This is a genomic window from Raineyella sp. (assembly GCF_034933565.1).
Classification (GTDB): Bacteria; Actinomycetota; Actinomycetes; order Propionibacteriales; family Propionibacteriaceae; genus Raineyella.
Window position 1 is genome coordinate 1 of sequence record NZ_JAYFNG010000007.1, and the last position, 48228, is coordinate 48228.

Below are 48228 nucleotides of genomic sequence, written 5' to 3' on the forward strand. Positions count from 1 at the left end.
TGTGTGGCGAGCTGTCGCCGGACCAGCGGGTGGCCGTGGTGCTGCGGTTCTACCAGGAGTTGAGCTTTGCTGAGATCGCCGCGGTGCTCGGCTGCGCCGTGCTGACCGGAGGCGGCGCCGTGATCAACGCCGGTCGGCCCGCCCCGGGCGACGACATCATCGTGGTCGGATTCGGCGGCGTCGGCATGGCTGCGTTGATCACCGCCGTCTCGCTGGGCAAGGGCGAGGTCATCGGGGTGGACGCGGTGCCTGCCAAGCTGGCCCGCGCCAGGGACCTCGGCGCCGCCGCGTACGCCCCGGCCGAGGCCCTCGCGGCGGGGGTCAGAGCGCCGATCGTGATTGAGGCGGCCGGCAACGCACGGGCCTTCGAGACCGCGGTCGCCCTCACCGGTGTCGGCGGCACCACGGTGACGGTCGGTCTGCCCTCCCCCACCGCGGAGGCGACGATCATGCCGCTCGGTCTCACCGCGGAGGCGCGGACGATCGTCGGCTGCTATCTCGGGTCGGCCGTCCCGTCCCGAGACATCCCGACCTATGCCGCGCTGTGGCGGGACGGCAAGCTACCGATCGAGGCGCTGATCTCGTCGACCATCACGCTGGATCGGATCAACGAGGCGATGGACGAGCTGGCCGAGGGGGCGGCGATCCGGCAGGTGATCGTGTTCGAGGAATAGCGAGGGGCTGCCGTACGACACTGCTGCCGGAGGGATCCCCGGCCGGACGTGACCTCCGCCTCAGGCGCCCCGCTCCGGCTACGTCATGTCGCCGGTGCGGAGCAGGCCCGCCGGCCTGTAGCGCAGCAGCACCGCCCCGTTCTCGGAGACGATCGGCGGAGCCAGCAGCGCCAGCGTCGCGGGCGCGGCGCCGTCGGGGAAGACCTTCTTGCCCCGGCCGATCACGACCGGGTAGACCCACAGCGACAGCACGTCGTACGCGTCGGCTGCCAGCAGCGAGTGGACGAGGTCGACACTGCCGATCACGTGGATGTCCGCGTGCCGGTCGCGCAGCGCCGCGACCTCGGCGACGGCGTCCGGCCCCAGCCGGGTGGTGCCGGACCAGTCCAGCGCGGGCGTGCCGCGCGAGGCGACGTACTTCGGCACCTGGGCGAACTTCCGGCCGATCCGGCCCTCGTCGTCGCCCTCGGTGTGCTGCGGCCAGTAGGCCGCGAAGATGTCGTACGTCCGGCGGCCGAGCACCAGGGCGTCCATGGCGTCGATGCCCTCGACGACCATGCGGCCGACGGTCTCGTCCGTGAACGGCGCCTGCCAGCCGCCGTACGGGAAGCCTCCCGAGGTGTCCTCCTCGGGACCGCCCGGCGCCTGCGCGACGCCGTCGAGGGTGGTGAACAGGTCGATCGTGATGCGTCCGGCCATGGCCGGCTCCTTTCCGGAAAGGTCACGCGTCGCGCGGGGCCGGCCCGGCTGTCCGGTCACGTGCACCCGGCTACTCGGGTCAGCGGTTACTCAGTAACCGGTCACCCGGGCGGAACCGGCCACTGACGGCCCGCGTCGCGGCCGACTCCACCGGGGCGGATGCCGCGACAGCACCAGACTCGCAAAACCGCGGTGGCTTGTCGATAGCGAGTGGTCGACAGTCGGGCGACGGCAGCGAACGACGACTCAGCGCCCATCATCTGCCGGTCGGGCCGGCACCGGCCGGGACGGGGCCGCGAGCCGGGTGTCGAATCGCGTGCTGGCGAGGCGGCGCTCGGTGGTGGTGATGAGATCGAGCACTTCGTCGGCGATGTAGGCCGCGGCATTGCGCTCGATCTTGCGGGTCGTGAGCACCTCTGCTTGCCGGAGTTCCTCGAGGGCATCGCCGGCCGTCGGAGCGCTCACCTCCAGGATCCGCCGCACAGTGGAAGCCGTCAGCACCGGCGCCTCCGGAAGCGATGCCAGGATGCGTGATGTTGCCGAGCCTGCCCGTGGTTGAGGACGCATCCCCTGCGAAGCGCGACAGGCCGCCACCCGTTCGGTCCACTCGGCACGCAGGTCGTCGATCCTGTGCACCAGCTGCTTTGACTGTTCGACCGCGACCGACGCTGCGGTGATGAATGTCTCCAGCCATCTGCCGATGCCATGCCGGGCCATCTCATCAGTGGGCCCCTGTCCGTGGCGGTAACCGGTCAGGCCGGCGACGTACGACTCGCTGAGGGTCGCCAGCACCAGACTGATGGGCAACACCGCCGTCGTCGTCACTCCTCGCCTGGTCAGAACGGTGTGGACCAGGGCTCGCCCGACCCGGCCGTTGCCGTCGGCGAAGGGATGGATCGTCTCGAACTGTGCGTGCACCATGGCCGCCTGCACGAGTGGACCATGAGCCGACCCGTTGAGATAGGAGACCAGGTCGGTCATCAGATCGGGAACACGCTCCGGTGCAGGAGGCACGAACGCGGCTTCCATTGGGTGTCTGCTCGAGCCCCCGATCCAGTTTTGTCGCCCGCGAAGGCCATGGAGCCCCGGCTCGTCCGGCAGCAATGCGCGGTGCAGCTGGACAATGTCCTCCACGCTGACGCGTCCGACCTCCACGAGTTGCGTCGTGGCTTCCCGCACCACCGTCATGTTGTTGGCCACCAGAGCCGCCTGTGTGCTGATCCCACGGACCGGCTCGTGGTGCCCCAGTTCAGCCAATGCCACCTGCTTCGGCGACGGCGACAGCCCCTCGATCTGTGAGCTCGCGATCGCCTCCGAGCGCAGCAGGAACCTCGACACGGCGGCGAGCGCGTCGCCACCGACACCATTGAGTTGCACCACCCTCGAAGCAACTTTAGGTGGTCAAAGTTTAATCGTCGGGGCTGCTGTTGAAGGTTTTGTCAGTTGCGGGGCCGGGCCGCACGTGCTTCAGCGCTACGGGTTCAGCGCTCGGCCTCCACGACGGTGATGTCCAGCGGCATCCGGTTGCGGCGGCGCACGCGTCCGGCGAGCAGGTTGCGTACGCCACGGGTCAGGAGCGTGCGCCGCTTCAGGTCGCGGAACTCGGCCCGGTCGGAGGTGACCAGGCCGAGCAACGGACGGGCGGCGACGTCGGGGGTCTGTCCCCACAGGCCGACGACGACCTGCAGCCCGGGCAGCCGCGCCTCGTAGCCCCGCTGCGAGGTGACCTTGCCGAGCAGGTCGGTCATCACCAGCCCCGGGTTCAGGCCGTGCACCCGGACCCCGGTGCCCTTCGTCTCGGCCCGCAGGGTCTCGGTGAACTGGCGGACCCACCGCTTGCTGGAGCCGTACGCGTTCTGCCATGCCACCGACCCCTGATCACCGCGCCCGTACACGTTGACCAGGTCGCCGTGCCCCTGCCCGAGGAACACCGGCAACGCGACCCTCGACCCGTGGAAGGTGCCGAGGATGTTCGTCCGCACCACCCGGGTGAAATCGTCGACCGGTGTCGACGCGGTGGGCCCGTAGATGCCCGGGACACCGGCGTTGTTCACCCAGATGTCCAGCGTCCCGTACGTGAGGGCCTCGTCACGCAATGCCTCGACGTCGCTCCACTCCCCGATGTCACACCGACGCCCGTACGCCTCGATCCCCTCGACCCGCAACCGATCCACCGCGCCGGCGACGTCCGCCTCCGACCGCGCGGCCAGCACCACCGTCGCGCCGTGCCGGCCCAGCAGGCGCGCCATGGCGAGGCCCAGGCCCCGTGTCGCCCCGGTGACGACCGCGACCCGGCCAACAAGAACGTTCTGCGGCAGATCCATAGGACTCCCCCTGTGACATTCGGTTCCGGCAGCCACGTGAGGTTAGAATCCCACCGCTGTCACTGGCGACCGTACCCACCCCCTGCCCAGAGAAAGGCACAACCGTGCTGAGGCTTGCCCGTGACCGGAAGACCGACGCCCTTCGCCTCACGTTCGCGCTCCCTGCCGATGCGGTGACCGGCAAGGTCAGCGTCGTCGGCGATTTCAACAATTGGACGCCCTGCACGCACGTGCTGCGCCGCCGCAGCAACGGCACCGTCAGTGCCGCGGTCACCGTTCGCCCGGGCTCGACGCTGCGTTTCCGCTACCTCGGCGAGCACGGCCACTGGTTCGACGACCCCGACGCCGACCACATCGACGAGCACGGCAGCGTGGTGACCGTCCGGGCCTGAGACACGCCCGGCCGGGACGCCGCGGGCCAGCGAGTCGATCAGCCGGCCTCAGCTTCTTCCCCCGACGCGTGCCGGATGTCCTGACGCCGCACACGGCCACAGGTCAGGCGGCGGCGAGCGTACGTACCTCGTTGTCGGTCAGCTCCAGATCGGCCGCCGCACAGTTGGCCTCGAGGTGGGCCACCTTGCCGGTGCCGGGGATCGGCAGCATCACCGGCGAACGACGCAGCAGCCAGGCCAGCGCGATCTGCGACGGGGTGGCCCCGTCGTGGGTCCGGACGATGTCGTCCATCACGCTGCCCGGCCGGGCGAGCGTGCCCGCGTCCATCGGCGCCCACGGGATGAACCCGATGCCCTCGGCCGTGCAGAAGTCCAGCACGTCCTCGCTGGAGTGGTCGGCAAGGTTGTAGCGGTTCTGCACCGACGCGATCGTGAGGCCGGCGGCCTGGGCTGCCCGGATCTCCTCGACGCTCACCTGGGAGAGCCCGACGAGGCGTACGAGGCCCTCGTCGACGAACTCCTTCATCACCCCGAACTGCTCCTCGCGCGGCACTTTCGGGTCGATCCGATGCAGCTGCCACAGCGGGATCTGCTCCAGGCCCAGGCGGCGCAGCGACATCAGCACGCATTGGCGCAGGTACTCCGGGCGGCCGACCTGGGCCCACTGGCCGGGCCCTTGGCGGGTGTGCGCACCCTTGGTGGCGACGGTCACCTCGCCGTACCCGCTGCCGTCGTGCAGCGCTTCGAAAATGAGGTCTTCCGACACATACGGGCCGTACGCGTCGGCGGTGTCGATGAAGTCCACGCCCAGCTCGACCGCGCGTCGCAGCACCGCGATGGCCTCGTCATGATCGGCCGGCGGCCCCCACACCCCCGGGCCGGTGATGCGCATCGCGCCGAAGCCGAGCCGCGTCACCGCCAGCTCGCCGGCCAGTTGGAACTTTCCTGCGTCAGCAACCGTCATGATCCGACCCTAGTCGGGTGGTGGATCCTCAGTGGCGTCGACATCGAGAGCCAGCACCTTCCGGTCGACGGATCTTGGGACCGCGCAAGAGTGGAGGTGCGGCAGACCAGAGGCCAGCCGACCGCGCTGATCCTGCCAGGTGATACTGAGGTCATGACGTTGAACATCGACACCGTGCTGCAAGGTCTGGGACTGTCACCGGAGGATTGATGGCGACGGGTCGTCACCGCTTCTTCTCCGACAGCCTTCCGTCTCCCCTTCCCCTCGAAGGTTGCCATGTCCGATCTCGCTGACGCCGTGCTGCCGCTGGTCCGTACGCGCGCGGACCTGCACCGCTGGAGCGCATCCAACGCGTACGGAAGCCAGCTGCACGAGGCCGTGGTACGGCCCTGCGAGGCCGTCGCATTCGCCCTGCATACGCTCGAAGACCCTCGGCTGGCCTGGGCACTGGCGCACCCCCTCGACCTGGATGACCCCTATCTGTGGGACGAGCTCGCCACCGCGTACGAGAAGGTCGATCCGCTCGCGGCCCTCACGGTGCACACCTCGAGGGTCCGGGCCGACCTCGAGATCGCCGACGCCAAGCACGTCCGCGCCGCCGCCCGCCGGCTCGCCAGGATGCGCGCCCTCGCACGAAGGGCCGACCAGGTGGCCGAGGTGGACCAGCTCATCGCCGAACTCCGCACCACCCACCGGCGACGACCACGCCTGCAGCAGGAGTTCGACCGAGCTGGGCTGCCCTGACCGCGGCAGTTTCTCCGGTTTGCCCCGGCCCCTCAGCGGCCGTGGAGCGTACGCCGTCCGGCTCGGGCGGCGAACCGGTCCAGCGCCTCGGTGAGCCCCGGCACGGTCCACACCGTCGATCCACGGATCGGCTTCTCCGGACGGATGATTCCGGCCTCGACCAGTCGGTCCAGGATCCGATAGGCGCTCGAGGCCGAGATCCCCCGATCGGTGACCATCTGTGCGGTGAACGCCGGTTCGCTGGCGCACAGCTCGGCGACCGTGAGCAGGTTGGCCGTACGGCGTTTCGCGGTGAGGATCACCGCATTGCGGACGGCCTGCACGTCCTCGCGCAGGACGACCGCGTTGTCGACGGCCCGTCGGGCCGCATAGGCGAAGCGTTCGATGATCGGTGCGAGATCGCCCTGTCGGTAGGCGGTCAGTGCGGCGAAGTACTCCTCGGTGTCGACCAGCAGACCGGAGGAGATCGGCACCGACATGTGCTTCGTCACCGCCTTTCGCCGCAGAATCGCGCTCACCAGGGCACGACCGGTCCGGCCGTTGCCGTCGGTGAACGGGTGAATCGTCTCGAACTGGGCATGCGCGACCGCCGCCTGGACCAAGGGCTGGATATCGTCGCGCCGGATGAAGCCGACCAGATCGGCGATATCGCTCTCCACGGCGGCCGGGTGGACACCGACGTGGGCAGCGGTGACCGGCGACTGGCCGCCGATCCACACCCATTCCCGACGGAAGCGTCCGGCGTTGTCGGGATCGTCGCCACCGTCCAACCGCTCGTGCATGGCAAGAATGGTGGTGGCGCTGATGCGATCGGCCAAGTCGAGGGCCGCGCGCAGTGCCGCAGTGTTGCGGGCGATCATCGTCGCGTTCGGGCGGCTGGAGTCACCCAGTGCGGCCAGGGCGATCCGGCGTGCGTTCGCGGTCAGGTGCTCGATCTGGGAGCTGGCAGCTGATTCGCTGCGCAGCAGCACCGAGGAGAAGGGCACTCCCCAGCCCAGGGAATCCTTGTCGAAGGCCTGCAGCCTCGCCACCGCATCATCGGCATCGGACAGTGCCTCAGGGCCGACCGCTGGCGCCAGGGTGGCGACGTGCGGGACGACGGCATAGTGGAAGGTGCCTCGGTTGGCCGCCCGCTGGCGGCGGCTTGCCGCGGGGTCCGGTCGGTCCCAGTCGGCCTGACCGTACTGGAGGGATGGCCAGGAAGTGGGCGCGACGGCCGACGTCGGGGCCTGATGTTCGGCTGACTCCTGCATCTCACCTCCTGCTGGGATCAGCGTAGGCATATTTTCCCATTAAGACAACTAATGAGAGCTTCCCGTTTCCGTCAGTGACGGCAACAAGAACCGCCTGACGTCCGGCCTCGTTGTCATAGCGGCCCACCGGCTCAGGCCAGCCGCTCTTGCCCTCGCGGATCAACAGTGACACCGAGCGCGCCCCTTCTCGACAGGGCGGTCGAAGCACTCATGGTGATTCCGGAACCAGCTCGACGACGTACGCGTCGTGGTCGGAGAGCCGACGGTGGTCGCGCTCCGCGCTGACCCGCTCGGCGGAGAGGATCTGCCAGCTGCCGGGCACCGCGACGTGGTCGATGCTGCGGAGCTCGCTCAGGTGGTGCGGGAGCTCCGCTGTTGGCACCTGAAGACCGAGGTCGTCGACCGTGGCCTGGACCGCGCGGCGACCTCCCACACTGCCGGCGAACTCCTGGCCGAGCAGCGCATGGTTCCAGTCCCCGCCCCAGACCCAGTCCGGTCGCAGACTCTCACGCAACCGTTCCACGCATCGTTCGGTCTTCTCGGCGTGGGATCCGATCCCCCACGGCTCGTCAGCCCCGCAGCCCCTCCACGGCAGGATGGAGGAGCAGAAGACCCGACCGTCGATCCTGGCCGCAGCACTGGCCGGATGAGGGTCCGGGAGCGCTTCCGACGGTCGGCGCGAGAACACGCCTGCCCAGTGCTGGCCGCGTGCCATGATGCCCGCCGTCAGGAGCTTCGAGTAGCCGGGAAGGTCGAGCCCGGGCGAGATCTCCGTCAGCAGCAGCACGTCGCAGTCCAGATCGAGCAGAAGATCCATGTGGGCCGGCTGGCGACGGGCGTCGAGATTCCAGGCCCCGATCCGCAAAGACTCACCGCCACGATGCTCCCGGCCCCTTGACATCGCCCACTGGCAGTACGGGCCAGCACAGGGCAGGCGTCTGGAAAGTCCCGGCACAGGATCATCATCGTAGCCAACACGCATTATCGGACATACCCACGCTCAATTGAAGTTTTGACTCAGCCCCGTGATTCGTCACTGGGAACATCAAGGCGGCGTCTTCCCTTTAGCGTTCAACGAACCCCGAGGGAACGAGACGTGTCAGTAGCGCGCACCGCGCGGGCGGGGTGGCCAGTTCTTGTTCACTGGTCGACCAACTACTCCTCTTCGTCAGCGACGAATGCTGAGTCGGTGGCGTCGAAATGGTCCGCGGACTCCTGCATCTGCCCTTCCGAGGCATCGCGTTGCACCGACTTGCCCATGGCCTTCTCCACCAGCTTGACGAGTGCCTCACGTCGGGCGGCGAAGAAGGCGTCGAAGTCGTCCGTCCTCATAGCCTCCGGCGCGCATCGGTGTGAGACCAAGAACCCGTCAAGTCGCTCCGGCGTGACATCGGCAGCCTTCTCGATCGCGGTGAGGTACTTCGAAGGGGCGACACCCCCGATCCTTCGATTCGTGATGGCCGACAGGGTCGTCTTGTTGACGATGCTCTCCCTGCGCTCATCATCGATCGCGTTGTCGACGCACCACTTGTACGGGAAGATGTGGTGTATATCGACGTTCATGTCTGCGTACTGGTACTTGTCGAAGGTCTTGCAGTACATCCAGTCCACGGCGTCGTCCGCGATCACCAGCGCGTGGATGCCCTTGTATGCGGCAGCGCCGCGCGTACGGAGCGAATGCAGGCGCGACTCCACGAAGGTGGCATCCTGAATGGTTCTGGGGACTATTGCCCCATCTTCGCCGAGCGCCCAGCACGGGACCTGCTCCAGGTCCCGGACGAAGCGCGTCTCGTTCGCAGCTCCGTACAGCTCGCCCAGGACTCCGCACCAGTACCACTGAGTGATGCGGTCGCGGATGCTGTGCAGGTCGATATCGTTACCCAGCGCCACACGCAATGCGGCCATCGGGACTAGCTGTTTGGCGTACGGCACAGAGCGCTGGTCGAAGATGTGCTGGTCCGCCAGGAACGTCGATGCCCAGACGAAGCCCTCGCGGAGGGGCTCCACCCACTCGAGATACTCGTCAAGCTGGAGCTTGAGGATGTCCTCACGTTTGGCCGACACCGCAGGCGGCCGATCCGAAGTGTCGAGTCGATTCCGCTTCCGCGTCGCCAACATCGTAACTGCCTGCAAGAAGTCGGTGTTCTCCACTGTGTGGAGCACGGGATGGGCGGCAAAGATCTGCTGCGTCGTCAACCAATCTTCATTGAGTCGAAAGTCCTCGCCGTGAACATCGAAATACCCCCTGTCTCCGGCGAAGGTCGCAGTCAGCAGCTCGAAGACGTTGAGCGTGAGGCCACCCGTGTTGACCTTCTCGAACACCGTGGCCACAGCGGCCTTGCTCGTCTGCTTGTCGAGCTCGATGGCAGGGATGTTGTACGTCGAGGCGGGTTGGACGACATGGGCGTGAAACTGACCCGCCAGGTTCTTGTCGTCCAGCGCGAACAGCCATGTATAGGTGTCGGCTCCGCCCAAGAGAAGCCGCAGCGGGAAGAACCCCGCCGCTCGCTCCTTCTCCGGTGTAGAGAGATCAAGGACGACGTCCTTGCCGAAATTGCTGCGCACCACGCCGTCACCCGGGACCGAGACCACGGCCTCATCCATTCGCTCCTCGCCCTGCAATGCCAGGGAAAGGTCGACGTAGTAGCGGCGATCCATCAGCTTGCCACGACTATCCTTCGTGGCGACCACACCGCGCCCGACCAGGGCCTGGGTGAGAGATGTGAGACGTTGCTGACCGTCCAGCAGAAGAGAATCAGCCTCAGTACCGGCCGGGAGGGTGACTCCTTCGACCGGACGCGGCTTGAAGCGGATCTGGTCGTTGCCAGTCTTGAGCAGCATCACCACGCCCATCGGGTGACCACGAAGCACGGTGACCAACAGCTGACGAATTCTCTCGTCCTCCCACTTGTAACCACGCTGGAAGTCAGGCAACTGGATCACTCCAGATCTCGTCCACTTCAGGTAGTCGTTCAACTCATAGAGAGGCGTCTGAAATCCCATCAGTCACATACCACCTGTGCAGTCGACCCAACGGTCCAGGGCGAACCGTGGCGCTCTTGGCAGAGCTCACCATCAGGACCTTACCGACCGACTCCGTCTGCAACGATGATCGCCACGACGTACGCGCCATGATCCGACAGGCGCCCTTCCCCCTGCACGGGACCGCCGCGCTCCGCCGACAGGACGCACCCACGTCCCACGAACCCCGATGTGGTCGATGCTGCGGTAGCTGGCCAGCTGTGGAAGCCAGCCGTCGGTACCGCCATGCCAAGAGTCTTGAGCAGCTCCCGCACCGCCCTACGGCCGGCGATAGCCACCCGGACGGGTCGGGTAAAGGAAGTCGTGCGGATCCCGTGCTGACAGCGTTCGCGACCAACACCACCCGGGGTCAGTCGGCGGATCTGGAGGTCCGTCACCGGCGCCGGCCCGCTGCGTCTGGCAATACCTCGCCGCAAGAACCCTAGAGCCCAGAAGCCTGACTGCGGCGGAGCCGAGCGTGACGCCGTGGCTCGGCGACTGCGGCGGCGCTGGGGTGTCAGGGGCCGAGGAGGCCGAGGGGAACCACGGCGATCCCGTCGGGTCGTCGGTAGGCGTGGGCTCCTGTGCTGAGGACCATGAGGTCTTTGACTCGGGCTCCGTGGTGTTCCCGGAGCCATTGGAGGTGGCGGACGTCCTTGTCGTCGATGCTGGCGGCGAGTTTGACCTCGATTCCGATGACGTGGCCGTCGTGGCGTTCGACGATCAGGTCGACCTCGTGGTCACCTCTTTCGGTGCGGAGGTGGCTGGTGGCGGCATCGGCGGTTTGCGCGCAGACGCGCACGGTCAGGGTGGCGAGACTCTCGAAGAGTGCCCCCAATGCGGAGGCGGGCCCACCGGCCAGGACTCTTCCTTCGCCGTCGATCAGGGCCGACGCGCCGACCTTCATGAGGCGAGCGGCCAGTGCGGGGTCTGCAAGGTGGTGTTTGGGACCTTTCGTGAGGCCCTTCAGAGCGGTGCCGTAGGGCAGCCAGGCGGGCACCGGGTCCAGCAGCCACAGTGCGGTCAGCCAGTCCCGGTAGCGGATGGTGGTCGCCTTGCTGGGCGGATCCGCGTCGCCCGGGCTCGCGGCGGTCCGGATCTTCTCCCACGCGGCTGTGCTCGAGGTGGCGGAGGCGTACGCGGTGATCCAGGCGCGCAGGCTGTCGGGTCGACGCACCGTCACACCCTGCTCGTCGGTCAGGTCACGCGACAGGGCTCGGGTGAGATAGGAGTCCAGTTGGATCCGCCGCGCACGCGGCGCCAGTGGCCGGATCCCAGGAAAGCCGGAGGCCTCGATCTCGTGCGCGTAGTCAGCCAGGGTCAAGGAACACTCACCCCCGATGTCGGGGTGGTTTCCCTCGAGCAGGGAAGCCAGGCTCACGGTGGGCTCGCCCAGCCCGCGCTCGGGCAATGTCATAGGCCGCATGCGCAGTGACACGATCCGGCCGGCTCCGGAATGGGTGGTGGTCCCCAGGGCCGGGGTGGCACTGCCCGTCAGAAGGAAGGTCGACGCGGGTGCGCCATCGTCCACGGCACGCCGGACGTGATCCCACACCTCGGGGACTCGCTGCCACTCGTCGACGAGGATCGGCCGCGGCCGGCCCAAGGCCCGGACCGGATCGGCGCGCAGCACCGACAGAGTCACGGGATCGTCGAGGCTGAGGACGGTGGTGGCCCGCTGCAGTCCGGTGGCGGTCTTGCCGACTCCCTTCGGCCCGTCGATGGCGATGGCAGGGAGCTCGGGCATGAGCGCGTCAAGCTCGTCATCGATCGAGCGTCGCCGGTAGATCATGCCCAAACGATACCATTACAGATCATCAAACGAGACTTTTCCGCAGATCCAAACATCACCTCTCACGAAGTCAGGTCGCCTGAACCGCCCAGGGCCGACGACCTCCAGCACTGGATGTTGGTCGGGTCACGGACCCAGCAATGCCAGGGGGACGACCCCGACGCCATCGGTCCGGCGATAGGCCAGGCCACCCGTGTACACCACGAGGCGATCCACCAGCCGCTCCCCCAGTTGCTCCGCGAGCCAGTTCAGGTGCACCACGTCGGCGGAGGTGACCGCGTCGGAGAGCTTCACCTCGATCGCCACGACGGATCGATCGGCACCTTCCACCACCAGATCGATCTCGTGCTCGGTGTTCTTGGTCCGCAGGTGCACGACTCTGGCCTCGGCCGTCTGGGCGTACACCCGGACCGACTGGGCGACCAGGGATTCGAACAGCGCCCCCAGCCAGGTGCCGGTCCCCGCGGCGAACGGCCCCCCCTGGCCACGCAGCAGACCGGCCTTGCCCACACCCACCAGCCGTGCGGCCAGAGCCGGATCGACCAGGTGATGTTTGGGCGCCCGCGTCAGCCGCTTGAGCGGGGCGAACGCAGGGATCCATGCCTCGACCGGGTCCAGCACGAAGACCCGCGTGAGGTGTTCCCGGTAGGTGTCCGCCGTCTGTCGCACCGGCTTGTCACCCTCGCCCGGAGTCGCCGCATCGAGGATGGTGCTGTACGCGGCATCGGTGGCCGTCGCCGCCGCATACGCCGATAGCCATGCCCGCAGGGCGGCAGGACGGCGGACGACCACCCCGTTCTCCGGCAGCTCCCGCTCCAGGATCCGGTCGACATAGCTGTCCAACTGAAGGTTCCGCGCTCGTTCGGGGAGGTCCCGGATCCCGGGGAAACCCGAACGGAGGATCTCGTCGGTGTAATCGGCGAGACCGACCAGCGTGGTCCCGCTGATCGGAGGCGCCTCGCCGGCGAGGAGGGAGGTCAGGGACACCGTGGGGTCCCCGAGGCCGCGTTCAGCGATGGTCAGCGGCCGCATCGTCATGCGTACGATCCTCCCGGCTCCGGAGTGGATACGTACGCCCGGCGCGACCCCGGCCGATCCGGCCAGCAGAAAGCGGCCACCTGCCGGGTCGTCATCCACCGCCCGGCGGACCCGGTCCCAGACCGCCGGTTCGAGTTGCCACTCGTCGATGAGGACCGGCCCGGGGACCTCGGTGATCAGGTCGAGGTGGGCGCCGACCGCGGCACGTTCGGCCGGCTTGTTGAGCGAGAGGACGGCGGCAGCGCGCTCGGTGCCGGTCGCGGTCTTGCCCACCCCCTTGGCACCTTCCAGCGCGACGGCAGCCAGATGAGGGAAGACCTCGTCGAGGACGTCATCGAGGATCCTGCGGCGGTATCGCATGCCTCAATTTAACATCTGGACAGGGAGAAATTTAACGTTTGGACGACGATGAGTCGAGCATCTGGACGGCCCGAGTCCCTGCGGTTCGCCGCCGAGTCGTCCGCCATGCCCCCAGGGCGTTCAGTCCGATCCCCTCCAAGGTTCAAATCGATGTCGTGTGGACGTTGCGCGGAGTTCGCCCCACAGCGGGAGTTTGCCAGAGCACATCCCTCCACCGAAGGAGCCCCATGGTCGACCTCAATCGTCGCCGCTTCCTCCAGATCGCGGGAGCGAGCGTCGCCGCCTCCGTACTGCAGGAAAGCATCGCCCGCGCCGCCACCATCGCCCCGTCCCACCGCACCGGCACCATCAAGGATGTCGAGCACATCGTCGTCCTGATGCAGGAGAACCGGTCGTTCGACCACTATCTCGCGTCCCTGCGCGGGGTCCGCGGATTCGGGGATCCCCACCCGGCCGTCCTGCCCGGCGGGTCGACCGTGTGGCACCAATCCGATGGGCACCGGGAGGTGCTCCCCTGGCATCCGGGCGACCCCGCCCTGGGCGGCGCCTACCTGTCCGGCCTGGACCACACCTGGCGCGGCGGCCAGGATGCCTTCCACGACGCCAACTACGACCGCTGGATCCCCGCCAAGGGCGACCTGTCGATGGCGTACTACCAGCGCCGGGACCTCGCCTTCCATTACTCCCTCGCCGACGCGTTCACGGTCTGCGACGCCTACCACTGCGGCTTCATCGGCAACACCGATCCGAACCGCTACTACATGTGGACCGGCTGGACCGGCAACGACGGCAAGGCCGGCGGCCCGGTCCTGTACAACGACGAGCTGGGCTATGACTGGATGACCTATCCGGAGCGGCTCGAGAAGGCCGGCGTCTCGTGGAAGGTCTACCAGGACGAAGGCACCGGCCTGGATGCCGCCGGCTATTGGGGCTGGACCGATGACGCGTTCATCGGCAACTACGGCGACACCTCGCTGCTGTACTTCAACAACTACCGCAACGCCCAGCCCGGCGATCCGCTCTACGAGAAGGCACACGCCGTGGCACCAAGGCCCGCGACGGCCAGGACTACTTCGAGCTCCTCCGCGCGGACGTGACGTCCGGCAAGCTCCCGGCGGTCAGCTGGATCTCGGCGCCGGAAGCCTTCAGCGAGCACTCGAATTGGCCGTCGGACTTCGGCGCGTGGTACATCGCCAAGGTGCTGGACGCGCTCACCAGCGATCCCGATGTCTGGAGCAAGACGGCCCTGTTCATCACGTACGACGAGAACGACGGCTTCTTCGACCACCTCGTTCCGCCGCACGCCACGACGCCCCTCATCCCGGGTGCCTCGACGGTCTCGACGGCGAACGAGTTCTACCCGGGCAAGGCGGGCAACGCCGACTATCCGGCCGGCAGCTTCGGGATGGGTCCCCGGGTGCCGATGTTCGTCGTCTCCCCGTGGAGCACCGGCGGGTTCGTCTGCTCGGAGACGTTCGACCACACCTCCATCATCCGGTTCATGGAGGCGCGGTTCGGCGTGCAGGAACCGCAGATCACGCCGTGGCGCCGTGCCGTGGCCGGCGACCTGACCTCCGCGTTCGACTTCACCACGACGGGGACGATGCCGAGCCTGCCCACCACGTCCGGCATGGCGCCGAAGGACAAGCTGCGTCACCCCAGCTACGCCCCCACCGCGCCCTCCGCCGGCACCATGCCGAAGCAGGAGTCCGGCGTCCGTCCGGCCCGTCCCCTCGGCTACGACCTGACCGTCACCGAGCAGGCTCACGCCGGAACGATCGCCGTCACGCTCCACAACGCCGGACGGCTCGGCGCCCACCTCCAGGCGCGCCTGGTCACGCCGGTCGGCCAGCCGCACAGCTACACGGTTTCTGCCGGTGCATCGCTCGACGCGTCCTGGCCGGTGGCCGGCGACTACGACATCCAGCTGCACGGGCCCAACGGCTTCTTCCGGCGCTACGCCGGACACGGCGACAGCACGCTGCTGGCCGATGTGGCTCCGGCCGGTGCGTCGCACCAGTTGCAGCTGAAGCTGAGCGGCAAGCCCGGCCAGCAGGTCGTGGTGACCGATGCGTACGGCGGCGTCGAGCGCCGGCTGAACGGGAACGGCGCGCTCACGCTCGACCTGCGCGCGTCGTCGGGCTGGTACGACGTCACGCTCCGCACGGTGGACGGCTCGTGGACGCGTACGTTCGCCGGGCACATCGAGAACGGCAAGCCCAGCAGCAGCGATCCGCAGCTGGGTCGCTGAGCCGGAGCCATCGGCGGCGCGGACCCACGGGTCACGCCGCCGATGGCATCCAGCCCGCCACGGCCGATCAGGCCCGCCCGGCGAGCGGCAGCGTCTGCGCCAAGATCGGGACCATACCCGCGTACCGAAGGTGCATTCGCTTCAACGGCGGTTCAACAGTTCGTCCGTCATCGTCATGATCGCCGAACAGAGTGCACACCACTACCTTGTAGGTAGTATTCAACATAATGAAGGAGGTGGTCTGGTGGCCACGACAGGACTCCCGGTCCAGATCACCCGGGCCCCCTTGCGAACGGTGCGGCCCGTGATGCTGCGACGCCTGTACGCGAACCCCGAGAAGGAGCTCGTACGGATGCGGAAGCGCGGTCGACTGGTACGCATCGCTTCAGGGACTTACACCGCCAAGCCCGACACTGTCGCCACCGACACCGCATGGTTCCCGAACTTCGAGGAGGCGGCGATCGCGTACGCCACCGGCCAGTACGGACCTCGGGTTCCCATCCTGTTCGGCATCGGCGCGGCACGCTTCCATCACGCGATCCCCAGAGCGCTGGGCGTCACCGTGATCGCCGTGCCCGAGCAGCACCGGCCGGTGACCCTGACCAACGGCGGCAGGGTGGTCTTCACCTGCACCGACACCAGCATGCTCGACGCCCGGCTCGAGACCGGAGGGCTGGGGAAGTTCATGGTCACCACACCCGAGCAGACCTTCGTCGACCTACTGGCCAGGCCGGAACTGGGTGGACTGCCTGCGGAGGCACACGCCGCGGCGGCCGCGCTCGCAAGCAGGATCGACCCGGATCGGGCCCGGCGGATCGCCGCCCTGCGGCCCGCCGCGGTGCAGCGGCGGGTCCAGGCGGTGCTGCAGTGACCACCGGAGCGCGGGACCGGCGACGGCGCCGGTCGGCATCCCAGCATAGCGAGGGCGAGTCGGACCGGTCTGTGGCCTACGAGCTGAGCGAGGATGACGCCGCGGCCCAGGAGCAGCACTTCGGGGTGTCTCGCGATCAGGTGGAGCATGACTTCGCGATCTCCCACCTGCTCGACGCCATCTCCAGCGAGTCGGAGAAGTTCGTGTTCTATGGCGGCACCGCCCTGAGCAGGACCTTCCTGAACGGCCTGCGGCTCAGCGAGGACGTCGACCTACTCTCAGTCGGCCCACGCCCGCAGGCTGCCGTGGCACTGGACCGCGCCATCCGCAGCTCCCTGGAGCCTAACTTCGGCCTGATCGACGCTCACCCCAGGCTGGATCAGGTGAAGGCAGACACCGATGCCTGCCTGTACCCGATCGGCGACGTCCAGATCAGGGTCCAACTCATCACCGGATCGCACTACACCCCATGGCCTCAGCAGACCACACCCGTCTCCATGCGGTACTCGGGGATGCCCGACAGGGTGATGACCACCCTCACCCCCGCGGGATTCGCCTGCGCGAAGCTGTCGGCCTGGTGCGACACAACCCGCAACGCCCCGCGTGACCTGTACGACCTGTGGGCGATGGCCAAACAGGGAATGATCGACGCCGAGGCCGCCGGCACCTTCAAAAGGCTGGGCGCTACCGGTAGCTACCCGACACGATGGATGTTCCCGCAGAAGGCACCCACGCCGACCCAGTGGCAGGACTCCATCGGACACCAGTGTCGGCCACAGGTCGGGCCAGATGAGGCGTACGAATCCGTCGTGGAGGCCTGGCGGACCGCCGCTGAGGATCTCGGGTCGAGGTGATGGTTTCCGATCCGATCGCCCACGAGAGTGACGATGGCTGACCGGCGCTGCGAGGTGTCCAGATGGCCGGAGAACATCACCCGATCGACCGATACATCGTCGGCCACCGCTCGGTAGGGTGCTGGTACTCAGCCGCGTCAAAGGAGCCAGAGACCCCATGCCTTCCCCCACCACCACCGTCATCACCCCAGGTGTCACGGTGGTGGTCCGCGACGAGGAGTGGCTGGTCACCTCCGTCGACCAGACCAACGACGGGCAGCTCCTCCACGTCCAGGGCCTCGGCGCGCTGGTCAAGGGCACCACCGCGAGCTTCTACGAGTCGCTCGACGACATCCAGATCCTCGATCCGGCGCAGGCCACGCTCACCCCGGACAGTTCCACCGGCTACCGCCGCGCCAAGCTGTGGCTCGAGGCGACGCTCCGCAAGACCCCAGTCCCGCTCAGCGACGACAAGCTCGTCGTCTCCACCCAGATGCTCGCCGACCCCCTCACCTACCAGCGATCCGCCGTCCGCAAGGCACTCAGCCCAGACAACCTCAGAACCCGCATCCTGCTCGCCGACGCGGTCGGTCTGGGCAAGACTCTCGAGATCGGCATGATCCTCGCCGAGCTGGTCCGCCGCGGCCGCGGCGACCGGATCCTCATCGTCTGCCCTCGCCATGTCCTGGAGCAGATGCAGCACGAGATGTGGACGCGCTTCGCGCTGCCGTTCGTACGTCTCGACTCGGTGGGCGTGCAGCGGGTGAAGCAGAAGCTGCCGGCGACCCGCAACCCGTTCACCTTCTACCGGCGGGTGATCATCTCGATCGACACGCTGAAGCAGGACCGGTTCGCCAACGACCTGCGCGGCCACCGCTGGGACGCGGTGGTCATCGACGAGTCGCACAACGTCACCAACTCCGCCACCCAGAACAACCGGCTGGCCCGCATCCTCGCCCCGAGCACCGACGCGCTGATCCTGGCCTCCGCGACCCCGCACAACGGCCGGGAGGAGTCGTTCGCGGAGCTGATCCGCCTGCTCGAACCGACCGCCGTGACCCCCGACGGCCGGCTCCGCCCCGAGGAGGTCGAACGGCTGGTCGTCCGCCGCCACCGGCACAGCCCCGAGGTCGCCAACGTCGTCGGCGCCGACTGGGCCGAGCGCAAGGAGCCCCGGAATCTCCTCGTCCCCGCCTCCCCAGAGGAGGACGCGGTCGCCGACGAGCTCGACCGGGTCTGGCTGCACCCACGAGGCTCCTCGCCATACTCCGGCAAGGTCACCCAGCTGTTCCCGTGGACGCTGGCCAAAGCGTTCCTGTCCTCCCCCGCCGCGCTGCGTGCGAGCATCCACAACCGGATCCGCACGCTGCGGGCCCACCCCACCACCGACCGGCAGCGAGAACTCGACGCCCTGCATCGCCTCGACAAGCTCAACGACGCCTCGTACGCGACCGCAGGTGGCAAGTACGGCCGCCTCGTCTCCTACCTGCGTCGGATCGGTGTCGCCAAGAACTCCACGATGCGGGCGGTCATCTTCGCCGAGCGGGTCGACACCCTGCGCTGGCTGAGGGAGCGGCTGCGCAAGGAGTTCGGGATGACCGAGGACCAGGTCCAGGTGCTGCACGGTGGCCTGAGCGACGTCGAACAGCAGGAGATCGTCGAGTCGTTCAAGCAGTCCGGCTCCCCGATCCGGGTGCTGGTGACCGGCGACGTCGCCTCCGAGGGCGTCAACCTGCACAAGCAGTGTCACGAGCTGATCCACTACGACATCCCGTGGAGCCTGATCCGGCTGGAGCAGCGCAACGGCCGGATCGACCGCTACGGCCAGAAGACACCACCGCAGATCACCACGCTGCTGCTGCAGCCCTCCGCGGAGTCCTTCTCCGGCGACCTGGTCGTGCTGACCAAGCTGCTGGAGCGCGAGGAACAGGCGCACACCGCCCTGGGTGATGCCGCCTCCTTGATGGGCAAGTACTCCGTCGAGGCCGAGGAGGAGGAGATCCGCAAGGTCCTCGCCGGCCAGCAGGACCTCGACGAGGTCGTCGCCGACGTCCAGACCGTGGCCACCGGCGGTGGGCTGGCCGGGCTCCTCGCCCGACTCGGCAGCACCGCCACCACCGCCACCGCACCGACGAACGACCAGCCGCGCCCACTGCTCTACACCAAGCAGGTCGACTTCCTGCGCGATGCCCTGCAGGAGGCGTTCCGTACGCCCGCCGCCCCGAAGTCCGCGAACGGCGTGGCCTGGAAGGAGTACCCGCAGGCCAGGATCGCCGAGTTCACTCCCCCGGACGACCTGCGCCAGCGCCTTGAGGTGCTGCCCGGCACCTACCTCGCCGAGCGCAAGGTGCTCGAGGACCTCAAGCTGGTCACCACGACCACCCGCGGCCAGGAGATCCTCGCCGAGGCGCTGGCCGACACCGCGTCGCGTACGTCGTGGCCGGAGGCGCACTACCTCGGCCCGCTGCACCCGGTGCTCGACTGGGCCGCCGATCAGGCGCTGGCCTCGCTGTCGCGCAACGAGGTGTTCGCGGTCCGCGGCACCGTGGAGTATCCGACCGTCCTGCTGGTGGGCACGCTCACCAACAAGCGCGGACAGGTCGTCTCGGCCGCGTACATGGCTGTCGAGTTCTCCGACCCCGACAGTCCCGGCTACGTCACGCCGTACGCGGGCCCTCAGGACATGCTGCAGGCCGTCGGGCTGACCGACGCGATGAGCAACCCGGGCGGCCCCGCCGGCACCGACGAGCTCCAGCGGCTGATGTCCGCGGCGGTGCGGGACGGACGGTCCTACCTCGAGCTGGTCTATGCCGCCAACACCGAGGACACCCAGCGGCGGGTGGACGAGTGGGTGCACCGCACCGACGCCTGGATGGATGCGTACGAGTCCGACGTGCTGATCAAGCGGGAGGAGGTCAAGCAGCGCCGGATCGGCGTCGCCGAGGAGAAGAAGCTCTTGGTCTCGATGGCTCCCGACCGGCAACTGCTGCGCCCGCTGGCGATGGTGCTGCCGGCCGGCCACCCCGTCGCGCCGCCCAGCTCACCGGCCGCGCAACCCGGCACATCGACCACACCCACGCCCCTCGGAACGGAGGCCTGAGCCATGGCGACCAGCGACGCGATCCTCGACGTCGAGGACTGGATCTCCGAGCACTTCTTCACCACCGACGCCAAGGGCGAGAGCTTCCACAAGGCAGTGATCGACCGGCGCAAGCAGTGGGACAAGTACGACGGGCCCGGCGGTTCACCGCGCTCCCGGTTCACGTCCTCGCGCAGCAAGCTGCTCGACGCGCTCACCGCGCTCTACAGCGACGGGGATCCCGACCGCGAGACCACCGCGCAGCGGATCACCGACCTCTACCACGAGCTGCGGACGGTCCTCGGCTACGCCAGCGGGGAGTTCCACGTCGAGCAGGCCGGCCCGGTCCGCTTCTACAACACCCTTGGCGTGACGGCCGACGCACCGTTCGTGATCATCGACGCCACGCCGGTCGAGGCACTCGATGAGCTGCTGCCCAAGGACCGGCCGACCCTGCTGTGCCCCTTCCCGATCAACGAGAAGGACGCGCTGGCCTCGGTGTCACGAATGCTGTCGCACCTGTTCGTCCGCGAGGACGGGCCGCAGTTCGCGCTGGTGATGGCCGGGCGCTGGCTGGTCGTCGCCGAACGCAGCCGCTGGCCCGAGGGCCGCTACCTGGCCGTCGACCTGCAGACCGTCGCCGACCGCAACGACACCAAGCGCGGCGGGGAGATCGACAAGGCACTGACCTGCCTCAGCGCCGACTCGTTGGCCCCCGATGCCGATGGTGTGATCTGGTGGACCGGGGTGCTCGAGGACTCGATCAAGCACACCGTCGGGGTCAGCCAGGACCTGCGCGAGGGCGTCCGGCTGTCGGTGGAGCTGATCGCCAACGACGTGGTGCAGCGCCGCCGGGCGCAGGGCCTGCCGCCGCTGCCGGCCGACCGGGCCCAGCCGCTGGCCCGCCAGTCGCTGCGGTTCATCTACCGCATCCTGTTCCTGCTGTACGCCGAGGCCTCCCCCGAGCTCGGCGTGCTGCCGGTCGGCGCGCCGGAGTACCAGGCCGGCTACAGCCTGGACCGGCTGCGCGACCTGACCCTGGTCGAGTTCGGCTCCCCACACGCCCGCACCGGCACCCACCTCTACGACTCGCTCGGTGTGCTGTTCCGACTGGTCGACCAGGGCCACCACGCGCCGGCCCCCGACGCCGACACCGACGAGGCCGCCGGCACCCAGGGGCTGGAGTTCAACAGCCTGCGCGCCGACCTGTTCCTGCCGAAGGCCATCGAGCACATCGGTGAGGTGAAGCTCGGCAACCAGGCCCTCCAGCAGGTGCTGCGCCACCTGCTGCTGAGCAAGGAGCAGAAGGGCAAGGACCGCGGTTTCATCTCGTACGTCGATCTCGGCATCAACCAGCTGGGCGCGGTCTACGAGGGGCAGATGTCCTACACCGGCTTCTTCGCCGAGGACGATCTGTACGAGGTGGCGAAGAACGGCAATGCGGAGAAGGGCTCGTGGGTGGTGCCGGTCGAGCGCGCCCATGACATCGCCGAGGCCGACTTCGTCACGACGACCGATCCGGTCACCGGCGAGACCAAGCCGGTGATGCACGCCCGCGGCACGTTCGTCTTCCGGCTGTCCGGCCGGGAGCGCCAGCAGTCCGCGTCGTACTACTCCCCCGAGGTGATCACCCGGTTCGTCGTCTCCCAAGCGCTGGAGGAGCTGCTCGACCAGGACGGGCAGCGTACGCCGGCCCGCGACATCCTCGACCTGACGGTGTGCGAACCGGCCCTCGGCTCCGGCGCCTTCGCGGTGGAGGCGGTCCGCCAGCTCGCCGAGCAGTACCTCACCCGCCGTCAGGAGGAGCTGGGCGAGCGGATCGACCCGGACCAGCACCCGCAGGAGCTGCAGAAGGTCAAGGCGTCCATCGCTCTGCACCAGGTCTACGGGGTGGATCTGAACGCGCAGGCGGTCGAGTTCGCCGAGATCACCCTGTGGCTCGACTCCATGTCAAAGGACCTGCAGGCGCCGTGGTTCGGCCTGCACCTGCGCCGCGGCAACTCCCTGATCGGGGCCCGGCATGCGCTCTACAGCCGCGACCAGGTCACCTCGCGGGCCTGGCTGACCACCCCGCCGGCCGATGTCCCGCTCACCGGACTGGCGGACAAGCTGACCGACGAGCTCCACGCCCTCGACCCGGGCGGGCGGATCCACCACTTCCTGCTGCCCGCCCAGGGCTGGGGATCCACCGCCGAGGCGAAGGAGGCCAAGCAGCTCGTCCCCACCCGGGCCAAGGCGATCACGGCCTGGCGCAAGACGATGACCCGCAAGCCGACCGCACGCCAGGTGACCGCCCTGGCCGACCTGGCCCGCCAGGTGGAGGCGGTGTGGATGCTCGCCTACCGCCGGCTGGTCGTCGCCGAGCGGGAAGCGCGCCGGAGCATCCCGATCTGGGAGCTTGACGAACATCTGCCCGGCACGACCGTCACCCGCGAGCAGATCGAGGCGTCGCTCGCCGACCCGGACGGCGCCTACCAGCGGCTGCGGCGGGTGATGGACGCCTGGTGTGCGCTGTGGTTCTGGCCGTTGCACGACACCGCGGTGTGGGGCGAGGGCTCGGGGGGTCTCGAGACGGCGTGGGGCGGGAGCCCCGAGGGGCTCGACGCGGCGCTGATCAGCCCGCCCGACCTGGACGAGTGGATCGCCACGCTGCGCGAGATCCTCGGTGACGACCGGGCCGGTCGCCGTCAGGCAGCGCACGGGGCGGCGCCCCTCTCCCCGGCCGACGCTTGGCAGGCGCTGGCTGACCAGGAGGATCTGGAGATCAAGGGCACCGGCGCCCACCCGATCGCGGCGGTGCTCGCCGACCACCCGTGGCTCGGGGTGTGCGAGCGGGTCGCCGCCGAGCAGAGCTTCTTCCACTGGCAGCTCGACTTCGCGACGGTCTTCGGCCACGGCGGCTTCGACCTGCAGGTCGGCAACCCGCCGTGGGTGCGGCCCCGCACCGACGTCGACGCCCTGCTCGCCGAGGGCGACCCGTGGTGGCAGCTGACGCTCAAACCGAGCGAAACCTCCCGGCGGGCCCGCCGGGAGACGACCCTGGCGCTGCCCGGGATGCGCGAGCTGGTCGTCGACGCAACCAGTGCGGTCGTCGCCACCGCCGAGTACACCGGATCGGTCGTCAACTATCCCTTCCTCGCCGGGCTGCAGCCCGATCTCTACCGCTGCTTCATGGAGCAGACCTGGGCCCACGGCTCGGAAACGGGGATCGTCGCCCTCGTCCACCCCGAGACCCACTTCACCGACGAGAAAGCCGGCCTGCTGCGCCGCGAGACGTACCCCCGGCTGCGGCGGCACTGGCAGTTCATCAACGAGCTCAGCTTCTACGAACTGCAGCACCAGAAGACGTACGGGGTCAACGTGTACGGGCGGCCTCACCCGGTCCGGTTCCTGCAGGCGACCTCGCTCTACCATCCCGACACGGTGGAGCGCTCCTTGCGTCACGACGGATCGGGAGAGGAGCCCGGTTTCAAGGACCCGGCGACGGGCACCTGGGACCTGCGTCCGCACCGGTCGCGGATCATCGAGGTAACCGAGGACGTGCTGGGGGTGTGGCACGCGATCCTGGAGGACGACAGCACCCCAGTGGCCGAGACGCGGATGGTCTACACCGTCAACACCGCGGCCGCCGACGTGCTCCGGCAGCTCTCCCATCAGCCACGGATCGGCTCCCTCGACCTGCAGTTCTCCCGTGGCTGGGACGAGAGCATCGATCGTAAGCAGGGCTACTTCGTGTCGCGGTGGGGGCGACCGGACTCCTGGGACGACGTCATCCTGCAGGGCCCGCATCTGTACGTCGCCACCCCGTTCTACAAGTCCCCGAACCCGACGATGAAGCACCAGCAGGACTGGTCCGCGACCGACTTCGAGACCCTGCCCCCCGACGCGATCCCCGTCACCTCGTACAAACCGGCGGGCGATGCCGCCCGCTACGCCGCCGACTACACCCATTGGGACGGCCAGCCCGCGCGGGACTTCTACCGCATCGCATGGCGGGCGATGGCAGCCAATACGGGGGAGAGAACGCTGATCCCAGCAATCATTCCGCCGGGAGCGGTCCACGTCGACGCGGTGATGTCAGCAGGCCTGCCCCGAGGTGCGTCCCATCTTCTCTGCATCACTTCTGGCCTACTTTCCTCCATTCTTGGCGACTTCTCGGTTCGCTCGGCGCCAAAGGCCCACATCCGTCAGCCCGTTGTCAACCGGCTCCCCACCATCGCGGACGAGGCTCTCGGCTCCGAACTCCTCCTCCGTACGCTCCGGCTCAATTGCCTCACCGACGCGTTTGCGAAGCTGTGGCAGGACGTCTACGAGCCTGCCTTCGCCAGCGATGCGTGGATCGTCGGGCCGGATCGACCGGACCGACCGGCACTGGGAGCTGTCGGACCCCGATGGACGGCGGACACGCCGCTGCGGCGGGCGGAGGATCGGCGTAACGCGCTGGTCGAGCTCGACGCGCTGGTGGCGCTGATGCTCGGCGTCACGGGCGATCAGCTCTGCACGATCTACCGCACCCAGTTCGCCGTGCTCTATGGCTACGACCACGCCACCTACCTCTACGACGCGAACGGGCGGCTGGTGCCCAACTCGGTGCTCACGGTCTGGCGGAAGAAGGGCGACCGGATCACGACGGAGGAGCGCACCGCCGCCCACCCGTCGGGCACCACGTACATCTATGAGCTGCCGTTCCGGGTGCGTGATCGCGAGACCGACATGCGCACCGCGTACGCCGAGTTCGAGCGCCGGCTGGCGGAGCGTTCATGAGTGAGCTGCTGCCCACTGTCCAGGCCCGGGACCTCCAGCGGGGCCTGCGGGACTACCTCACCACGACGTTCGCCCTCGCCGACGCCGATGCCCGCCGCGCCCTCGACGATTTCCTCTCCGACGAGCGCGACGGCATCTTCAAGGGCCCCTACGTACGGATGCGTCTGCCGTACCGGTCGGCGCCCAGGTACGCCGCACCGTCGCTGGAGTGGCAGCCGCCCTACCCGCCGTACGCCCATCAGGCGACGGCCTGGTCGCGGCTGACCACCTTCGACCTCGGGCCGGACAAGCCCCGGCCACTGCCGACCCTGGTCACCACCGGCACCGGGTCGGGCAAGACCGAGGCGTTCCTCTACCCGATCCTCGACCACGTGCTGCGGGCCCACGACCGGGGCATCACCGGCACCAAGGCGCTGGTCCTCTACCCGATGAATGCGCTGGCCAACGACCAGGCGCTCCGTCTCGCCAAGCTGATCGCCGATCCGGCGAACGGCCTGACCGGCGTCACCGCCGCGCTCTACACCGGTGAGGAAGGCCCGCAGCGGACCAAGGTCAGCGACAAGGGGCTGATCACCGACCACGGCATCGTCCAGGACACTGCGCCGGACATCCTGCTGACCAACTACAAGATGCTCGACCAACTCCTCCTGCGCGAGAAGGACCAGGACATCTGGCGGCAGAGCGCCGAGAGCCTGACCTACCTGGTGCTCGACGAGTTCCACACCTACGACGGCGCCCAGGGCACCGACGTCGCCATGCTGCTGCGCCGCCTCGGGCTGACGCTGAAGAGCCACTGGGCCCCCGGCAGCCACACGCCTGAGGAGTTCACCCGGCCGCTGGGCCGGATCACCCCGGTCGCGACCTCCGCCACCCTCGGCGACAAGGGCGACCCCGCGGAGATGATCGGCTTCGCCGCCACCGTGTTCGGCGAGCCCTTCACCGCCGACGACGTGGTAACCGAGACCCGCTACTCCCTCGACGAGTGGTGCGCCGGGGCCGAGGCCCGAGTCGCCGCGCTCCGTCTCTCCCCCGCGCCGGTGCAGCTCAGCCTGCTGCGGATGATCAACGGCGCCGTCACGGACCTCGGGGAGGCCCCCGAGCCGCACGACCTCGCGGTCACCGTGCTCAACGGTCTCTACCGTCCCGACGACCCCACCGTGGAGACCCAGCGGGCGCCGCTGACCGCCATCGAGGACCTCGAGGCCCTCGCCCAGGCCCACCCGCTGGTGCGCTCCCTCATCGACCACAGCAACGACGCAATCGGCCTGGAGACCCTCACCGCTGAGCTGCTGCCGTTGGCCGGCGTCGGCCGCGACGGGGTCGCGGCGGCGACCGAGTTCCTCACCGACCTGATCGGCGCACTGAGCTACCTGCGCGCCGAGCTGGGACGCGGGTTCGTCACGGTGGAGACCCACCTGTGGGTGCGCGAACTCACCCGGATCGACCGGGTGGCCGAGACCAATCTCGGCTACCGGTGGGCCGACGACGGCGTGGTCACCGGTGGTGCCGGCGGCCTCGCCGGAGACCCGGGCGCCGTCTCGTTCCCCGCCGTCTACTGCCGCCACTGCGGCCGGTCCGGCTGGGGGATCGGTCTCGGGCCCACGGGCACCACACTCACCCACGACGACAAGCGGATCCGCGCCGACCACGCCGCCAGCAGCGGCCGCTTCCGGGCGCTGATCAAGGCCACCCCGGCCGAGGCGGATCATCTGGCCGCCGATCCTGTCGGCAACAGCGAGTTCGGCTGGTTCCACGTTCGCGGCCGCGAGCTGACCCTGACTGCGCCCGATGAGGGCGGCGAAGAGTCTCAGGACGGCGACTACCTGCCGGTCCTCACCCACTGGGGAGAGCACGCCGACGACCTGTCCCGTAAGGACACCTGCCCCGCCTGCCTCAAGGACGACGGCATCCGCTTCCTCGGCTCGGCCATCGCCACCCAGCTCTCGGTGACGCTGTCGGGCCTGTTCGGCACCGACAACCTCGACCCCACCGAGAAGAAGGCGCTGGTCTTCACCGACAGCGTCCAGGACGCGGCGCACCGGGCCGGGTTCATCGAGTCCCGCTCCCACACCCTGACGCTGCGCGCCGCGCTGCGCGCCGGCATCGGGGACGAGCCGGTCAACCTCGACACCGTCGTCTCCGCCGTCCTCGCCGAGGCCGGGAAGGACGCTTTCCGCCGTTATCGGCTGCTGCCGCCCGATGTGGTCAACCGGCCCGACTTCTCCCCGTTCTGGGACACCGATGCCGCCGGGCCGGCGAAGGCGAGCGCGTCGCGGCGCGCACGCCGCCGGCTGCTCTTCGACACCGTGCTGGAGTTCGGCCTGCAGTCGCGGCTCGGCCGCACCCTCGAGCTCACCGGATCGGTGGCCGCCGAGGTCGACGCCGGGCTGCCCGCCGCGCTGGCGAACATCGCCCGGCAGGTGATCAAACAGGCCGACAGCGAGCCGGGCCTGTTCACCCCGCTCGATCAGCGCCCCGATGCGGTGCTGGTCCGGTGGGTCCGCGGCGTCCTGGAGCACATGCGCACCCAGGGCTCGATCGCCCACGAGTGGTTCAAGCCCTACATCGAGAACGACGGCAACCGCTGGAAGATCTGGGGCGGCCGCCCGCGCGGCCAGGGCATGCCCGCCTTCCCCAAGGGTCGATCCGCCCCCGCCTTCCCGCGCGTCGGCGGCGCCCAACTCAAGGGCGACCAGCTGCTCGATCCGGTCACGCCCACGCAGAGCTGGTACTCCCGCTGGGCGCAGAAGGCCCTCGGCGTCACCCCGCAGCTGGGCGCCCGGCTCAGCAAGGCCCTGCTCGGCCGGCTCGCCGATGCCGGTGTCCTCACCGCCACCACCACGAAGTCTTCCGCCACGGTCTACGCCATCCCCGTCGACCGGGTGCTCGTGCACAGGCTCGACCTGGCCGATCTCCAGGACGAGAAGCACCGGCTGCGCTGCACGGTCTGCCACACCGAGCACCCCGGCACCGCCCAGACCGTCGACCAGCTCGACGGCGCCCCCTGCCTGCAGGTCCGCTGCCCCGGCAGCCTGGTCCACGCGCACACCGACGACAACTACTACCGCCACCTCTACGACTCCTCCGACATGCGCCGCGTCGTCGCCCGCGAGCACACCAGCCTGGTCGAGGACGCCGAACGCCTGGCCCTGGAGGATGCCTTCCGCAGCGGCGGCTCCGACCCGAGCGCCCCCAACGTCCTCGTCGCCACGCCCACCCTGGAGATGGGCATCGACATCGGTGACCTGTCCGCGGTGTTCCTCGCCTCCCTGCCGCGGACGGTCGCCTCGTACGTCCAGCGGGTCGGGCGCGCCGGACGCCTCACCGGCAACGCGCTCGACATGGCCTTCGTCACTGGTCGCGGCGAGCACCTGCCCCGGCTCGGCGACCCACTGTCGATGATCAACGGCGCGGTCCGTCCCCCGGCGACCTACCTGAGCGCCGAGGAGATCCTGCAGCGCCAGTACATCGCGCGCATCTTCGACGAGTTCGCCCGGGACTCCGGACGCCCACAGCCGAAGCATGCCGGGGATTTCATGGGGTCGACCGAGCCCGACACGGTCCTGGGCGACATGATCGCCTACGCCGAGGAGAACGCCGCGCAGTTGCTGGATCGCTTCCTCGGAGCGTTCGCCGGCCTGGCGCCGGCCGCCACCGAGCACCTGCGCGCCTGGGCAACACCCGGCGAGGCTCCACACAGCAGCGGTCTGGCCGCGCTGGTCATCGCGGCGTCGGGGCGCTGGGCCCGTACGGTCGACGAACTGCGCCAGCGCAAGCTCGCGATCCAGAAGGAGATCCCCGACCTGCGTCAGCGGGCGGACGTCCCTGCCGCGAGCGCCGACGACAAGCGCGATCTGCGGATCGCGGAGGCCACGCTGAAGATGACGAACGGTCAGCTCGGCGACCTGACCCGCGACCACTGGATCGGCACGCTCGAGGAGTACGGCATCCTGCCGAACTACACGCTCGTCGACGACGGCGTGCACCTGGACGTCTCCGTGTCCTGGCTCGATCCGGACAGCCAGACGTACGAAAGCGACTCCTTCGGGATCGAGCGGACCGGCAACGCGGGGGCGCTGCGGGAGTTCGCCCCGGGCGCGACGTTCTACGTGCACGGCCTGGAGGTTGCCATCGACGCCGTCGATCTGGGGCCGAACGCCTCCGCCATCCGCACCATGGCGGTGTGCAGCGAGTGCGGGTATGTCGAGGACATGGCGCTCACCGGCCACCAGCAGGACCCCCAGGCGTGCCCTCGTTGTGGCAGCACCTCGACCCGCGACACCGGCAACCACCTGCCCATCGTCGAGCTGACTCGAGTCACCGCGGCCGTGCGGCGCGACGTGGCGATGATCTCCGACCGGTGGGATGAGCGGCGGCCGGTGTGGTTCGGCAACGTCCCCGCGGTCGACGTCGACCCGGCCGAGGTCGCCGAGCAGTGGTACGTCAAGGGCTACGACTTCGGCGTGAAGTACCTGCGGCGGATGACGCTGCGCTGGCTCAACCTCGGGGAACAGTCGGCGTTCGGGCAGAAGCGGCGGATCGCCGGCACCGACACGGTCGCGCCGTTGTTCCGGGTCTGCACCGGGTGCGGGTGCCGCGACCAGGCCGCCAGGAGCAACAGCCGCAGTGAGCATCGGCCGTGGTGCCCCTACCGCAGCAGCAGCGACGAGCACGTCGAGGAGATCGCGCTGTCGCGGACCCTGCGCACCCAGGGTGCGGTGATCCCTCTGCCGGTCTCGGTGACCACGGGCGATCCCTTCGCGATCCCGAGCCTGTCGGCGGCGCTGAAGCTCGGACTGCGCGAGCAGTTCGGTGGGGCGCCCGACCACATCGGCGTCGCCGAGGTGCCCGATCCGCTCGGCCCCGACGACGGGACCCGCGACGCGCTGCTGCTGTACGACACGGTGCCCGGCGGGACGGGCTATCTGGCCGAACTGACGGACCCGGCGCGGGTGCACGACCTGATCTACCGAGCCTGGCGCAAGGTCGCCGAATGCCCCTGCCGTGACGAGGAGCGGCTGGCCTGCCACCGCTGTCTGCTGCCGCTGGCTTCGGGGCGTGAGATCGATCGGGTGTCGCGACAGGCGGCCGAACGCCACCTGCGGGCGATCCTCACCGCCGGGCGGTTGGACGAGCCGTCCGCTGAGGGCCGCTGGGACGTCACCGTCGAGCGGCCGACTATCAACCGGTCACTCTCCCCGCTCGAACTACGCTTCGCCGAGCTCTATCGGAGCCTGCTGGAAGAGCTCAATGGCACGGTCCAGCTGGTCCCCGGGACGTGGGGCAACACCATCCGGGCGAACGTCGGCCCGCGCCGCTGGACATTGGAACCGCAGGTCAACGTGCTGGGCTCGAAGCCGGACTTCGTGCTGCGCTCCGACGACACCAACGTGCCGCCGGTGGCGGTCTTCACCGACGGGCTGGCCTTCCATGCCAGCGTCGACATCAACCGGCTCGCCGACGACGCGGGCAAGCGGTCCGCGCTCGTGGAGGCCGGCTACTTGGTGCTGAGCGTGACGGCCGCCGACGTGTCGACGGAGGAAGAACGGCGAGAACAGGGCCGGGAGACCGTGACGCCCCCGGCGTGGTTCAACGAGCAGCTGGCCGGGGCCATCTCCAATGAAGGAGGCTTCCAGACCGGTGACTTCGCGATGGTCGCCGGAGGCCCCTTCGATTTCCTCCGGCGCTGGATCCGGGCACCGTACCCGGGTGCTCAACGGAAGATGGCCGACCATCTGCCGATGATGCTCGCCTTGTCGGGCGCAGCCACCCAAGGGCAGGTCCCCGCCGGCCAGGACCCGGTCGAGCAGGCCCGCCGGATCGTGCAGGGCGGCGCCCCCGGTCTGGGAGTCGGCGAGACGGTCCCGGCGTGGTGGTGGCACACCGGTCCCCTCGTGGTGCTGTCCCGCGTCATCGGGGACGAGATGGTCGAGGTCGTGTCGATGGTCGACGACCGGCCGACGAGTGTCGGGGTGGCGGGGTTCCCTGACGCCTGGCGCGACTGGTTGACCATCGCCAATGGCCTGCAAGGCCGGGGGTGGCCGACCACGATCACCACGCTGGAACGGGTCAGGTCATCGGCCCACGTCGCTGACGCGCCGAGCGCGCCACGGCCGACGATCCGTGTCGAGGTCTTCACCTCGGACTGGCAGACAGTCCTCGACGATGCTCTGGACGACGAGCGCTCGCTCGCCGCGGAACTGGCCCACGCCGGACTGCGCGCTCCCGATGCGACCGGGGATGAGGTCGGCGACACCGGCATCCCGGCGATGTTCGTCTGGGCGGCCGAGCACGTCGCGGTGCTGAGCGATCTTGTCGCGGAGGACGTCGACGATCTGCGTACACAGGGCTGGACCGTGGTCGGCCCCGAAGCGGCCGGGATCACCGCCGCACTCGGCGGGAGCGCCGCCGACCGTACGGACAACGAGGGAGAGGAGACCCACTGATGGCACGGTCACAACTCGTCCTGCCCCGGGACATGACCCGTCTCGACCCGACGTTGCGGGCCAAGGCGGGAGCGTTCTACGAGAAGCTTCGCGACGACGACAGCGCACCCGGCCTGCACATCGAGCCGATCACCAACTGCGTCGACCCCCGGGTGCGAACCGGCCGAGTGGACCTCCAGTACCGCGCTGTGCTGTTCCGCCTGGACGGTTCGCAGGGCCCGACGTACGTGGTGCACGGCGTCTGGAACCACGACGACGCCATCAGAGTCGCCCAACGGGCGAAGCTGACCATCAACCCGGTGAACGGCCTCACCGAGATCATCGAGGCCACCACGCCCGAGCCCGCACCGGCGGGGCCGTGGGCGGCCGGGCCGCCGGTGACGCCCGCGCCTCCGGTGATGCCTGAGCCGCCGGTGACGCCCGCGCCGCCGTTGACGCCCGCGCATTCGACCGCGGACGCGACCGGGGAGACCGCCGCAGCCCCCGGACCTCGGCCTACCGAGCCCGCCGTGCCGACGCCAGGCGCCCCAGCTTCGGCACGACCACCGATGCCCTGGAAGGTCGCGGCCACTCGCGACGAGCTGGTGAAGGGGCTCGGACTCGATGAGGAGCTCGCCACCCGGGTGCTGGCGTGCACCGACGAGGACGGGATCCTCGCCCTGGCTGAGCAGTTCGTGGACTGGCGCGGAACCGCCCTGCTGGAACTCGCGGCGGGCGCCACGGTGGCCGAGGTCAAGGATCGCCTCGACATCTCCGAGACGGTCCCCCCGCACGCCGGCGATCACAGCGACCAGGCCATCCTGGACAGCCTGCACCAACCGGCCTCGCAGTCCTCGTTCACCTTCATCGAGAACAACGAGGAACTGCGCCGGATCATCGAGGAGGGCGACTTCGGCGCCTGGCGCGTCTGGCTGCACCCCGAACAGCGCAAGTACGTCACCCGGAACTACCAGGGTCCCTTCCGACTGTCCGGTGGCGCCGGCACGGGCAAGACCGTGGTCCTGCTGCACCGGGCCCGTCGTCTGGCCAAGGAGAACCCGCAGGCTCGGATCGTCCTCACCACGTACACCACCAACCTCGCGAATGCACTGGCACGTGACCTCGCCCGACTCGACCCCGACCTGCCGCTGGCGTCCTCGCTCGGCGAGCCCGGCATCTTCGTCCGTGGGATCGATGCCTTGGCGTACGCCGTGGTCAAAGCGGCCGGAGCCGACATCACCGCGGCGGTCGCCGAAGTCCTCGGCACGCCGAGTGCCCACGTGCTGCAGCGCACGTCGGGGGACGCATGGAAGACGGCAGCCGCCAGTGCGGGGGCGGATCTGCCGTCGGCGCTGCGAACGCCTCACTTCCTCCAGGCCGAGTACGAGGCGGTCGTGTTGCCCGGGTCGCTGACCGCCGAGGCCGACTATCTCCGGGTCCGGCGCCCGGGCCGCGGCGTTCGGCTGAGCCGTAAGGACCGCGCCGCGGTGTGGCGGGCGATCGAGACCTACCGTGCCAGCGCCCGGGTCGAGGGTTCGCTGGACTTCGCCGAGACCGCGACAGTGGCGGCGGCCCATCTCGACAGGCTGGGTGCCGACAGGCCCGGTCGTCCGGCGGATCACGTGCTGGTCGACGAGGGCCAGGACCTCACCCCCGCGCACTGGCAGCTGCTGCGGGCGCTGGCCGTTGAGGGGCCGAACGACCTGTTCATCGCCGAGGACTCCCACCAACGGATCTACGGCCACAAGCTGGTGCTGAGTCAGTACGGCATCCGGATCGTCGGTCGCTCGCAACGCTTGACGCTCAACTACCGGACGACCGCCGAGAACCTGCGCTTCGCCCTCGGGGTGCTCGACGGCGGGGCGTACGCCGACCTGGAGGACCAACCCGAGGAGACCGCGGGCTACCACTCCTCGCGTCGGGGACCGGCGCCAAGGATCGTGGCGTGCAGAAGCCTGCCGGACGAGCTCGATCGCGCCGCCGAACTGATTCGTGGTTGGGCCGACGATGCGGCGACGGCCGGGCGAGGTGCCGAGACCATCGCGATCCTGGTCCGGGACCGTTACCAGCGCGACCGGGTGGTCAGCGGGCTCGGCGAGCGTGGCATCGACGTGCGCCCCGTCGACCGAGAAGCAGTGAAGCCCGGGCCGCCGGTGGCGATGACGATGCACCGGGCGAAGGGGACCGAGTTCTCGAAAGTCCTGCTGTTCGGGATGAGCGAGAGCTCCATCCCGAAGATTGTCAGAGGCTCTGCTTACGCTGACGACGAGAAGCAGGACCTGCTGCTGCGGGAACGGTCGCTGCTGTATGTGGCGGCGTCGCGGGCGCGGGATGAGCTGGTGGTGACGTGGAGCGGCGTGGCGAGTGAGTTGTTGCCAGCGCGTGAATGAAGGCCTACCGCCCCTAAGAATCGCAGGAAACTTGGACCGCGACGGGAATGGGAAGAACACGCCGTCAACCGGGCAGACCCATTCCTCGCACACGAAGCCAAAGCGTTTCGGTCACAAACCTGCCACAACCTTCCAGGCAGTGTCCATAGCACGTTAACGACCATCTATTCCACACGACACGAGTGACGGAGGCCATGCGAAACACCCCGGACGGAAATCCAATGCACTGGACCCCCTACTTGACCGCACTCGCCTTCATTCTCGGTTGGGGATTCGGAGGATGGAGCACCTGTGGAGCGTCGTGCAGATTCAACGTCAACCTCTTCGAGGCTATAGGAACTTGGCTCGGGGGTGTTGGCGTCGCCATTGCAGCTGGAATATTCACGCTGCATAGGTACCGTGAGGATAGCCGCAATGAATCCCGAGCCGCGATCTCAACGGCCCACCTTTGCACCCTTCGCTACACCCTGAAGCCCGAAAAAACCCCCTATCAAGATCGTGTCCACATTCAATTTACAAACAAAACTTCAGAAATCATAGGACAGCCCTCGTTGCACATCGCGGGCGGCAAGGTACTGCGGCGAGACACCATTGTCGCACCTGGTCGCGGGTGGGGGACAACTGTATACCTCTCCGATCTTGGAATCGCGAACATCCAACCCCACAACTCGAACACCAAAGAGGCACTAAATCAGGCCAAACGTCTCATCGTCTTCGAGTTTGACGTGAGAAACAGGCGCTTCCTTCGCCACCTTGAAAGAGTCTATAGCAGCAGCGAAGCGCCGGCCACTTTACTCGCGAGTGACGACAACAAAGGTCGTCAACCTCAAGCATGAAAAGCTTCCACACCATAATTCCACGGATTTGAATATGGTCAGCCGCGCGTCGTCCTGACGAGCCTCGAAGCAACCGACGTAGAGCCAGCCGGCCAGTCTCTCCATTGACGGGACGCAAGGACCCACACCCCAGACCTTCTCACAGAATCGCTGGCGTATGCAATGCTGCGATATAAGCAAATTGGAAATCTCGGCGCCCAGCAGGAACCTGCGGCTCGAAGTTGTAGCGTTTAAGACTTCTTCCGCAACTCTATAAACAAGGAACGCATCGTCATTAGGCCGGACATGACATGCTTGGCGGCATAAACGGCAAAGCAAGACTATCATCCTGAAGGTGTTCCGCTCTCTCAAGTCAGACAACGGCAAGGGAGTCGAGTTTGGCCTGACTCACAAGTACCGAGATTGCGCCTCGCGATCAACCGACGCAAGGAGCGAGCGCTCGACCAAACGGCCTAGATAAAGAGGACTCGAGCAACCTTGACCGATACCAGTCCATCATTTCCTCCTGAAGGCCGGGGTTCGCTTACGAACTGAAAAGTCGTGGACGGAAGCGCTCCGCCGTGCGTGTCGCGACCCGTCACCGCTAGTGAATGCTCTGGCATGCCGTCTCGCATTCAGGATTATCGGGTCGGTGCCGCCACGGCCTCTATGAGCAGTGGGACGGACTCCTCGGTCTTATGAGCGCGATCACTCTCGGCGGGGGGGCGGCGACCGCATGGGCGTGGAAGGGCCGGTACTGGCCAGACGGGTGCAGGTTGCGGCGCAACTCGCGACTGATCGTCGAGGCCGCCCGCCCCAACTTCGCCGCGATCGCGGTCGAGCCAAGGCCCGTGGCGGCCAAGTCGGCGATCTGGACCCGCTCCTCCTCGGACAGGAACCTGGCAGAGATCACCCGGGTCGAGAGGCGCTCCAATGGTGGCACAACCTTGACGGTGCCATCCTTCAACCTGACCGTGGTGCCGTTCTTCCAGGTGTGGCCTGTTTTCCTGCACACGCCGACCTTTCACATCTCCGGCCCAGCACTCAAGACGCACCCCCATGAAAGGGGCAGGCTAATCATCGAGCCACGGGTGTCCATGTCCTTGAACGCGTACCTGTACGCGCCGACGGTCTCCCACAGGGTGATCTTGCTGGACGGCTGAAGCTCAGCATCCCGTCTTGGTCGGGTTGTCGCCCGCTGACCGCCTGGCCAACACTGCACCGGCTCGGCCCGTGGCACCCCGCCCAGCCCCGTGACGAGGACGGGCCAGTCGTCACGTCCTTACGGCAGAATCACGCTCACCGGGTGATCCTCGCAGCGTGGCAAGGCCCGACACGACCCCAAAATCGAGGCTGTCCGGCCGTTCGAACGACCTTCAAGCCATAGCGTGATTCTGTGGCGCGTGAAGCATGTGTTGACGAGTACTGTGCCCTTTGACAGCCGCAGATAACGGTAGGCCCCAGCCCTTCCTACTGGCTCGAGCGAACGCATGGAGGCAGGATCGGCCGTCGAGTACTGTCAAGTAATATGAAGTAGGCTTTGTTTAAGAAATGCGAATAAGGGGATTATGTGAACCTACAATCAGTTGATTTCGGGAGGTTCGATGCTGAGAGTGACTCGAAACTCATCGACTACTTTGTCGAGACTGGTTCCGCGGCGAGTGCGGGAAATGGCAAGCAGCTCGTTCTGGGTCGCAAGGGTTCAGGAAAGACAGCTCTCTTTGTTCATCTCAAGGCGAGTCTTGATGCGAAGGTTGTGGACCTCGACCTAAATGAATACCTCTTCTCTGTTCACGCAGCTCTCCGCGAGGCTGGTGTTGCAGACTCCGGGTCCTATGTTACCGCTTGGAAGATGCTGATTTACATGGCTCTGACTGGCTCACTTGAGCCAGAATTGAAAGGTGGTGAAAGACGAGCCTTCAAGTCGATCTTGAACGATCTGCAGGTTGCGGATAAGCGTGGAGGGTTTGCTCAAATATTGGGCTGGCTCAAGCGTGTCAAGCGAGTCGATCTTCCTGAACTGGGGGGTGTTGCATCGCTTGGCGGTCTAGAGCTTGAGGAGAGCAAGGAGAGGTTCGTCGGCGCAGACTTCATTGCCGCCGTAGTGAAACTTGAGGAGCTGGCAAAGACGCTAGTCTCCCGACGGCCGGTGACTGTTCTTATTGACAGAATTGATGACGTTTGGGACGGGACTCCTGAAGCGAAAGATATTATCGCGGGGCACTGAAAGCGGTTCGGCTGTGAACCTGATTCCTCGGGCAGCGGCGTCAGCTACCGTGATTCTATTCTTGCGAACTGACATCTGGCAGCAGGTTTCATTCAATGACCGAAATAAGATGAGCCAAGATATTGGATATCTACTTTGGGCTGATGAGCAGTTGGTTACTGTCATCGAGGCCCGAATCAAGTCAAGCTCAGGAGACGAATCTGCTGACTGGTACTCAGTTTTCTTTGATGGGGAAATGAGGCAACGGGCCCGTTCTAGCACGTATATATTGAAGCGGACCATGGGTCGACCGCGTGATATTTTTGCCTATGCTTCGTTCGCATTGGAGGAGGCCAAGCGCGCAGGTCACGAATCGGTTCTCGCCGAAGATATTTATGCTAGCGAATCCCGTTTTAGTCGACATGTCCTAGACGAGTTGACTGACGAAATTGCTCCGAGTGTAAGTGACTTTGCAAGTGTCCTGGCTACACTGAAAGCCCTGAATAGGCGAAGTTTTGGCTGGAGTGACTGGTTTGAGAAGGCAGGAGCGCAGGGGCTTGACGAGTCCGAAGCGAGGCAGGCGCTGGAGCAACTCTTCGAGGCCTCTGTGGTTGGGGTGTTGGAGGTTGGCGGCGGCGGCGGCGGTTCACGAAGCCGTTATCGTTACCAAGACAACTACCTTCAGCCACGAGAAGATGCTCTTATGCAGGTTCACCTCGCTGTCACGAAAGAGCTCGGCCTGAAGGACTCTTGAGGGTTAAAAAGTTGTTATCCACTTCGTTCCGAAGTCCAAGGGGCCCTAATGGTGCGTCGTTGAAGCAAGTTTACCGGCCGTTCGCAGTTGACCTTGGTGGGTCGTTGACGCAGGGGTTTGCGGCCTTGCGCTGGGATGGGTGTTGCGACACATCCACCCAGAGAGTAAAGCCGGCAGCGGACGGCACGGCTGGGCCACGAGCTGTGATCGAGTCTATGTGCTCGCGGCATGATGCTGCGAGGGTGATCTTCAACCTGCCCAACTACCACGTCATCGACGCTTTCGACCTGCCTCTAGCCTCGATCTTTCGTCACTCGGGGTCTGATCGTTGTCGAGACTGGGATCTCCGCCTTGTGTCCTGATTCTGGCAGGTGGGTATGACACTGGTCCGCATGGCGACGCGGTGGCGGGCTGTACAGGCCGTCATGGTCTTTCAGGTAGGGCGGTCAAGGGTCGCCGCCGGCGTCAGCCGGCCGGGGCCGGGAGGCCCCGCAGCCTGCCGATCGCTTCCTCGACGAGGCCGGACCAGCGGTGCCGGGCCGTTCATCGCAATGACCATGTGGCACGGCGAGTTCACCGACGCGCACGCCGTCCAACCCGCAGCCGACCCCGCCGCGTTCGGTATGCCTGCCGACGACGACGGCCGCCGCGACGACGCCTCCCATCCCGTACGGCGCCACCCGCCGATGCCCCGACAGGGTGCTCACCGTCATTGCTTTGGTGAACTGGATCCGACGTACGCCGCCGTCAAAGCCGCGCCAGCGGCCGGCGCCACCGCTCCCCGCCGGATTGCGTGCTCCCGCAGCAGCACGGGGAAGCTTTCGAGGACCTCGGGGGCTGAGGGACCTCCTTCGGCGGCGGGGTGGCGTCACGGTGCACGCGGAGTGGTGAGGCCGCGTCGGGTTCCCTTGCTGTCCAGATGTCACACGCGACTCCCAGACCATAGTCGACCGATGCTCCTTGCTTCACAAAATCAGTCATCCCCGCTGTCCCCCCAGTCGAAATTCCCTTCAAACGGACTTACAGCGCGATACACAGCCAGCGGGATTACCGAGACCGCTGGATACGGAGGTGCCTCAATCATCCCGGAGTCAGACATGAAGCGAAGGAGTGAATCAAAGAGGGACTCAAGCTTAACTCGATCCAGCCTTTCCCCCACCACAAAAGCCTCATTCGAAAAGGCCCTTTGGGGTGTTGTATCGTCACGCGGCGTGGCTGCCGCAACTTGAGCAACAAGCGTCCAGGGTAGTGCCGATGTTCCATAGCGAGTCAAAGCACCTGCACGGTCAAAATGATTCGAATCAGGCTCCTCCAGTGCCCCACTAAAGTAGCAAGTTTCCTGATCAACCCCGGCAGGAAATGCGCGAACAATCACAGAGTTCCCATACATAGACTCCATCATGCCCATAACCTGACGGACGGACATACCTTGAGACGCACCCCCGAGAACCGCGTCCCACTGAGTCAAGAGCTCGGACGTAATTTTCGTGTCAACGATTCGTAGTGGTCCACTGACTCGAAAGATTCTCCCCGGAGATAGGCGCCTCGAAACAACACCTCGCTTCCACCTCTTCGCCTTGGCGGCTTCGGTGGAAACATCCTCCAAGAAGCCCACCTGTTCTGCCGCATCTTCGAATGTTTGAAACTCTAAGTCCGACAAGTCAACGCTCGCCATCTCACCTTTTTGACGATTGCCGCCGACAGAAATCCCCCCAACCGCAAGCGCCGCATTCGAAGTCCGCTGCCACGAGGTCTGAACCTTGTCAGGAACACCATTCGCCAACTGAGACAGCAACAGTCGGACGCGCCGAGAATTGATATACATGTAATCTCGTAAATAGAGCTCGCCCGTAATTGGCACGGTGCCGGTCATCGATCTCTCTTTCGTAGGACTCTTGGACCGGGCTTCGAGCGCTGAGCCCGCACCCTACGGCACATCTTGCAGCACCAGGCTCCAGACGTGATGCGTGCTCGACGGATCTCTGACCCAGCCGCTCCCGCCATACTTTCGCAAGGCTTGACCGACGTCAGCGGGGCGCCCCGTACCCACCGCCACCGGGCGTCTCGATCACCAGCGTGTCCCCTGGCCCCACCTCGACCGAGTCGCACCCCGCCAGCTCCACGACGCTCCCGTCGGCGCGCTCGACAGAGTTCCGTCCCAATCCCCCTGGCGAGCCACCCGCCATGCCGTACGGCGCCACCCGGCGGTGCCCGGACAGCGTGCTCACCGTCATGGCCTCGGTGAACTGGATCCGGCGGACGCCGCCGTCACCGCCGTGCCATCGTCCCGCGCCGCCGCTCCCCCGCCGGATCGCGTACTCCCGCAGCAGCACGGGGAAGCGCCATTCGAGCACTTCGGGATCGGTGAGCCGTGAGTTCGTCATGTGCGTCTGCACCACCGACGCCCCGTCGAAGCCGTCCCCGGCCCCCGACCCGGAGCCGAGGGTTTCGTAGTACTGGTGCCGGTCATTGCCGAAGGTGACGTTGTTCATCGTCCCGGCCCCTTCGGCCTGCACCCGCAGCGCGCCGAACAGCGCGCCGGTGATCGCCTGGGAGGTCTCGACGTTGCCCGCGACGACCGCGGCCGGGTAGGTCGGGGCGAGCATCGACCCGGCCGGGATGACGAGGTGCAGCGGGCGCAGGCAGCCGTCGTTGAGCGGGATCTCGTCGGCGACCAGGGTCCGGAAGACGTAGAGCACCGCGGCGGTCACCACCGACGACGGCGCGTTGAAGTTCGAGTCCAGCTGGGCTGAGGTGCCGGTGAAGTCGATGGTCGCGCTGCGGGACGTACGGTCGACGTTGATGCGGACGGCGATCGTCGCCCCGGAATCCATCGTGTAGCGGTATTCCCCGTCGCCGAGCTCATCGATGACGCGGCGCACCGCCTCCTCGGCGTTGTCCTGGACGTGTCGCATGTACGCCTGGACGACGTCGAGGCCGAAGTGGTCGATCATCGCGCGGATCTCGTCGACGCCCTTCTGGTTGGCCGCGATCTGGGCGCGCAGATCCGCGAGGTTGGCCTCCGGATCGCGGGACGGGAACGGGGCCTCGACCAGCAGTCGCCGGGTCGCCGCCTCGCGGAACTGCCCGCCCTGCCCGCCGTCCACCAGCAGCCAGTTGTCGAACAGCACCCCTTCCTGGTGGATCTCGTGGCTGTTCGCCGGCATGGACCCGGGGGTGACGCCGCCGATCTCAGCGTGGTGCCCGCGCGAGGCGACGAAGAACAGGATCTGCTCGCCAGCCTCGTCGAACACCGGGGTCACCACGGTGACATCGGGCAGGTGGGTGCCGCCGTGGTAAGGGTCGTTGACCGCGTACACGTCACCGGGCCGCATCGCCGCGCCCCGGCGGCGGATGACCTCCTTGACGGTGCTGCCCATCGAGCCGAGGTGGACGGGGATGTGCGGGGCGTTCGCGACCAGGCCGCCGGACGGATCGAACAGCGCGCAGGAGAAGTCCAGCCGCTCGCGGATGTTCACCGACTGCGCGGTCGATTCCAGCCGGAAGCCCATCTGCTCGGCGATCGACATGAAGAGGTTGTTGAAGATCTCCAGCAGCACCGGATCGGCCTCGGTGCCCGCGTCAGGTTGCGCGGGTGCCACCACCCGCTCGGCGAGCAAGTGGCCCGACGCGGTGAGCGTCGCCCGCCAGCCGTCGTCGACGACGGTGGTCGCGTTCGCCTCGGCGATGATCGCCGGCCCCGTCACCGTCTCCCCCGGCCGCATCCGCTCGCGGTGCCGCAACGGGGCGTCGCGCCACTCTCCGCCTACGTGGACGCGGACAACATCGAATGGGCCTGCGGTGACCGATGAACCGGTGGCGGTGGCGCCAGCCGTGGTGGCGGAGCCTGGGCTGGTGGTGGCGGCGACGTCAGCAGCGTCATCGGCCTCGGTGTGGGCAGTACGAGCGATGTCGGTAGCGCCAGCGTCGGCCTCGGCGTGGACAGGAGCATCGACGGCAACCGGGGCCCCGAGGTGGGAGAGATCGGGTTGCTCGGTGAGTCCGGTCACCTCCACCGAGATCGCGCCGGCGATCAGCGGTCGATCCATCAGGAACGAGTACGTCGCCAGGTGGGCAGTCTCGAAGGCGGTGCTCATGGCATCGAGCTCGGCAAGGTCGACCGGGATCGCGGTGTCGGTGCCGTCGTAGCGCAGCTGGATCCGGCGGACCACCCGGATCCGCTCGGTCGGGACGCCCTCCGCCAGCAGTTCAGCGGTCGCGGCCTGCTCGAGGGTGTCCGCGACGCCGGCCAACTGCGCCAGCGCGGCCGTCTCGAGCCGGACCTCCACCGACTGTTCCCGCATCACGGTGGTGTCGGCCAGGCCGATCCCGAGTGCGGAGAGCACGCCGGCCATCGGCGGGACGAGCACGGTGCGGATGCCGAGCGCATCGGCGACCGCGCAGGCGTGCTGCCCGCCCGCGCCGCCGAAGGTGGTCAGGACGTACCGGGTGACGTCGTGGCCCTTCTGGACCGAGATCTTCTTGACCGCGTTGGCCATGTTCGCCACGGCGATCCGCAGGAATCCCTCGGCGACCTGTTCGGGCGTACGGTCATCGCCGGTCGCCGCCCGGATCTCGTCGGCGAGGTCGGCGAAGCGGCGCCGGACGATCTCGGCATCCAGCGGCTGGTCGCCGGTGGGGCCGAACACCGCCGGGAAGTGCGCGGGCTGGATGCGGCCGAGCATCACGTTGGCATCGGTCACGGTGAGCGGGCCACCGCCGCGATAGCAGGCCGGGCCGGGATCGGCGCCGGCCGAGTCCGGGCCGACCCGATAGCGGGCGCCGTCGAAGTGCAGGACCGAGCCACCGCCGGCTGCCACCGTGTGGATGTCCAGCATCGGGGCGCGCAGCCGCACCCCGGCGACCTGGGTGGTGAACACCCGCTCGTACTCACCGGCATAGTGCGATACGTCCGTGGAGGTGCCGCCCATGTCGAAACCGATGACGTGGTCGTACCCGGCCAGTGCCGACATCCGCACCATGCCGACGATGCCCCCGGCCGGACCGGACAGGACCGCATCCTTGCCCCGGAAGTGCCCCGCCTCGGCCAGCCCGCCGTTGGACTGCATGAACATCAGCCGTACGCCCCGCAGCTGGGCGGCGACCCGGTCCACATAGCGGCGCAGCACCGGGGACAAGTAGACGTCGACCACGGTGGTGTCGCCGCGGGGCACCAGCTTCATCAGTGGGCTGACCTCGGACGACAGCGACACCTGGCCGAAGCCGAGCTGCGCGGCGAGCGCGCCGATCTGCTGTTCGTGCGCCGGGTACAGGTAACTGTGCAGGCACACCACGGCGACCGCGTTGATCCCGTCGGCGTGGGCCCGGCGCAGCTGCTCGGTCAGCAGGTCCAGATCCGGCGCGCGCAGCACCGTCCCCTGTGCCGTGACCCGCTCGTCGACCTCGACCACGCGCTCGTACAGCAGCTCCGGCAGGACGATGTGCCGGTCGAAGATGCGGGGCCGGTTCTGGTAGCCGATCCGCAGCGCGTCGCCGAACCCGCGGGTGATCACCAGCAACGTACGCTCCCCGGCGCGCTCCAGCAGCGCGTTGGTCGCCACGGTGGTCCCCATCCGCACCGCCTCGACCTGCGCGGCCGGCACGGGCATGTCGGCGGGCGTCCCGAGCAGGGCACGGATCCCGGCCACCGCGGCGTCGCGGTACCGGGTGGGGTTCTCCGACAGCAGCTTGTGCGTCACCAGGCGACCATCGGGTCGACGGGCCACGATGTCGGTGAACGTGCCACCCCGGTCGACCCAGAACTGCCACCCCGCACCCGTCATCGGGAGTCCTTTCACCGTGCGCGAGTCGAGGTCCCCCTGTGCGTGGGGCGAGGTCGGGGAGGTCGTGGTCGGCGGCCTACTTGACCACGGTCATCTACTTGACCACGGTCAGCAGTATCGCGGCATCGCTGAGCGCTGCCACGCTGTGCCGCGACGGCGGCACCGGGATGAGGTCGCCCGTCGAGCCCTCCCAGGAGCCGGCCTCCGCGCTCACGCGTACGTCACCCGCCAGCACCAACAGGGTGGCCTCGCCCGGGCTCTCGTGGGCGGCCAGCTCATGACCGGCCTGCAGCACGATCAGCGTCTGGCGCAGCGCCTTGTCGTGGCCCCCGTACAGCGTGTGGCTGGCCCGCCCGGCGTCCCCGGCAGCTGCCGTCGCGGCGAGTTCGCGCGCGATGTCGTTCACGTTCAGATCGGCCATCACTGCGCCCCTTCGGTTCGGCTGGTAGTGGCCATCATCCCGCGATCCCCGACGCGCGTGAAGCCCCTGTGACACCTGAGCACGCCAGTAGCCCCGGGCCCGGCCCGACTGTCCGGCCCCGACCACAGAGCACCCCGATCTCCACGGAGCACCTCGATGGCCCGGGGCCGGACAGGCGGATCGGGGTCAGGCCACGGCAAAGGCCGGTTCGCCGGCATCCTCGACCAGGGCACGGCGCAGGAAGTCGGCCGCGGCCACCCGCTGCTCGACGCACCGCGGGACCGCGCCGGACAGCAGGAAGGCGTCGTGGGTCATCCCGTCGAAGCGCTGCACGCTCGTCTCCACTCCGGCGGTGATGAGCTGTTCGGCGAACTGCTCGGCCTCGTCGCGCAGCGTGTCGTACTCACTGGTGAGGATCAGCGTCGGGGGCAGGCCGGTCAGGTCGGCGGCATCGAGGGCGAGCCGCGGGTCGGTCACCTCCTCGGGACCGTTGAGGTACTGGGCGCCGAACCACTGCAGATCGGCCAGCTCGATCACGTACCCCTCGGCGTAGTCCTGACGCGACGGGGTGTCGGCGACCGGACTGACCAGTGGGTTGACCAGCAGCAGGGCGGACAGCTGCGGGCCCTCCTGCTGTGCCCGGATCGCGGCAGCGGCGGCGAGCAGACCACCGGCGGAGTCACCGCCGATCCCGAGCCGGGTGGGGGCGCCGCCGTACCCGGCGATGTTCTCGGCGGTCCAGCGCAGGGCGGCGTACGCGTCCTCGTGCGCGGCCGGGAAGCGGTGCTCCGGCGCGCAGCGGTACGTCGCGGCGACCACGATGACCCCGGCCCGCGAGGCCAGGTCACGGGCCGGCTCGTCGACCACCTCGATGCTGCCGGTGACGAACCCGCCGCCGTGGACGTACACGACGACCGGGAACGGCCCTTCCCCTTCGGGTACGAAGATCCGCAGCTGCTGCTCCGGGTCGGTGCCGTACGCCCGGTCGATCACGGCCCCGACCTCCTTGCGGGGGGCCTGCAGATCCACGAAACCCTCGACGGCGGCCCGGGCACCCGCCACGCCGGCGGCCGGGAAGCCGGTGAAGCCCTGTGCCCGCAGCGCCTCGACGATGAACATCAGCGACGGGTCGAGTGCCGGAGAGGACGTGGCCGGAGAGGACGTGGCCGGAGACGACGTGCCCGACGATGACGCACTCGGCGCGGTGGCCCCGGACGCGGTGCCCGACGATGCGGTGGCGGCCCCCAGCGCACGGCTCGAGGCGGCGAAGGCGAAGCCGCGGTAGTTGTTGCGCTGCACGTTGTGGCAGATCGCCCGGTAGCGCGGCGCGCCGCCCAGGTAGACGAGGACGCGGCGAGGCTTGCCGGGGATGTTGGCGCCCATGTACCAGGACGAGGCCGAGGTCGGCAGCAGGGTCATGTCGCACAGCGCGTTCGTCTCGTACACCCACTGGTCCTGCGCCTGCGTGGTCGGCTCCATCACGGTGTGATCGTGCGCCCGCATGTGGTCGATCGCGTCGCCGATGAAGTCGAGGTGGTCCTCGATCGCCAGCGGCATGTTGTAGAGGACCGAGGGGCTCTGCGGGCCGGTGACGGCGTAGAGGTTCGGGAAGCCGGCCATGGTCAGACCGAGGTAGGTCTGCGGACCGTCGGCCCACTCGTCGGCGAGGCGTACGCCGTTGCGGCCGGTGATGTTCATCGCCAGCAGCGGGCCGGTGCAGGCGTCGAAGCCGGTGGCGAGGATCAGCACGTCGACGTCGTACTCGGTGCCGTCGGCGAGCCGGACGCCGTGCGGGACGATGGTCCCGATCGGGTTCGACTTCACGTCGACCAAGTGGGTGGACGGCCGGTTGTAGGCCTCGTAGTAGTCGGTCTCCAGCGGCGGCCGCTTGGTGCCGTACGGGTAATCGGTCGGGCAGAGCAACTCCGCGGTGGCCGGATCGGTGACCCGCTCGCGGATCCGGTCGCGGATGTAGTCGGCCGCGGTGTCGTTGGCGGCCGTGTCGAACAGGATGTCGCCGAAGGAGTCGATGAAGAAGCGGAAGCCGCCGCGGTCCCACCGGTCGTCGAACACCTCGCGGCGCTGCTGCGCCGACACCGCCAGGGCAGACGGCTGGACGTCGGCGTACGGCACGCCGAGGAAATGGTTCCGGGAGGCGTCGCGCAGTTCGGCGTAACGGGCCTTTTCCGCGGCCTCCTCGGCCGGGTCGGTCGGGTGGTTGCCGATCGGGGTGGCGTAGTTGGGGGTGCGCTGGAAGACGTACAGGGCATCGGCGACCTTGCTGATCTCGCTGATCGCCTGGATGCCGCTCGAGCCGACCCCGATGACGCCGACCCGCTTGCCGGCCAGGTCCACATCCTCGCGCCAGTCGCCGGTCAGCAGGATCTGCCCGGTGTAGGTCTCGATGCCGGGGAAGTCCGGGGTCTTGGGCACCGACAGGGTGCCGGCGCCGGAGACGAACCAGCGGGCGGTGTGCACCTCACCGGCGTCGGTGGTGACCTGCCAGCGGTCGGCCTGCTCGTCCCAGGTGACCGCGACGACGCGGGTGCCGAAACGGATGCTGCGGCGCACGTCGTAGCGGTCGGCGCAGTGGTTGAGGTAGCGCAGGATCTCCGGCTGGGCGGCGAACTTCTCGGTCCAGTGCCACTCCTGCTGCAGCTCGGGGTCGAAGGAATAGGAGTAGTGGACGCTCTCGATGTCGACCCGGGCGCCCGGGTAGCGGTTCCAGTACCAGGTCCCGCCGACGTCGGAGGCGGCGTCGAAGCCGAGCACGTCCAGCCCCATCCGGTCGCGGAACTTGTGGATCGCATAGATGCCGGCGAACCCGGCACCGATGACGATCACATCGTGGTCGGTGGCGCTCGGGGCGCCGGTGGTCATGTCGGCCTGCGCGGCCGAGGCGGCCTGCGCAGCCTGCGTGGTCGGGGCAACGTACGTGGCGGGGGTGGTGCGGCCGGTGGCCCGGGCGTCGGTCATGTGGGTGGTCCCTTTCTTCCCGTCGACGACTCTGTCGATGTGACCAGCCTCACGTCTGGGTGTGACCGCCCGCATGCGTGGAACTACGTCATCGGTCGGGTGCGACCACGTGACATCAGGCGAGCGACCACGTGGTATGGGACGTACGACTACCCGGCGTCGGGACGTACGGCCACGTGGTCGCGATGCCAGGCAGGCACCTCGGCCCGGGACCCCAGGCCCAGCTTGGCGAGGATCCGCTGCACATGGCCCTCCACCGTCCGCGGGGAGACGACGAGCTCCTCGGCGATCGCCTTGTTGCTGTGGCCCTCGAGCAGGCGCCGGTAGACGTCGTTCTCCCGCGGCGAGAGCCCGGCGACCGCCATCGGGCCCGCCGCGGATGCCGACTCCGGCGCCGATCCGTCCGCGGACAGGAGGTCGAGGCCGCGACGGACCGCACCGAGCTTGGTCGACGGCGGCGCGTACGGGGGCGACGCGCCCGGGGAGCTCGGGGAGCTCGGGGCCGACGGTGCCAGGGCCGAGGACGGCACGGCCGAAGGGCGTGGGGACGGGACGGTCGTGGTCGAAGCCGTCGGGCGGGTCCCGCGGGTCGGCGCCCACCGGGCGTTCTCGGCCGCGTAGTGCGGGCCGAACGCCTCCACCCGGGTCCCCAGCAGCTGCCACACCCGCTCGGCCGCCCGGGCTGCGATCTCGGCGTCGTCGGGACGGCCCTGCCGGCTCCGGATCCAGGAGATCAGCAGCAGGACCAGGGCGATGCAGATCCCGTCCTCGAAGGATTCCTGGATCCGCAGCGCGTTCGCGGCCGCCGTCTCGGCCCGGTCCAGTCGGCCGAGGTGCCATTCGCACACCCCGGTCACCCATTCGGCGTACGCCCGGTCCCACAGTTCGCCGCGAGGCAGGCCGATCGCCATCTCCCGGCGGCAGGTGTCCAGGGCCTCCTCGTGGCGGCCGAGGTAGGTCTGGGCCATCGCGAGCTGGAACAGCGCCGTCTGGGCGTCCGCCTGGGCACCGGCCGCCAGGAAGACGGGGATGCAGCGCTGGTAGCCCTCGACGGCCGAGTCGAGGTCCCCGGCGAAGAGCTGCAGCAGCGCTCCGTACGAGTCGAGGTAGGCGCGCAGGACCGGCGACACCGGACCCGCGGTGCCCACTCCGGCGGGACCGGCCCCAGCGGGCCCCGGCTCGCCGGCCCGGCCCTGGCCGTCCTCAGGGCCTGCAGCCCCGGGACCGGCCACGGGAGCCAGGTCGAGCAGTCGACCGGCCTCCGCGAGGTGGTCCGCCGCGGCGTCGCGGTCGCCCTGGATCAGGCACACCCAGGAGGCCACGGCGAGGACGTGGCAGCGGCGCGCCGGCGACAGCCCGGGCCGGCCGAGGATCCGGTCGGCCCAGCGGCGGCCGTCGG

At 68.2% G+C, this 48228-nt stretch carries 30 protein-coding genes and 1 pseudogene; 14 read left to right on the forward strand and 17 right to left on the reverse strand.

What is annotated here, in order from left to right:
• Positions 1-674: zinc-binding dehydrogenase (locus VB059_RS02220; protein WP_323420395.1), on the forward strand; the 674-nt coding region annotated here is incomplete at its 5' end.
• Positions 675-752: 78 nt separating this feature from the next.
• Here the strand turns inward: VB059_RS02220 and VB059_RS02225 are convergent.
• The 3 genes from VB059_RS02225 to VB059_RS02235 form a co-directional block, all read right to left on the reverse strand.
• A complete protein-coding gene (locus tag VB059_RS02225; RefSeq protein ID WP_323420396.1) occupies positions 753-1373 on the reverse strand; it encodes a dihydrofolate reductase family protein in 621 nt (206 codons plus the stop codon).
• 246 nt (positions 1374-1619) lie between these two features.
• On the reverse strand, positions 1620-2753 hold the full coding sequence (locus VB059_RS02230; protein ID WP_323420397.1) for a Fic family protein: 1134 nt from the start codon (positions 2751-2753) through the stop codon (positions 1620-1622).
• A gap of 101 nt (positions 2754-2854) precedes the next feature.
• Complete coding sequence (locus VB059_RS02235) at positions 2855-3697, reverse strand: SDR family oxidoreductase (RefSeq protein WP_323420398.1); 843 nt, start codon at positions 3695-3697, stop codon at positions 2855-2857.
• A 104-nt stretch (positions 3698-3801) separates the two neighbouring features.
• On the opposite strand from VB059_RS02235, the gene VB059_RS02240 reads away from it, so the two are divergent.
• The gene (locus tag VB059_RS02240; RefSeq protein ID WP_323420399.1) at positions 3802-4089 is read left to right on the forward strand and encodes an isoamylase early set domain-containing protein; all 288 of its coding nucleotides are present in this window, start codon (positions 3802-3804) and stop codon (positions 4087-4089) included.
• A 103-nt stretch (positions 4090-4192) separates the two neighbouring features.
• Here the strand turns inward: VB059_RS02240 and VB059_RS02245 are convergent, their stop codons facing one another.
• A complete protein-coding gene (locus tag VB059_RS02245) occupies positions 4193-5053 on the reverse strand; it encodes an aldo/keto reductase (RefSeq protein ID WP_323420400.1) in 861 nt (286 codons plus the stop codon).
• Between the two features lie 276 nt (positions 5054-5329).
• Here VB059_RS02245 and VB059_RS02250 point away from each other — a divergent pair, with 276 nt between their 5' ends.
• The gene (locus VB059_RS02250; protein WP_323420401.1) at positions 5330-5797 is read left to right on the forward strand and encodes a hypothetical protein; all 468 of its coding nucleotides are present in this window, start codon (positions 5330-5332) and stop codon (positions 5795-5797) included.
• 32 nt (positions 5798-5829) lie between these two features.
• Here VB059_RS02250 and VB059_RS02255 read toward each other — a convergent pair whose 3' ends face one another.
• From VB059_RS02255 to VB059_RS02280, 6 genes are all read right to left on the reverse strand, one after another.
• Positions 5830-7050, reverse strand: a complete 1221-nt coding sequence (locus VB059_RS02255; RefSeq protein WP_323420402.1) for a Fic family protein — start codon at positions 7048-7050, stop codon at positions 5830-5832.
• Between the two features lies 1 nt (position 7051).
• Positions 7052-7222: a hypothetical protein gene (locus tag VB059_RS02260; RefSeq protein ID WP_323420403.1), complete on the reverse strand. Its 171-nt coding sequence runs from the start codon at positions 7220-7222 to the stop codon at positions 7052-7054.
• Between the two features lie 36 nt (positions 7223-7258).
• Positions 7259-7867: a hypothetical protein gene (locus VB059_RS02265; RefSeq protein ID WP_323420404.1), complete on the reverse strand. Its 609-nt coding sequence runs from the start codon at positions 7865-7867 to the stop codon at positions 7259-7261.
• Positions 7868-8205: 338 nt separating this feature from the next.
• Positions 8206-10053: a GmrSD restriction endonuclease domain-containing protein gene (locus VB059_RS02270; protein ID WP_323420405.1), complete on the reverse strand. Its 1848-nt coding sequence runs from the start codon at positions 10051-10053 to the stop codon at positions 8206-8208.
• 535 nt (positions 10054-10588) lie between these two features.
• Positions 10589-11863 (reverse strand): ATP-binding protein, encoded by a 1275-nt coding sequence (locus VB059_RS02275; protein WP_323420406.1) that lies wholly within the window; start codon positions 11861-11863, stop codon positions 10589-10591.
• A 126-nt stretch (positions 11864-11989) separates the two neighbouring features.
• Positions 11990-13261, reverse strand: a complete 1272-nt coding sequence (locus VB059_RS02280; protein WP_323420407.1) for an ATP-binding protein — start codon at positions 13259-13261, stop codon at positions 11990-11992.
• A 227-nt stretch (positions 13262-13488) separates the two neighbouring features.
• Here VB059_RS02280 and VB059_RS02285 point away from each other — a divergent pair, with 227 nt between their 5' ends.
• The 9 genes from VB059_RS02285 (at position 13489) to VB059_RS02325 (ending at position 34710) form a co-directional block, all read left to right on the forward strand.
• On the forward strand, positions 13489-14358 hold the full coding sequence (locus VB059_RS02285) for an alkaline phosphatase family protein (protein ID WP_323420408.1): 870 nt from the start codon (positions 13489-13491) through the stop codon (positions 14356-14358).
• Entirely contained in the window at positions 14355-15512 is a 1158-nt protein-coding gene (locus VB059_RS02290) for an alkaline phosphatase family protein (protein WP_323420409.1), read from the forward strand. Before VB059_RS02285 ends, VB059_RS02290 begins: the two co-directional genes overlap by 4 nt.
• A gap of 244 nt (positions 15513-15756) precedes the next feature.
• A complete protein-coding gene (locus tag VB059_RS02295) occupies positions 15757-16383 on the forward strand; it encodes a type IV toxin-antitoxin system AbiEi family antitoxin (protein WP_323420410.1) in 627 nt (208 codons plus the stop codon).
• Positions 16384-16454: 71 nt separating this feature from the next.
• Entirely contained in the window at positions 16455-17237 is a 783-nt protein-coding gene (locus tag VB059_RS02300; protein ID WP_323420411.1) for a nucleotidyl transferase AbiEii/AbiGii toxin family protein, read from the forward strand.
• A 157-nt stretch (positions 17238-17394) separates the two neighbouring features.
• Positions 17395-20316 carry a helicase-related protein gene (locus VB059_RS02305; protein ID WP_323420412.1) on the forward strand — a complete coding sequence of 974 codons (2922 nt, stop codon included), beginning with the start codon at positions 17395-17397 and terminating at the stop codon, positions 20314-20316.
• 3 nt (positions 20317-20319) lie between these two features.
• On the forward strand, positions 20320-25059 hold the full coding sequence (locus VB059_RS02310; protein ID WP_323420413.1) for a class I SAM-dependent DNA methyltransferase: 4740 nt from the start codon (positions 20320-20322) through the stop codon (positions 25057-25059).
• Complete coding sequence (locus tag VB059_RS02315) at positions 25056-31505, forward strand: DEAD/DEAH box helicase (protein WP_323420414.1); 6450 nt, start codon at positions 25056-25058, stop codon at positions 31503-31505. The genes VB059_RS02310 and VB059_RS02315 overlap by 4 nt, the downstream gene beginning before the upstream one ends.
• Entirely contained in the window at positions 31505-33874 is a 2370-nt protein-coding gene (locus VB059_RS02320; protein ID WP_323420415.1) for a UvrD-helicase domain-containing protein, read from the forward strand. Before VB059_RS02315 ends, VB059_RS02320 begins: the two co-directional genes overlap by 1 nt.
• 194 nt (positions 33875-34068) lie before the next feature.
• Positions 34069-34710: a hypothetical protein gene (locus tag VB059_RS02325; RefSeq protein WP_323420416.1), complete on the forward strand. Its 642-nt coding sequence runs from the start codon at positions 34069-34071 to the stop codon at positions 34708-34710.
• 754 nt (positions 34711-35464) lie between these two features.
• Here VB059_RS02325 and VB059_RS02330 read toward each other — a convergent pair.
• Positions 35465-35611, reverse strand: a pseudogene (locus VB059_RS02330) (helix-turn-helix domain-containing protein); the annotation flags it as partial.
• Between the two features lie 648 nt (positions 35612-36259).
• On the opposite strand from VB059_RS02330, the gene VB059_RS02335 reads away from it, so the two are divergent.
• Together VB059_RS02335 and VB059_RS02340 are read left to right on the forward strand one after the other, a co-directional pair.
• Positions 36260-36916: a P-loop ATPase, Sll1717 family gene (locus VB059_RS02335; protein ID WP_323420417.1), complete on the forward strand. Its 657-nt coding sequence runs from the start codon at positions 36260-36262 to the stop codon at positions 36914-36916.
• Positions 36864-37649 carry a P-loop ATPase, Sll1717 family gene (locus VB059_RS02340; protein WP_416339477.1) on the forward strand — a complete coding sequence of 262 codons (786 nt, stop codon included), beginning with the start codon at positions 36864-36866 and terminating at the stop codon, positions 37647-37649. Before VB059_RS02335 ends, VB059_RS02340 begins: the two co-directional genes overlap by 53 nt.
• A 446-nt stretch (positions 37650-38095) precedes the next feature.
• Here the strand turns inward: VB059_RS02340 and VB059_RS14505 are convergent, their stop codons facing one another.
• The 6 genes from VB059_RS14505 to VB059_RS02365 all read right to left on the reverse strand — a co-directional run.
• The gene (locus tag VB059_RS14505; RefSeq protein WP_416339478.1) at positions 38096-38593 is read right to left on the reverse strand and encodes a hydantoinase B/oxoprolinase family protein; all 498 of its coding nucleotides are present in this window, start codon (positions 38591-38593) and stop codon (positions 38096-38098) included.
• A gap of 29 nt (positions 38594-38622) precedes the next feature.
• Positions 38623-39522 carry a hypothetical protein gene (locus tag VB059_RS02345; RefSeq protein ID WP_323420419.1) on the reverse strand — a complete coding sequence of 300 codons (900 nt, stop codon included), beginning with the start codon at positions 39520-39522 and terminating at the stop codon, positions 38623-38625.
• Between the two features lie 154 nt (positions 39523-39676).
• Positions 39677-43432, reverse strand: coding sequence for a hydantoinase B/oxoprolinase family protein (locus VB059_RS02350; protein ID WP_323420420.1), 3756 nt, complete (start codon positions 43430-43432; stop codon positions 39677-39679).
• A 94-nt stretch (positions 43433-43526) separates the two neighbouring features.
• Positions 43527-43853, reverse strand: a complete 327-nt coding sequence (locus VB059_RS02355) for a LuxR family transcriptional regulator (RefSeq protein ID WP_323420421.1) — start codon at positions 43851-43853, stop codon at positions 43527-43529.
• A gap of 186 nt (positions 43854-44039) precedes the next feature.
• Positions 44040-46829, reverse strand: a complete 2790-nt coding sequence (locus VB059_RS02360; RefSeq protein ID WP_323420422.1) for a flavin-containing monooxygenase — start codon at positions 46827-46829, stop codon at positions 44040-44042.
• 149 nt (positions 46830-46978) lie between these two features.
• Positions 46979-48228: helix-turn-helix transcriptional regulator (locus VB059_RS02365; protein WP_323420423.1), on the reverse strand; the 1250-nt coding region annotated here is incomplete at its 5' end.

Excerpts from the sequence above, each read along its gene's own strand:
- VB059_RS02225 (WP_323420396.1), bottom strand. The coding sequence starts at position 1,373 with ATGGCCGGACGCATCACGATCGACCTGTTCACCACCCTCGACGGCGTC.
- VB059_RS02235 (WP_323420398.1), bottom strand. The coding sequence starts at position 3,697 with ATGGATCTGCCGCAGAACGTTCTTGTTGGCCGGGTCGCGGTCGTCACC.
- VB059_RS02245 (WP_323420400.1), bottom strand. The coding sequence starts at position 5,053 with ATGACGGTTGCTGACGCAGGAAAGTTCCAACTGGCCGGCGAGCTGGCG.
- VB059_RS02250 (WP_323420401.1), top strand. The coding sequence starts at position 5,330 with ATGTCCGATCTCGCTGACGCCGTGCTGCCGCTGGTCCGTACGCGCGCG.
- VB059_RS02255 (WP_323420402.1), bottom strand. The coding sequence starts at position 7,050 with ATGCAGGAGTCAGCCGAACATCAGGCCCCGACGTCGGCCGTCGCGCCC.
- VB059_RS02265 (WP_323420404.1), bottom strand. The coding sequence starts at position 7,867 with ATGGATCTTCTGCTCGATCTGGACTGCGACGTGCTGCTGCTGACGGAG.
- VB059_RS02270 (WP_323420405.1), bottom strand. The coding sequence starts at position 10,053 with ATGGGATTTCAGACGCCTCTCTATGAGTTGAACGACTACCTGAAGTGG.
- VB059_RS02275 (WP_323420406.1), bottom strand. The coding sequence starts at position 11,863 with ATGATCTACCGGCGACGCTCGATCGATGACGAGCTTGACGCGCTCATG.
- VB059_RS02280 (WP_323420407.1), bottom strand. The coding sequence starts at position 13,261 with ATGCGATACCGCCGCAGGATCCTCGATGACGTCCTCGACGAGGTCTTC.
- VB059_RS02285 (WP_323420408.1), top strand. The coding sequence starts at position 13,489 with ATGGTCGACCTCAATCGTCGCCGCTTCCTCCAGATCGCGGGAGCGAGC.
- VB059_RS02305 (WP_323420412.1), top strand. The coding sequence starts at position 17,395 with ATGCCTTCCCCCACCACCACCGTCATCACCCCAGGTGTCACGGTGGTG.
- VB059_RS02310 (WP_323420413.1), top strand. The coding sequence starts at position 20,320 with ATGGCGACCAGCGACGCGATCCTCGACGTCGAGGACTGGATCTCCGAG.
- VB059_RS02315 (WP_323420414.1), top strand. The coding sequence starts at position 25,056 with ATGAGTGAGCTGCTGCCCACTGTCCAGGCCCGGGACCTCCAGCGGGGC.
- VB059_RS02320 (WP_323420415.1), top strand. The coding sequence starts at position 31,505 with ATGGCACGGTCACAACTCGTCCTGCCCCGGGACATGACCCGTCTCGAC.
- VB059_RS02325 (WP_323420416.1), top strand. The coding sequence starts at position 34,069 with ATGCGAAACACCCCGGACGGAAATCCAATGCACTGGACCCCCTACTTG.
- VB059_RS02340 (WP_416339477.1), top strand. The coding sequence starts at position 36,864 with ATGACGTTTGGGACGGGACTCCTGAAGCGAAAGATATTATCGCGGGGC.
- VB059_RS14505 (WP_416339478.1), bottom strand. The coding sequence starts at position 38,593 with ATGGTCTGGGAGTCGCGTGTGACATCTGGACAGCAAGGGAACCCGACG.
- VB059_RS02345 (WP_323420419.1), bottom strand. The coding sequence starts at position 39,522 with ATGACCGGCACCGTGCCAATTACGGGCGAGCTCTATTTACGAGATTAC.
- VB059_RS02350 (WP_323420420.1), bottom strand. The coding sequence starts at position 43,432 with ATGACGGGTGCGGGGTGGCAGTTCTGGGTCGACCGGGGTGGCACGTTC.
- VB059_RS02355 (WP_323420421.1), bottom strand. The coding sequence starts at position 43,853 with ATGGCCGATCTGAACGTGAACGACATCGCGCGCGAACTCGCCGCGACG.
- VB059_RS02360 (WP_323420422.1), bottom strand. The coding sequence starts at position 46,829 with ATGACCGACGCCCGGGCCACCGGCCGCACCACCCCCGCCACGTACGTT.